Source organism: Sphingobacterium sp. DR205 (genome assembly GCF_011064245.1).
Lineage (GTDB): Bacteria > Bacteroidota > Bacteroidia > Sphingobacteriales > Sphingobacteriaceae > Sphingobacterium > Sphingobacterium athyrii.
Genome location: NZ_CP049333.1, coordinates 2,710,557 through 2,768,227, shown reverse-complemented (window position 1 = coordinate 2,768,227; position 57,671 = coordinate 2,710,557). Strand labels below are relative to the sequence as shown.

Below are 57,671 nucleotides of genomic sequence, written 5' to 3'. Positions count from 1 at the left end.
GTAATCAGTTGGCATCACATTGAATTCCTCATTATAAGCTATGGTAATACTCTCAATAATTTTTTCAAAGTCTTCCATTGTAAAAATACCTAACGACCTTATGTAATCTATCGTTTCTAAACAGAACTTTACTTTTTGAAATTCTGATAAATTGAGCTTAGATATCGAATGAATAAATAGGCTGTCTTTATAAAAATGAGATTCGATAATTGGCATCAGCTCCTTAGTGTATCGGTGAACTTCTTTTTTATAAGTTCTAATAGAGTAATCCGTAATTCTTCCTTCTTCCATTTTTTCCGTTGCCAAAAGATTAACGATGCCGATGAATTCAAAAGCATTTTGTGGTGACTTAAATTGAATTCTTAATCGAATGTGCTCTCCGCCTTCATTGTACCGAATAAAGAACCACTTTATTACACCTTTCTTACCTCTTTTTAAAAGAGGGATCAACATATCGTTACAAAAAGAATCCACAGAACTTGATATACCAAATAACTCCAGATATAACCATTCATTAACTGGAAGTTCCCATTGCCTTGACTCCATCCTATTGTTTTGCATACTTGAAAAATTCATTCCATTAAAAACCTGCTCGGTGTGCGTCAGTGTTACATGAAGTTGGGGAAACATTTTTCTTCCATTATGGTCAACCGCGCTTGCATTGACAGGAAGATACGCTTCTTCAAGGTAAAGTAGCTTTACCTTCTTTAATTGCAATATCAACAGCTCTAAGTCCTGGTCGTTATCTGTATTCATTAATAGGGTTTGGTCGCCACTACCAATTTTAAAATACTTTGTTACACCTTTTGAATTTAGGTATTGCCTCAATTTTCCTAAGCTCTTTATTTCCCTATCCTCGTTGAAAAGGTCATCTTCTCTCAATCTCCACAACGCGGGAGAAACCACAATGTTTCTGAATTCAACTCTCGGATAAACTGAGAGTCCCGGAAGTATTTGTTTTGGTGAAAAAGAGTAATCTGTAGTTATATCCTGATACTGGATATCCATCAAAAATCTGAACAGAGGCAATTTTGATCTGGTAAAGTTGTATGCAGAGGCATATCTTGGAATTAGTCTTTTTCCCAAGGTTCTGGACTGTAAAATTACTTTTGAGTTTTTTACTGTAACCGTTATATCATTTATAGGAAGTGAGGTAGGGTAGTCAGAAAAATTCAGGATATTAACTAAGCCCGGATAGATTAAAGGTCTCCTGTTTATGTCATCTACCTCCTGTTCGCAACTATAACCAATGTCGAAAAACAATACATCAGAATTTGCATCCACCTCTATTTGAGCGATATGAATGGCGTGGTCTTTTATTTCTTGAACGGCAAATGCAAACCTGGCAGATAAGGAATTTGAGGTCGCCCCTCCTATCGAATCGATAAATATTGTACCATCGATTTCTTTACATAATACTGGAATGCTATTTGGAAGCAATTCATTATTAGTTTGGGCTGTGCTAACCTCTTCTAGGTTAACACAGCCTCCGCATTTAATAGCTTGAATTATGAGATCGATTACATTTCCGTCAGCTAAATTTTTTTTATTTTCACCGACCGGGTTAGTTTTAATCCCAAACCGGTCTTTTAGAGTGAAATTCTTTAGTTTGGCAAAATCACCATAATCAACACCGATTTCTGGATCTATCGCTACCATTATTGGGACTTCCTGCCCCTCAAATTTCTTGTTAAAGCGGTTTACAAATGCCTCCAAACTATCATTGGTCTGACTTTCCTTAATTGTTTTTATTTTAAGGATCAGATCAGGTAAGTGTCTGAAGTGACCAGAAAAGTAGGAACCCGAAACACACTTTCTTTCAGTTATAATGTATTTTGTCGGTGAGTTGTCAGGAATATACCCTGTCCTTTCAAAATAATCAGCTCCAATGATGTTCTCATGCTGGCTTGTAAGAATCAACTGAATATCCACAAGAATTGCAACTAGTTCTGTCCAGTTTGTTTGCGATTCTGAGAAATGACTATTAAACTCAGAATATGTTTTAAGATCTTTACAGAATTCGAGAATTGTAATAATCTCAGGGTCATAATCTATTGCTGCAATTTCAAATTCCTCCCCCTCCTTTTTCAAAAATCGTATTTCCCTACCGACTTTGTAAAACGTGGAATTCGCTATAAAACTTTCGGTCTTGATATTTATCGAAAATTTAGCCTGGGGTTTGTCTTTCCAACTGATGAAGGAATGATTCAACAATTGATTGCTGAGCCGTAGCTGATCCTTATTTCTTCCTAATTGTGTTATTCCTATTGAAGCAAAAGATCCATAGGGAGTTGCCCGGAATTTTGCCCTGTTAAAATATTTTTGAACTGTTTTTTTTATTTTTTTATCAGCCGTCTCAAATTCATCGTAGGACATCAATCTTATCAGTTCCCAAAAGTCCAGTGAAGCTTCTTTTATCATTTCTTTTAATTCTGGCCAGAATTCTTTCAGCATTGCATCTATTGGTAGCCTTGGCGTCCTGACAATGACATTTTGGTGTAATTGCAGTTTAATCATGTTATATTACTAAGTATAATGATAACATAATAATTTGCCTTCCCAACCAGAAAAAAAGTTCTCAAACTTTATAAATCGGGGTATAAACTACAGTATTTGTGGGTACATAAACGAGGTATGTCAATTGAAATGTAATTTTATAAAATTAAATATATTTGCCGAATCATTAAAAACTCAAAATCCTATAACTATGAATCTTCGTTGTTATGTTGTAGACGATGAAATGCACGGTATTATCAATATTACTAACTTGATCCAACAAACTGAAGGAGTTGAATTTGTAGGATCGGCCACAAAACCTTTGATAGCGCTTAATGAAATATTGCATTTAAAACCAGATGTGGTTTTCACTGATTATAACATGAGCGAGATGGACGGTGTCACTTTAGCAGGCCATATAGATGATTTTGCGCAGGTAGTAATAATAAGTGGTCAGCCCCAAGATTGGATTAAAGGTGCAGATTGGAGCAAATACATTTATAGGATGAGAGGAGTTGACTTTCGGGAGTTTCAATCTATCATAATGGAAGTAGAAAAACGCATGGAGAGCAGAAAAGTTAAAATGTAAACGACAAATACCAGACCGGCTGTGCAGAAAAGCCCTGCTGTGGCCAGGCCAGGTCTAAACGGATGGGGTAACCCGCCAGCATGGTGCGGGCGCTGCAACCGAAGGATTGCAGATGGGTAGGCGCCGCGGGCAAGTGGTCCTGTTTCCTTGCGGTAGCCGCAAAGTCGGTGAAGAGCCCGAGCTGCAGGTTGTTTAACGCAGAGAACCCGGTATGCAAAGGTATCAGCCGGCTGAATAAAGGGATATACAGGTCGGCATTGAACAGTACATAACTGCCGCCATAGAGGCTGTTCTGCCGGTATCCGCGAAAAGGTGTTACCAGGGCCTGGAATGCGTAAGGGGCCTCCTGTTTAAAACGCACCGTAGTATCCGTTCTCGGCACAATGTTATTGTCTACCCCGCCAAAGTTATAGAGCACCTGGCTTTGTCCGCCGCTATGACCCACATTGCCCCGCAGTACAAAATTAATATCGCGGTACAAGGGCTGGTGATAGCTGAAACGCAGTGCTGTAGCATACAACAGGGTGGCCTGTTTACCCGTCGATACCATCACATCGGTCAGCAGCCGAGCATCCCAGCCTTTATACAGGAAGGGACTCAAGGCATGCAGCTTGTTCGCAGATACGGTAAAGGTATTCATGCTCCACCATTGCTGCAGGGCCTCGAAGTTAAGACTATAACGGTCGGAGGCCAGGAATACCGTACGGTCGCGGCGCGCAGCCGCGGTAAAACCTACCGACCAGTCGTAATGCAGGGGATATTGTACACCCAGTTCATAATAGTGGGTCTTTACTTTGGCCATCTGCGGATAAGGCCGCCCCTGTTCATCTTTCCAGTCGCGTTGTGCATCGGGTTGCAGGCTTTCTACTTTCCTAAAAAACAGGACATGCCAGTCTAGGCGTTTGGCCGTATTTTCATAACGGAAGAAAAAGTCGCTGCCCTCCGTACCCGCAGGCATACGATAACCGATATTGAAATGGTGATTCTCGAACAGGTCGCTGATACCGCCGCCCGCCATAGCGCCTACCTCTGGGAATTTAAAAGAGCCCAGGTAGCCCTGGTAAGGCTGCATCCGGTTGATGTAATAATCGTTGTTGATGCGTGCCGAAAAATAAGCGCTGTACAGCTGCAGGATATAAGGCCTTACTTTGGCCGGTGTATAGGCCAGAGCCCGCAACAGGCTGTCCCGTTGGTGGTTGGCAAGACCTTTGCTGTCCTTGCCTTTCAGCACCCCACCCAGGAAAGAGGCTTCCTCGTCTTTATTCCAATGCCGCTCCAGGGCCGCCAGGCTATCCTGCCGCCGCTTATCTTCGAGGTAGTCGCGCAGCCAGGGATGGATGCGGCTACCAGGCACTGCGGCCGGAGCCTCGCCCGGGCTTAAAGTATCGTATTGCAAACTACCGGTCGTACTTTGTTGTAAACGGATCGTGTTACCGGCCAACCCTTGGGGATCGTGAAACGAAACATAAGTTGTATCCCGCCACAGGAGCCGCTCTGATTGTTTTGCACTACCCTTTATACCCGCTATGGTTTTGCTGTAAATGCCATAGGGCTTCGTTATACTATCTGCATGATACAAGCTATCGGAAGGATACCCCGAACGGTAAAGCAATCGCGTATGACCTGCATCCCATGCGGGTTCGGTATTATCTTCCGCGTCGTCGGTAAGCGGGCTGAACCGCAGGCTAGCGGCGTTATAGACGACAATATCACTTTTAGCTTTGCGATACGCAGCCATCAGCCACTGATCGCGGCTCCAGCCCATTATCGCACTTACGCCATCTACTCCATACAGCTTGTGCCGGTCGATCAAAGCGCCACCGGCGCCGTACCGTTTTACCTGTACCCATCCCTGTTCCGGCTGTACCGCATACCATTGTTTATCCGCTTCGGACCAATGCAGCAACGGATAAGGATCAGCCTCGTGATCCTCCATCCAGGGCGGCAACAGATAGCGCTGTACAGATTTGCTTTGCTGTAGCTGTTGTAATTGTGTGATGTTCGTAATATAGAGCCGGCGTTTGTGCTCCTTTTCGGTTACATAAGCCACCTGCTTGCCATCGGCGCTGTATAGGAGTCTTTGCAGCTTACTGCCTTTATGCGCCTGCAACAGCTGGTCGCGGAGCGTATCTGTTGCAGATAGCGTTGTATCCATACGCTCCCGGTAAAAACGGAGACATTGCCCAGTAAGGGTATCGAGCGGGCGCTTGGCTACCAGGCGCACGGCCCGGCTCAGCGATTTACCTTTACGCAACTGGAATACCAGTTGCCGGGCTGCATCGGGCCGGTACCTGCGCGACAGGAAATAACAAAAGGCTTGCCCTGACTGTTCCGGATGCGCCGCGCTTAGTTGTTCCCAGTCCTGCCGGCTGCCCTGCAGCGATAACCAGTTATCTTCATCAACGAGGCGCCAGCCCCGGGCGAAATAGGCGATAGCCCCTTCGCGGAACCAGGCCGGCATCAGCTGCCGCCTCGACAGCGCCTGCTCTTCCAGGTCATTCTGAAATTGTTCTTCCCAGCATAACCGCGCCCAGGCGCCGGCCAACTGGGTACGGAAGTGCTCATACGAGCCGTCGAAGGCCAGCGAAACACGACTGCCTTTCAGGAATATAGTCGGGAAGGGTAAATGTCCTTCACCCGTCAAACCGATATTGGAAGTATATAACTGGTCGATGGCCGGGTACAGGATAATATTGGGTGTAGCTTTTACGGGAACCCCCATTTCCTTTTTTACCTTCTCGGCAATCAGGGGCAGCTGTACCGAAGTAAAGCTGGCCAGGCTATCATAACCCTGCGGGTAGTAAACCCGGAAAGCACCTACCGGCAATACCTTCCATTTATAGCGTTTATACTGGAAACGTTTGTAGGGTACACCCGGAGCCTGGGCATAAGCTTTGCAAAGACAAAACATAGCCGCCAACAGCAGTATAAAAAGTATTTTCAAACTATTTTTCAAAAGAGGATAGTTTAGTGCCACCTTTTTCCAAACGAAAGGCCAACAAAGAAACAGGCTTGATAAGCATAAGCTTTTCGTTCCGCCATCATTTCAATTTTACTGGTGTAGATCGCAGCATTGCCGCCGATGGTAATGGTCTTAACGAAAGATTCTGGCCTGCCGGGTTCCAAGGCTATGGCTAGTTCGGCAAACAAGCCGGGAATAAGCCGGGTTTCGCCCAGGCCTTTGCTCCATTTATCGCTGCCCAGAATGTATGCGGGATTAAGAAATTTATCACCGTTCTCCTTGGTAAAGCGTTCACTTTGAGAATAGGCATGCTCTTCGGGATTATAAGAAACATACAACAAATTCAGGTAACAAGGTTTAAGCAGCGCCAGTGCCGGACCGGCGGCATAACGCAAGCTTAGTGACAGGTTGCCATCGATCAAGGCGGGGAACAACATCTGCTCCCGGCCATAAGCCAGTTGCAGGTTATAGGCATTGTTGATCTTACCCAAGCTGTAGGATGTATTCTTGGCCAGGTAATTATAGGTCGTTGCCCTGCGCTGTTGCTTTACTTCCTTTTCGTGTTGCAGTCCTGAAAAGTAAAGTTGCCAGATCACTTTTTTACCGGGGCTTTCGTTGATGAGATAGCTCAGGCCGCCGCTCCAGCCATTGGTGTTCAGTCTTACACCCAAAGAGAGGGAGTATTGGTAATTGCTGTCAATGCCCCATTCGGAGATATGCTTTTTCCAGCTTTTTAGTTTAGTGATGTTTCTTGATCCTTTTTCCTTTGCCTTTTTCAATTTTGATTTATCATTTTCCCAAATGGAAGGTTGGGAAAATGACTGATACGATAATTGGAGACAAAGCAATAGCAACAAGGCGTTTTTACACCGTAGCATATTAGTTATGGCAGCTTTAATGAAAATTAATCCGATGAAGAAGCGTAAAAATTAAAGGTGCAGAACCTGCACCTTTAATTTAATGAAGGGCCTTGCTATAAAATTGTTGATTTCAATTACTTTTTAACTACTACAATACTGTCAATGTTACTTTGTCCCAATGAAGAGCATGCATTTACAAATATTGCCCGAATATAGTATTTCCCAGGTTCCTTTAATTGATACATATAACTTGAATTTTTGAAAGTAAGCGATTCTCCTATCTTTAAGAAAACAGGTTTGAAAAGGTAATCAACTTCCATAAAGTGTCGTTCTTCAACATTAAAGTCGATTTTTTTGCCATTCTCATCTTTATAAATTTCAAGATAATAATCGTTAGACAAATTTCCTTTATATGCAGGAAGTAAATTTCCATCATGGAGTTTAACCAACTTATTTGTTGAATTTTTTATTATAAGGTCGTAATAGAATAATTGTTCAGCATATGGAATTGAAGAATCATAGTATACAGTGTCACCCTGAATATTCAATATTACAGTCGGATGCTCGTCTTTTATCTTAAAAGAAAATATAAAAAGTACAACGAAAGGAACGATTTTAAAAAGTAAGGTATTTATTAGTTTTGAATTCATATTTAATCGTTGTTTGTGTTAAGTGTTTGGTACTCTGTATTAACTTTATTAAACATAGATTTGAATTCTTGTCGATCAACTTCGGACATTCGTTTGAAATGATCTATGGCCCCTATTAACCATTTTAATCTATTTCCAGGAGATACTCGCTCAGGAAATACAATGTTATTTGGAAAAGTTGGACTTACTAATTTTTCTCTATGTTTTTTATAATCATTTGGATATAAATTAAAATAGTATGAAAAGAACTCTCTTTTATTGTGTTTTTGGACTCCATTTAATCCAAGATGCCTGTTCTGAGCAACATGGGTATACTCATGAGATTGGACCAAAATTGCGGCATTCATTCCTTCAATTCCTTCTGAATTTACAGAATTATAATAATATGAAGCAGATCCATTTTCAATTTCAGTACCATATTTACGTCCAGTCAAAAACTTACCATTCTCATCTAATTGCGTGATATTAGATTCAATTTTATATAATTGGAAATTTTGTTTTATTATATCTACTGCTAATGCTTGTCCTCTAGCATCATTTTGAATATTTTTTAAAATATTTTTAGTAGCTGTAGACATGTCTACGTTTTGATTTGAGCCGTTTCTATAATTTAACTGATCCATTAAAGTTGGAGAATATATGTCGGGAGACCAAGGGCCATAAAGTGTGTTTCCATCGCTTAAAGGAACCGCTTCTAAACCTTCCAGTTCAAAATGTGAAGTTACTTTATTTTCAGAAAATGCATAAGGACTATTATGCATATATTTCTCGGCCAGCGGATCGACCTGCCAGAACCTTCCGATCTGCGGATCGTGCATCCGGTATTTAAAGCTATACATATTTAGCCCAAGATCATTATCATGCCGCTGTCCCTGGAATTTGATATCGTTCTTTACCAAGCCCGACCCTGTACCACCAAAAAGGTTTAAAGTGAGACCAAATGGGTAATAATGCTCTTCCTCTAAAACAGTGCTCTTATAATGTTCGATATGCAAATCATCGAACCAAACATCTTTACCTAGACTTTGATTGTCTATATAGAATAACGCAAATCCAGGAGTTCCCTGACCGCCGAAAGTGCAATTACAAACTTCAGTAGGGCCAGTCGTTTGCCACCCTTTGTTATTGGTTGGGGTTATTTGGATAGCACCGCTCTGACCAGGAACAATACGCATCATATCGTCAAAGAAAATGTAGTTGATGTGTGCTTTGGGTACGCCTGGAAGATCGGTTGTATTTTGAAGACCGGAAATGACACTAGCCAGACCTGGACTGTTTAAAACCGACTTGACTGTTCTGATGTTATCCGGAAGCTCTGACATGGGAATACCGGCATAAGTATTACCTCCCAGCAATGCACTGGTCAAAGATTCTATAATTTGAGCGTTGGAGATATTTTCTCCTCCCTGATATTCGCCTTCGTAAAAGGATTTTGCGTCAATATTAAATTTATCTCCAGGAAATACACGTAATAGCAAAGCAGTCCCAACCCGTTTTTGTGGATCTGATGCAACCAGGTGTGCCGCCATACCATCATAAGGATCAATACTTCCCGGCTTGGCTTCCCGGACATTGGGGATATTGTCGAATACCATTTGTTCCAGATTCGCAGATGCGATTTCGTGTTTTGCAAGATAACTTGCGTTTATTGGCGTAGCCGTAACGGTACTTCTTACGTTACCCAAATGGTCTTTGATATAATAATCATAAACGAAACGGGTGGAATAATTTGTTCCTGCATCAGCAATAGGTCTTGCTCTCCCTTCTTCATTGTTGATGTATTGTAGAATATTATCTTTATATACAAAGTCTCCGATATAATCGAATGTAGTTGTGTTTGTGCCTACAGAAACTCTTTTTTGGAGGATGTTTCCGGTTGCATCGTATACGTAGGTAATAGATCCGTCGGAAGTTTCTACCACAGCAGGATAATCAAAGATATTGTAACTCACAACGATTTTTTTATTATCGTCACGAATCATGTTTCCATTTTTGTCGTAACGATATTCTATAGACGATGCCGTGTTGTCTTTAAAATCTGGCAGCTGTGGTATTTTCGGGCCGTTATCACTTACACTTATTAGATTGTTAGTATTTTCTTCGTAGTCGTAGGTCAGATCATCCATGTGAAAAGGAACATTGTTAATCGGATCGACACCTTCCTGCTTCATCGTTTTAATATTACCGTTTAGATCATAGCTTATTCCAGATACCGTAAAGTCCTTGACATTCTTTTCCCAGCTGTTCGTTGCGGCATTCAAAAGTCTATATTCAGCATGTTTTAGTCTCCCGATACCATCGTAGCTGTAACCATAGGCATTTTTCCTTCCGTCGGACCCGCTCCATACAATGCCGGAAATATTACTGTTGTATAACTTACCGACAAAGCCGGAGTCATAACTAATTAATTCTTCAAAAATAGGTGTGTACGGTAATTGGCCGTGATTTTCTGCATTTATATGGGTGAGCAGACCACGGGTATTATATTCGTTTAAGACCAGGCCGGCCCGCAAGTCTTTAACAACTGTTCTACCCATGTGATCATAACTATACTTGGCCAGGGTAAAAATGGGACCATTATTGATCGTCTGCTCTACTTTTCCAACAAGGTCATTCCCGCCGCCAAGGGAAAGATTTCTCTCAATTTTTTGAACGACACGTATAGTTTGTAAAGCGCCGTCCTGTGCATTGGGTTGGGGTTCTGCTACCGGATTTTTATGACCTGTAATCTTTTTCCAAAGCATTCCCCTGAAATAATAGATGCTGGAAATTATATCGATCCCACCTTTTATATTCTTAGACTGCGTTTGTATATTTCTTCCTTCCGCATCATAGTAGTTTACCGTTTCTATCCAATTATTGTTATTGGGAGCAGAAGGGTCTAAGATCAATACCTTAGTGCCAGTTAAGAGACCTCTTGTAGCAGAAGAGAGTTGTGGTCTGGTTAAATAAGGCTGTGCTGTTGTGGGCATTTCCTGGGTGTATTGACTGGCATCAAAGTCGAATGTATTTGCTTGTAAATGATCGTAATTGTCATAGTATTTGTAAGATAATATTTTTGTGTTTGCGATACTAGTTGGATACGAATGATAGCAGTTATAATTCAGGATATGATATAACCAATGAGGTGCAGACCAGGAGCCTTCCGCATCAATATAATCCTGAATTTGCTGCTGTGTTTGCCCCGTTTCTGTGATTCCGGTAACAATGGGCCTATTTAAGATGTCATAGATCGTCAACAACCAGGTTCCGTTAACCCGCTGCTGGCCATCCTGGGTCATTACGACGCGGTCTCGTTTGTCGTATACAGCATATTCTTTTTCCTTTCCAGGGATACCGGTTTCTATCACTCTTCCCTTTGCATCGTACACGTAAGTAAAACACAGCTTTTGGACATCATCAACGGTCCAAGTACCGTCCATAGCGTCTACTGCCTTTGGTGGGAGAATGTATCTTAGCCGATCCAGTTCATCGTAGACATAATAGGAGCAAGCGTATCCCGCATGCCCAGTGCCCGGTGAAGTTGCCGGATCGAGAAGCGTTTTTGTCAGGATAACTTTACCAATCTTATCTTTATAAATCAATGTAAGATTACCATCTTCATCCTTTTGTTCAATACCCAGGAGCTCGCCGGAAGGTATGTAACCATTTTGTTGTGGTATTTCATCCCGGCCAGGACCTATTACCCATTTAATCACCTCTTGATTTTGATTAAACTTCTCCTTCGACTCGATCCCACGGCTGGAACCGACCCAGCTTCTTCCTGGTGCATAGATCTTTAATGTTTTTGCAAGCGGCGATTTATCGAAATCGACCTTTTGATAAGGTGGTTCGTTTGCAGGTCCTACGTCGTAAAATTGAGAATAGCCATCGTATAGGTTTTTCTTGAAATTACCACCCGAATTGAGCGACTGCGCTGCATAAGGCAGGTAGTTGAGCACCTGTTTCCCCTGATCGTCGTATACATAGGGTTGAACAATATCATAATGTCCAGTGTGCGCTTCTTTGGCAACAGTCTGTAAAATCCTGCCTAACCCGTCATAGTAGTTCGCTACTTGCCTGAAGTAAAAATTTGTATTGGGCCAGCTTTGAATTGGAACATCCGGACTTTTAGTCCTGACATAGTTGAATTTTGCCAGGTTCGGCATATTGATAATATCAGGATAGGTAAAATAGGTGCTACCGGGTGCTGAGGCTGAGGGGATATTAGCCCCGGGAGTTGTGGCTTGTTGGGCAATTGCAATTTTTGAATATGCCAGTATTGAAAAGGCGGAAAGGATGTATTTAATAAAGTGTTTCATGGGTATAGTATTATTGGGGACCTTGAACCTGGTAGTCCACTTGTTTAAGAATATTATTGTTTCGGTCTTTGACAGTAATCAATCTTCCTCTTGCATCGTAGAAATACTTTTTAATGTTACCGGATTCATCACATTCGCTGGTAAGACCTACATCTGGACTATAGGTAAAAGTTTTCATTCTCGATTCTATCGGACATAACCTGAGTTCATCTATGAAAATATCATTAGGCGTAGTGGGGAATGTTATTTCAGTCTGAGTCGTTCCGCTAATGGTCGCTTCAAATAATTGATATGGACCAGCGGTGCCGATAACCCTTGAACTGGTCGCGCCCAGAACGCTTGGCGTCGGCCCCTTAAAATAAAACGTCAGCAGGTAAGTCCGGGCAGGGTCAAGTCCGGGACGGGAATCAGTAGTAAACGTGGGTAATTTATAGACATATTTACCTGTGGGTGCTTCAGGATCAGCGATGCGTAAAAATGAAGCATTGTTCCACTGCCAGTTACCGATGGTATTATCACCATCTTCAAAACTAGTGTACGAATAGGTTTCTTTGGGATAATATCCATCATCATAGTCGTCTGCATTCTCAATTACCGCAGAAAGGTAACGGCCTTTAAATGACCACATGTAGTTTGTTCTTTCGCCTTTTTCATTTATCGTCACCGATGGTTTGTACTGAAGTGTAAAGCGGGTATGTTCATTGAATGAAATATACCTGCTGTCCTTTGACATTGATTGTTTGGTATAAGAAAATAAGTCAGATCCAGAGGTACGGTTCGACAACTTAAACCCAGATAACGGTAACGAAGCTGACAGTTTAAGCTTATATTGTTTTGTCAAAAGAGACGGGACATTTGGGGCATATTGGGTAAGCACGCCTCCCGTAATTTTAAATTCACCATTTTTTTTGACCAAAGAAACCTGCTCAAGAGGATAGGCATTAACGTGAGCCTGCTGCATCTTCAAAATGTAATCACTGGCACCAATATAATCCCAAGGATAGATATTGACCAGGTATTGTTCTGCTCCATCTCCTTTGTTGGTTTGGATTAACGTGGGACTACAATGTTGAATATTATCATAGCGATAGGCAACAGTGTTTTTTGTATTATTTCCATCCATAGTATAGTCGGTAGAAACAATAGAATCTAAAACAGTCCAAGTAGATTCATAGGTAAACTGCTTAACGTCACCTTTGATCTCTAATGTCTGGTCTATATGTCCCGGATTTCCTGCATCTACAACTCTTACACCATACCCAAGTCTTTTTTTCAGGGATTGTTTGACTGAAAACCATTTGCGTTCTTTTTTTACAGGTGAATAGCCACTTCCATTATTGCGATAATAGTTGGTGCCGATACCCCGCGCTATTACACCACCATAAAGGGAATAAGGTGTTTCAAATACATCATTATAGCTTAAAGGAATATTGAGGTTATTGTAGTAGCTGTAATTTGAAGGACTTGGCAATCTTAAATCGAACAAATGTTCGGTAAGACCATTTTCCCCATTGGGTCCATCATATTCCAATACGCTGGAGTAAAGGTAGCTGGATGGCATATAGGAATACAGGTCATATTGACTGTAATCACTCCTCATATTATACAGACATGTTTTTTTTGAGGTAGAGAAGATATTGTAATCACAGACATTCCTGAAATAATAACTCGAAGTGGTCCATGGAGAGTTAATGGATTTTCCACTGGATACGCCCGGCTGGTCCTTAAATTCATAGACATATTTTTTTACGTTAGTTTTTTGGGAAACGGGGTCGAATATGGTTAACTTTTCGACTTTAGAAGCCCCGTAAAATGAAGTAACAGGAATCCATACTTTCTTTTTATAATCCAGCTGGGCTTGACCTTCCACTTTATCTCCAAATGAGGTCAATTTTAGGATCAATGTATCTCCAGGTAAAAAATTGTAAACATGGGCCGAATCGAAATTATTGGCTTGAACCCTCATTTGTGGAAATGGAAGTGTTTCATTCGTACGTTTGTTATACACACTTACAAATATTTGGTGCATATTGATGTCCGGCGGAAAAGCCGGATCACTATGCCAGATTGCATTGCCAAAAAGAAGAATATCAATTGTACCTGGCGGCACAATAAATTGCTGACTATAATCAACGGGGCTGTGGTCACTAGTTCCGTACCCACTTATGTAAGCACCATTAATCTGCTGGGTAACCAAAGTCGAATCCGTTGACTGGGCGCAGCCGTAAGTTATGGTTTCTGATCCGCCTGTCGGGTAAGTTACTTTATTAAGCATGCCTATTTGGGTTGCCAAACAGTTTACACCTCGATTATCAGTAAAGTTGCCTCCATTGTTAAAATAGCCGTAGTAGTCTTCTTTATTAATTTCGGTACGCGCAGGAAATTGATCCCGCCGTTCGTAGTCGAAAGTATAAAGGTCACATTGATTATTGGCACCACTACAATTTGAAAGATTTAATAAAAATGGGCGCTTTGAATTGGTAGGGAATTCATAAGAAAAATTAATCTGTTTGAAAATATAAGAAGTTGCGAGGTCCTTCACCTTTATATTTGAAACCAGATAGGTTCCCATCAAATCGACATTGTTTATGTGATCGAAATCGAGTTGGACAACATTGTTAAAGGTGATTTTTTTTAGAATAAAGCTATTTACTAACCTGGTCTGTCGCGATTCTATTATCGGTTCGACACAGTTACAAGGAGTAGATCCGAGTTGGACAGAAGATACGACAGAACGGTCAAGTTGCGTAGATCGTGAAATGCTCGATGCTGTAAAATTACTTGGCGCATATTCAAAAGTTACAATTTCACCTGTTGGTGTTTCTACCTTTGTGAGGTACCACGCAGTTCTGTTCGTTGTACTGGGATTCCATTGGTCGTGTTCGCCTACCAAATTGGTCGCTACATTGTGTATTTCTGTTATTTCAGTAGCTGCCGGACTTCCAAAATAAAAAATATTCCCAAACTGATCCGTTACCTTAAAATTCCATGCGGCGGTGGCCTGGAAGTTCATTTCTATTTTGATATCTTCATAATCTATGATATAGGCGGCTCCTGAATCTATATAGAACTGTCCGATATGTCCAAAAAAATTATAGGAGAATAGATCTGGTTGCATATCATAAAACTCGGCATTTCCATACCACAGCATTCGCTTCAATGGATTATCGTCAAACCAGGTTATATTTCTTTCCGCAGCAGTAGACCGCGTCAGTGGATTTGCGAGATCCGTAGAGAGTTCATCCGGATCATCATTTACGGTTCGGGATATAACACCACCTGCAAATAAAGACCATCCAACACCGGCAACACCGGATAATTCTTGCACCTTAATGCCATTCGTATTGTAATGCAAGCTGACATCAAGTTTTAAATTATTGGCGACATTGGTTGAATACAGTGGAATGCCGTAATCAGGTGCACCAGTTGAAAGGTTTACAGGAATACCACCATATTTTGTCATTTCTGTAGCCTGGGGGGATGCAGGTATAGAATTAAATGAAAATGGCGTAACGGGCTTCTGCTGGGCAAATGCGCGGTCGCAAAAGCAAAAGAAAGTCCATAACCCAAGTAATAAAACATGTTTGCTCATAGGTAAAATTTGGATAAAAATATAGGTTGAGTACGCCAAATTGTGGCGTTAAAAAAAACGGGTTTATAAGTTTATTTCCCCCAGCCCAGCCTCAGCATAAACGGGGTTCTTAAATTGCTTTGCTGCCACAGGAAATTATACCCTGCCATAAAGGTGCCGTTCCATTTGCTGCCGATCCGGTACCGTTTCATGATACCGAGATAAGCCGCCTCCTGCCCGCCGCCAAATGCCGCTTTCAGGCCATTGCCGGTGGAGGTTGAGGGCTGCTGCGGCGTAGTATTGTTATCCTGCAGGTAAGCCCGGTTCTGCGGACGGAAGGCCCGTTCGTAACCGGCCTGCAGGCTAAAGCCATACAATAGTTTCCAATCGGCATACAACCGCCCACTAATACCTTCATAACTCAGGCGGATATGTTGCCAGTCCTGGCCCAGGCCTATGCTGGCCCCTATACCGATACCATAACTCAGGCCGGGCGTATGTTTGAAGGCGACACCAGCACCCAGTTCTACCATTGCAGGACGCAGTCCGTCGGGCGTAGCCCTTGTGGTCTGGAAGTTGTATTGTGTTTCGAGCCGCTGCCAGAAAGGTTTTCCGCGTTCCGGGTTCTTGCGGAAGTGGGGCTTATCGATATGCTTAAGTTTATCCTTGGTGGCCTTCGCTTCCTGCAGGCCCTGCCGGGCATCGTGCGCCAGGTTGCCGGCTTCTTTTACTTTATCTGTTACCTTGCCCAACTGATTGCTGAAATCTTTTAGCTGTCCTTGCATTGCCTGTTGCACGACTTGCAGGTTACCAAACTTTTCACTGAGCATTTGCTGCACCTGTCCCTTTGTTTGGTAACCCATAGCTTGCAAGTCGGCAGCTGATACACCACTCCCCAAACCATTCTTATTATTGCTTATATAACTTTCAAAGCCCTCAATACCCTGCAGGTATTCCATCGCTTTTTCTTCGGCAGCATCCGGATCATCGGCCAAGCCACGCCAGGCTTTCATTTTTTCCTGGGCATAATATACGTCTTTCTTTATGCCCTGTAAGCCGGGTATACCGGCGCCTGCAGCCATTTGTTCGAGACTTTGCGTACGTTGCCGAATCAGGTCTTTAACCTGTTGTTCGGCATTCAGCTTGCCTTGCAGTTCGGCGATCTTGCCACTGTAATCGCCACCGGGCAAGGCTTGTCCGCTTGTACCCTCCAAGGCAGCAAGTTTATTGCCCTGGTTATGCATAAACTGTTGTATGCCTTTCAGGCTATCGATGGTGGCATTACGCCGCTTAGCCACACGGGCCAGGGCGGTAGAGTCTTTGGATAAAACGGCGATCGAATCGAAGCCGGGCGAGCGGTGCAGGTATTGCTTGTAGGCTACGGAATCTTTAGCAGCGAGCCTGGCCAACATACGCGCTTCCTTTTTCTGCAGACGGTGCAACAAGCGTTGCTGGATGCGATCTGCGCGTTTGATATATTTATTCAACTCTGTTGTTCTTTTTTCAAGATATAAGGATGCTTCTTCAATTCCATTTTCAGATTGAGCCGATGCTTCAACAACGAAAAAGGGAATAAAGAAAAGCAAGACAATTATGAAAATTGAGCGTGGCAAGTATAGGTTTTCGATTATTGATTTGGTAAATGTATCAGGGAGTATCTGTAAGGATACAGGTAAAAACCCCTGTTTGTATTAATTAACGTTTGCTGCCTTTCTTTCTTTGGATGATCGATTCGTGAGGCGTATACAAAACCGAAAGCCGTACAAAAAAGTAGTAAAAAGTGGAAAATGCACAGACCCAAAATAAATCTGCTGGTTATGTTCGAATCTCGATTTGAATCGATAATTTGACCATTCATGACAGTTTCAATAATTTTTTTAAAATAACATTTAAGGAATTATTCTATGTAATATCATGATTTCTTAAATTTTCAAATCATGTTATTTTTCATTAATACGCTACCTTTACAAAATCTTAGAATATTTTGAGCATCGGGGATTTATACGTAAGTCTTAAATACCCACTTTTTTATTATTGGTAGACTATATATGTTTTTATCAAGATTAACGCAAAAGGAAAAATGCAAAAGCGAATCGTAGATAAAAAATTCAATGTGAAGATATATGTGGCTTAAGGGTGTTTCCAAATAAAATAAGGGAAATGAAGAAAAGAGGCAATATTTTTCGACAAGACGAAAAAAACCAGGTTTTTATCTTAAATTTTAATTGAATACTTATGAAAAAGAACAACCAATCCAATCCGAAACTCACTCTCAAAATTCAAAAAATTGTTTATTTAACACCTAAACAAATGCACAATTTACATGCAGGTGAAGAGGCGTCAGTTTTTACCAAGCCCCAAAGTTTTAATTGCCCAGTTCCTTACAACGCGCCTCCTTACCTTACAATGAAGTACTGCAACGAATAAAAATAAAATAACAAAAAATAAAATATAGCACTACCTTCGGCCCCTCTATGTAGCGAAAAAATTTAAATACGCTACTTATGTTAATCAAAAAAAACATAAGAAATGGAAAGGACCAAGGTGGTGCTAATGCATATTGCTGTATGGGTTATTTATGTGTCAATTTTAATTTTTAATCTCGGGTATAGCGAGAAAAATTGGAATGATTTCATTTATGAAACATCAGTTTCTCATCTCATCTCTGTCGGCGTCTTTTATTCCACGACACTCTGGATTCTTCCTCAATTTTACGCTAAAAATAAGTACATTAAAACTCTTGCCGGTTTTCTTTGTATCCTAATTGCTAGTGAAGTTTCTAGATTTATCTATACCTATTCTGTCTCCCCAGTACTATTAGGGAGAAGAATTTCTTCATCAACTTTACCTTTGGATACACAAATAGTAAACTTTTTTTTTCAATGGTTCAAATTCTCTTTATTAGGTGTGTTGTATTGGTCCAGGACATCGAAAATTGAGCTTCAGAAGAAACTTGCAGATCAAATTGTAGAGAGTTCGAAACGAGAAAAGTTAGAACTTGAAAATGCAGCGCTCCGAGCACAAATAAATCCACATTTTATATTTAATACACTTGAGGTTTTAAGAAGGGAAGCTTCAGAAATTAGTTCAAACGTTTCCTACGGAATAGCCTGTTTTATGGATATTTTACGCTCTGGAATTAATAAGCTTGGGCCAGACGGAAAAATTCCACTGCTAACTGAAATTCGTGCTATTGAAGGAATCGTCTATTTGTATTCAAAAAGATTTCCTGAATTAATGGTATCACTCGTTTCTGATGTAGAGAATCATGAAACCCATCGCATTCATTCTCATGTACTCTTGCCATTAGTTGAAAATGCCTTTAAACATGGTGATAAGAAAATTACAGTTGAATTATCTGTCGATAAAACTGCGGTTAAGTTAAATGTCAATAATATAATTGGGCGCCGAATAAAGGATGAATCAACAGGAATTGGCCTATCATATGTAAAAAGGATTCTTGAATCAAATTATCCAAATACATATAAACTTAAAACTAACCAGACAAAGGAAGAATACTCTGCAGAACTCATTATTCATTTTAATTAGGTACTTATGGAATTTATCAAATGTATTATTGTAGATGATGAAATTAACTCTATACAAAACCTTGAAAGGCTGATCAAAACAATTCCCCAACTGGAAATTGTAGGAACTTTCCTTAACGCGACTGAAGCTATATCTTTTGTTGAAAAAAATGAAGTTTACCTCGTTTTCTTGGACATAAATATGATTGATTTGTCGGGATTTGAAGCAGCTAAAAGGCTACCTGACAAAAAAATTATTTTTACTACTGGATTTGCATCATACGCACTCGATTCTTACAGTTTAGAGAATGTTGTTGATTATTTATTAAAACCGATATTGTTTGAAGATCTCACTCGTGCGGTAAAAAAAGCAAACAAGCTATTTGTTGTTGAGAATCATTTCTATCTTTTGAATAACGATCTGTATCTAGCGTATAGAGAAAATGGAATAGACAGGAAAATTAGTTTTACCAGTATATCTCATATTGAAACAAAAAACAACTACTCCTTAGTATACTTGGAAAATAGGATTATTACTGTTCCCATCCCGCTTTGGGAGCTTGAGAGAACTCTACCTGAAAGTAAATTTATTAGGATTAACAAATCTACTGTTGTTAACCTGATGAAAGTTATAGATGATGACAAGACCAAACATCTAGTAATGATAGGGGGAAAAAAGCTCATATTTACAGGGCCATATAGAAGAAAGAATGCTGAAAAAATGATTGATTCCCCCTAAACAAATAATAGGGGGAATGGCTAATTCTACTGGGAAATAATTCTCCTGAAGTTATTGTCTAAGAATCAAACGCCCAGAGCATCATGGCGCTGTCCAGGGCAGCATCCTCAAGGACATAGCGGAAACTCACGTAGGTAATTAAACTTACGACGGCACCATAAGCATCAGATCCGGCGCCTAGGATTGCGCGGATAAATTTCCTTAAAAATTCAGCTTCAGATTTACCTGGACTTTTGGAAATTGCTTCCATCCAAAAAAACATGGAGTGCCGGTATATTGATGTAAAATGTAAAAGCTGGTCGGCCTCTGTCCTACTTATTTTTATTTTCCCCGATAGAACATTGTCTTCTACAATCATAATCTTCTTTTTGAAGACACTATAATCGGCAGGAGATTTCATTTCTTTTGCCGCTAAGAAAATGTCATCGATATTTTTGGCTAACGTCCTTGAGCATCCGAGCTTTTCTGTCAGTTCTTTTATCTCCAGGTTCTTTATTTGCTGATTTTGCTTATGGCGTTGTAGAAGCGATTTAAGAGGATCTCCACCATACCTATTTTTAAAGAATTCCCCAACTAACTTTTGCTTCATATCTGGGGAGAAGTTTTCATTTTGGGAAAGCCTTTGATAAACAAAAGTCAGTGCCTGATTATGGGTGATCCCGATCGAATCAGCTGGATTTTTGGGATTAAATGGCTTTTCAATTTGGGTTTTAACCGTAGCCATTTTTAAGGATGGAGCCGATTGATCCGAGTGGGGTGGGGTGCCCTCTTTACTACAGCCCAACATAAAGCAGAGAATCGCTAAACTTAAGATTTGAATTTTCATTTTTTGATGGTTTTAATTTTTTCAGTCAAAATTGAAAATTGAAATAAAGTTCTTGTGATACTGGTTTAGTAGCTATCCTATTTTTCGGACTATTTAACGCGATTACGAAAATCACTGGTCTCCTGTCTGAAATTTATCATGATAGCCTCCGGCTGCTGTTTTCCCGCTGGAAAATGAAGGAATATATCGAGGTAGGTTGTCTGGCCATCCGGGCTCAAGATCTTAATTCCTCCCTGATTATTTTTACCTTTTAAATGGGCAAGTTTTCCATGGGCCACTACCTCTATCTCAACCTCACTCCCATTGGCTATTTCAAACTTTCCAGTATTAAAAAAGCCAGCCCAGTTGGCATGCCTTTTCCAGGCTTCCTCGGCGCCTATATAATTCATCAGAAAGGACTGCTGCTCTGCAAGTGCAATTCTATCCATAAACTCATTGCCTTTATGTTGCTTGGCCAGCGTTATCATTTCCGAAAACCAATTTTTAGCGGCTTTTATTTTTTCAGGATTTAAAGAAATATCCGAGCTTTTAGACCATCCTGCGAGATTATAAGGAACCGTGGCTGTGAAACTTTTTTCCTTATTTTTACTGCTATCCCATATAATGGAGTCCGGGCTATATTTACCATTTTTCCATCGTGATTCTTTTACGGAAGCCTTTCCGATCTTTCCTCCAGGGCCTACTTCCCATGAAATCTCTTGCTCACCGCTGCCTAATATGGTATGATTGGCCAAAAATGTAATGCTTCCCTCCTGCTTCTCCACCGTCAAGAATGGAATATCATTAATCTTAACCCGGTATGGTCCTTTCCCATCGACGGTAACATAATAGTTTGCGCCTTCTTTGGGTGACGTGAGGTTATTGAAAATTTTTTGTCCAAAACTGTTAGCGCTAAAGAGCATCAAAATCAACAGTGCTTTATACCTACATTTCGACCCGTTTAATAGCGTTTCCTTTATTTTGTTCATAATTAGTTTAAAAATGAATTCACACCAAAACTATGCCACACTAAGTATCGCAACATTTATTTATCCAGCACTCAATCAGGTTGTTGCCCTCGGCAGTAAAGCTGCGAATTACATGTCTAGTTCTTTGATAGTTTACAGATAGCTAGTCTTTTTTTGTTGATCTATAAATGGTATTTTTATTTAATTAACAGATAGTGATAAGAAAATGGAAAAAATCAAATTGTTTAAAGATGCTATTGCTTTTATAAAGAGAGTATTTTTCATGGAAAGAGCTTTTCAGCGTGCTCTCGATATTCAAGTCGATCAAAACCTTGCCAATCGTAATTCCGGATACTTTGAAGAAAGCCACGAAGTGGACTTTTTTATTAGGCGTAGTAGAAGTGAATTCGGATATGCTCTTCGCCCCGGTCAGTATAAGGCTATCGTGAATTTTAAGAAAAAGTACCAGCTTACTCGATGGGAAATCTCTGCTGGTCTGAGAACAAGGTTTGTGAAGTTTGATGGAAAACGATCAACCATAGCGCTGCAATCACATGGCCCTGGTATCGGAATGTTGATCGCTGGAATATTAGCTACAATTGCTGCTGTACTCTGGTATAGTTACTGTAAATACACCTTGTTTTCCTCCATTGAGGAAACGTTTTATCCTTACACAGTTTATAGCCTCATGCAGATGGTTTTTGTACCACTTTTGTTTTATTTATTCTGGACTGTATTACGTTATTATGTTGAAGGTTTTGTTATTAGAGCTGAGTTTCGGAAAAGAAAAATATTAAAATAAAAAGGTTATAGCAAAATGTTATGAGTGTATTCCTTGATACATAATCACAGCCATCAAATCAAAATGCCCTGGGCAAACGTGTAAAAAATCCGGAATACCAACGCTCCGCTGCCTTATAAAAAGGCTCTGAATGAATGATGGCATCGCACCAGATAACATACCTGCTGTAGTGTTCCTGGAATCTTATCGAACCGGTATTAGCAATAATAAAATCATGGATCATTCTTTTAATCTCCTGGATAATGGTAATGGTAAACACCTTTGGACCAATGGCAACCTTTCTTCGCAATAAAACCATAATGGCACGCTCCAAAACATACTGTGTGCCAACGTGGTCTTCTTTTTCGTAAAAGCGGATCGCTTTAAAAGAGGCAGAGATCAGGTCTTCATAACTGCCGCTTTGCATAAGATCAAAAACACGGAACATGTAAAGGTCTGAAAGGATATCCTTTCTTACTATTTTAGGAGATAGCTGCATCAGGCTATTCCAGAGCCGATCCGCCTGCTTGCTACTTCCCAAAGCCATATGGGCGTTCATCAAATTTCCTTTCACGATCTGGAGATGATCGGCAGGTAGAATATTCTCATGTAGTTCAAGCTCTTTTTCTACCCAATAGATAGCTTTTCGAAGTTTCCGTTCCTGCCCTTTAAAAAGGTAGGCTTTGATTTCATAAGTCGATCTGTAAACAAAAAGCAGGGATTTCAGTTTTGCAGATTGCCGCAGGTCGTGATCGTTGAAGTAAATTTCTGCTGCTCTTATACCATAAACAGTCTCGTCAAAAAGGCCAAGGCATATAGCGGATGTAATATGTTGGAGCAATCCCAACAGGTAATCATCGGGCAGAATGCTATGATCTTTACCGAGCATCAGCTTTTTACTATGCTCAAATGCTTTTAAGGGTTCAATGGCCATCCAGTAGAATACGGATAGCACAGAGTTTCGATAGTATAGAGCCTTTGCGCTAAGGCACGAGTTTTCTGCCGGAAGCTGGTCGGAGAATAATATTTGAGCAGTCAATTGTTCTTTAAGGTCTCCTTTTATATAACCGTGTTTTCTTTTTAGCAACATAACCTCACAGTAGAGTCCTTCGAGTCCTTTTAACTGGGTATATTGCCCCAGTACTTTCCGCTCCTCTTCAATGATCTCAGAGGTAGGTCTCGATATTTCGTCCAATGTGATATTGAGTCGTTTTTCCCATTCCAGAATCTGTAGCAAATGACCAAATTTTTCAAAATCGGCGGCTAAGTTATATGCCTTATTCAGGATCAGCGATGCCTGATCCGGCAGGTTATGGCCAGAGAGGAGCTCTATATCAACAAGCATGTTCTGGAGGGTAATATCTACGGAAGAATTGTCGTGCAATGACCGAAGACTTTTGAGGATATTGGCGTAAAGAAGCCTTTTGGCCGATACCAATGCCCTTTCGGAAGAATCTGCAAAACTTTTTGGGATTTGACTTTTGCCCGTTTCCTGCATGCTGTATAACTGTAGAAATAGAGCTTCGCCGTTCAGCCCCTGGTCTCTTTTAAAAAAGTTGTGAAAATGCCTTTTTTCGCCTATTGAGAGGGAATTTATGAGCAACGGGAGGTCATCTTTTTTACGGTACATAGCCTGGTGACTTTAATGGAAGGTAAGCCATTTTCTCTTAACAAAGGCATATTTAGGAGTTGACAATCGAAAAAACTTCTTTTGAACCATGAAAATATTAGTGTTTGTTTTGTGCATGACAATGCCCGGCGCCCTGCCCGGACTTTTTAACCAATTTAATCTTCATTTGTCATGACCAGCAAAATTCCACTCCTTCTATTATTTTTAATACTTACCGCAACTTCCGGTATTTCAAAAACTACAAACAAAACGCCTGCTTTCATCCGTAATATAGGCCAGGTAACCGACCAATATGGAAAGGCCCGAAACGATATCGATTATAAGCTACAGGCAGCGCCAGGCCTAAATGTGTTTCTTGGCACTGGAGCTATCCATTATCAATGGTACAGTTCTAATAAAGCAGACACCTATGAACCTTCAGAATCCAGGTCGCTTACGATGTACCGGATGGATATTATTTTGATTGGTGCAAATATGGATGCGTTTGTTACCAGAAAGGAAATCCTCCAAACCAAAGGTTGGGCACGCTATTACCTGCCCTCGGTAGCGACCAGTGGAAATATGGCCGGCACAGTTACAGAGGTTACGTACCATAATATCTATCCTTTTATTGATTGGACGGTATACATCAATAAAGATGGGAAAATGGAACATGACTTTACCATACATCCTGGTGGTAAAGTCAGTGATATCCGGCTCCGCTATGACGGTGCAAGTTCCCTTGCACTAAGAGCTGACGGCAGTATAGAGGCAGAAACTCCTTATGGAACAATAAAGGAAGCAGCGCCCATAGCCTATAAAAAGGCTACGGGAGAAAATATTGCATGCTGGTATAACTTAAGAGGCGAAGAACTTACCTATGGTACCGGAGACTTTAAGGGAGCTTTGGTAATTGATCCAATAGTGAGCTGGAGCACTTATTTCGGGGGAACAGATTATGATGATATAGCAGCTTTGGCTCATGGCAGCGATGGCAGTTTTTTTATTGCCGGCAGTACCGGTAGTGCTTCCAATATTGCGACAACGGGAGCATTTCAGGTTACCATTGGAGGCGGCAATGGGCTTACGGGAGCCGATGCCTTTCTTTCAAAATTTTCAGAAGATGGCACCTGTCTGTGGAGTACCTATTTTGGTGGTGCTGGAACAGACCTGGGCAGAGGTATTTCAATAGATACTTCGGGTAATGTTTACTTATCGGGTAGAACCAATAGCCCTACGGGTATTGCTACTACCGGCTCCTATCAGGCGGTCAAAGCTGGTACACCGAGCGGTTATGATTGTTTCCTGGTAAAATTTGATAGTGCCGGCCAGCGTGTATGGGGCACCTATTTTGGGGGTAATGGCCAGGATGGCTCCCTACAGGTCTCCATTGCCTGCGACAAAGCTAATGGTGTATATCTTTTAGGCAATACAGCCAGTATGGAGCAAATTGCAACACCAGGGAGTTACCAGCCTACATTCAGCGGAAGCCAGGATGCCTTTTTAGCAAAATTTTCTACCGACGGCAGTCTTGCTTGGTCCACTTACTTTGGTGGTACCGGGCTTGACGTCTTTCAATCCGCAGAGTGTGATGAGGTGGGCAACGTTGTGTTGGCAGGATATAGCTCCAGCTCAGGTTTGGCGAGTCCAGGCGCTTATCAGCCCATACACGGAGGCGCAGAGGATGCCTTACTGGTTAAATTTAATGGACAAGGCCAGCTCCAATGGGCGACTTACCTGGGTGGGGCAGATCAAGATCGAGCTCTTTCGCTAAAAACAAAAGATCATGCCATCTATATTGGTGGAGCAACCAGCAGTACAACTGGCATCGCAAGTGCCGGAGCCTATCAAGCCAGCCTTGGAGACCCAAGTGGAGACGGATTTTTAGCAAAGTTCAATACTGCGGGTGAGCGGATATGGAGTACCTATTACGGCGGTTTACAAAGTGATGTTATCTCCGGTATTAGTGCAGCAGAAGATGGCAAAATATATGTCGGTGGAACGACAGCCAGCAGTACCGGTATTGCAACTCCTAATAGCATGGATACCAGCCTTACCGGTATTTATAATTGCATAGTGAGCTGCTTTGATACAGCAGGCGGAATACATTGGGGTTCCTATTTTGGAACCCTGTCAGATGAAGGAACGGCTTTGTCAGCTTATGGAAACAAGATTGTGCTTGCCGGAAAGACGCTAAGCAGTACGGGTATCGGTACGCCGGGGGGGCATCAAACTATGATCGGCGGTGATCAGGATGGATTTTTGGTCCAAATAAATACCTGCATAACTCCTGCCGCCATTGATACAGTTAGGGGTAGCCGTAATATCTGCGCCGGTGATACACTTATACTTAGGGCACTACCGGCTGGCGGTTCAGGAAACTATCTGTGGATACTTCCAGCAGGATGGACACAAATTAGCAGCGGCGATACCCTTATTGCCATTGTCGGAACCAGCTCTGCAGCGGTTACGGTTTTGCCAGTTAATGAATGCAGCGCTGGAGATACAGTAACCATTCCAATTACTGTTACCCCAGCTCCGTTCCCAGTCATCAGCCGTAACGGAAACATTCTGGCCACTACTCAAGCCTTCCCCTCCTACCAATGGAACCTGAACGGGATGGCGATACCCGGAGCTGCAAATCCTACGCATATAGCTGCTGTAAATGGCAGCTATACCGTAACGGTAACAAATGCCAGTGGTTGTGCTGGAATTTCACCAGCGGTAATAGTATCCGACCTTACAGCCTTGCATGATCCTAAAGAAGGCATTACGTTGCCAATTTACCCCAATCCTGCAGATAAAATAGTCTACCTGAAACTGCCTTACAAAGCAGAATTGCAGATCTATGATAAACTTGGACGGCTTATCCATAAACAACACGTGGCCGCCGGAGCACAATCCCTGAATTTGGAAACACTTGCAGCTGGCATGTATCTGATCAATGCACTTGATGAAAAAGGTAATTTGATTGGAAGCTGCAAGCTGGTTAAAGAATAAATAACTCTCGTGGCCTCGCTTTGCGGGGCCACATTTTAAAATGATAGACTATGAAACGTTTTCTTACCTTCTTGATATCGTGCCTAACAACGCTGGCGTATGGCCAGGGCGAAAATAACATCTGGACCTTTGGCCAGAATTATTCACTTGATTTTAATACCAGCCCACCAACTGTGCTGGACTCGAGTTTCTATCGAGGTCATCCTGTAAACGGCAATGGTATTACATACAGTCCTTCTTTTAATGAGTGGCTGTATCATAAATCCATAGCGGTTTGCAGTCCCACAGGTGCCTTGCTTTTTATGGTAAAATTCATAACCGGCGCCACCCCTCTCCCGGTCAACAATATATGGGACAGTTATGAACATCCTATTGCAGGTACCGACCTGTTAAATAACATGCCCCTTTTTGGAAGCCCTATAGTCATACCTCATCCGGGTAACACCAGCCAGTATTATATTTTTTATATCCGCAGCAATGGGCTGGTCTACTCTTTATTTGATATGAGCCTAAACGGTGGCTTGGGAAATATTGTTGCAGGCAAAAAAAATATTCCGCTTACAGGATGGAATACCATAGCCGATGACCGAATGACTGCAGTGAAAGGATGTAATGGCGTTTGGCTTGTTGTCCGCTCTTATATTGCCAATGAATATCTGAGTTTTCATGTCGGCTACGATGGATTGACGACCGAACCTGTGGTATCACAATGTGGCAACTTACCCTTATTGAACTATGGATTAAGCAATGGTAATTTTGTCTCTTCTCCGGCTGGGACAATGCTTGCAGGTGGATTTTGGGAAGGCGGGGCGTTCAACTTTCCCGGTGGCGTTGAGCTTTATGATTTTGAAAAATGCAGCGGTAAAGTAAAAAACGCCCGTTTGTTGGAAACCAATCAGTGGATATCAGGGGCATGTTTTTCGCCAGATAATTCTAAACTATATACTACAGAAAATGATGGTCCTTATTTTGGTGGTGCTGGTCCATATTATTATGGTAAGGTTTACCAATATAATCTTGATTTACCAACAACAGCAGATATAATGTCTTCCAAGACATTGATCCTTTCTAATCCGCACCATTGGAATGATTACTTATGCGTGCCTGATGTATCATGGTTTGGAGATCTGCGTCTGGGACCTGACGGCAAGATCTATATCCTCGATCAACATCCTTATGAGTGTCCGGATCCTGCTATTCCAAAAATGACTTTCCATGTTATCCATCAGCCCAATAACTTGGGCCTGGCTTGTGTGCCGCAAACGGAAGCATTATACAGTCCCAGCAATAACATGATCAATATGTCGCCGACCAACGGGCTTACGGATTTGCCCAAAATCATTATTACTGCCGGACCGCTACCAGATACGCTATACGGAAATACTTATACAATTGATGCCTGTTTTAAAGACAGTATAACCCTTTATGCTGCTTCCGCAAAGGCATGCTACCTTTGGGATAATGGCTTACGTGATAGTTTCCGAATTGTTTACGATGATGGCGCCTATGTTGTTGCATACTTCCAGGATTGCACCGTTATCCTCGATACCTTTAAAGTTCACTTTAGCAGGCTTCCCGACATGGACCGGCTTATATACGGTTGTCCCGGTGATATCGAATTGCAGATTAAGAAAATTGCTGGCGATACTGCATTGCTCAGCTATGAGCTAAGAAATGAAAGTGGTGAGCTGGTCCGATCCGCACAAAGCTCTTCTGGCTTTCAATTTAAAAGCCTGGATGCGGGTAGTTATACTTTACAGATCAAACGGGAACCGTGGTGTGACACCACAATACATATACAATTAGATGCTTATCCAGCGCCGGAACTTATCGTCGCTCCCTCTGATACAACGATCCGATATGGCGATTCCATCCGGCTCAGGGCCAGCGGAGCCATGTTATATAGCTGGTGGCCGGCCTCAACACTGGATACACCCGTAGGGTCTGGTCTTATAGCCAAACCACAGGAGCCAACCACGTATACTGTGGTTGGGATAAACGCTTATGGATGCAGGGATACCGGTCAAATTTGGGTAAATATTGATTTTAAAATGCCGGATATTGTACCCAATGCGTTTAGCCCGAATGGTGATGGGATGAACGATATATTTACAGTGTCCGGGCTTACTTATCAGAAAATACGTCTTTTTGAGATTTACAACCGTTTTGGGCAACGAGTATTTAGTAGCACCAGCTCCGCCGGCTGGAACGGTACGCAAAACGGTCTGCCGTGCGAAATGGGGACCTACCATTACTTAATCGTGCTGGACTACCCGGATGGTAAGTCAAAGACCTTTAAGGGTGATGTCTTGCTTTTAAGATAACAATTGGGCTTGTACCTATACGTTCCAAAGGCCATTATCTTTTATGGATAATGGCCTTATTTTATCATTTTTAAACGCAATAGTTTGTATTTAGCGGACACATATCTACCCATCCATTTACCCATGAAGCTGCGCCATATGCGCCCCGATAGGCTGGATGCTCAAATTGTCCTGCGCTGTCCCAGGTAAAATCTGAATTCTCCAAGTCTGTCAGCCCCAGGGTAAAATTAGGTGTAAATCCACTGCCACAGAAGTCCCCACAAAAACTGGAGTTGTAACCCAACGTGGAGATATCAGCAGAAAACTGATTACCAATTTGCTGACATCCGAGGCCAGAGCCTGCTATCCAGGATACCATACTTGCTCCGCATCCCGAATTACTTGTCCATGCGAGATTAGTTATAGCTCTAAAATCTGTTGCAGTTGCAAAACTCTGCATTGAATTGAACGAAAAACGTAATTGGAACGTACCGGTAGCAGTATTGGCAATAACATCATTAGCAAGATTAAGCCCATGCTGGTTAAAGGATGTTATGACGCTATTGTAAATTTTAGCAGAACCATTAGCTGTTACAAATATTCCGTCCTCGATATTACTGTTTCCTTGGCCGCAATAATTCCCGCCCATAAGTGTAGTGTTGGAAATGGTTGGATAAGTGCGCGGACTAGCTGTAACGGATTCATTAAGCAATACGTTTTTAATTTCCATTCCTTTAGCTGATGCCACCGGAGTAAGTGCATTCTGTTTTAACCCACTTAAATACTGACTTCTGCCACTATAACCGTATGACATTACAAAATCACTTCTTTTTGTTTTCATACTCACAATGTTTTTCAGATTTACGGTCCCGCCAAAGATACCCATGCCATCAAAGCCAGAATTACTGATTTGGATATGATCCAGAGTACTGGCGCTACCAAGGGATGCCAGTACGAGGCTGCTTTCTGACCTGCGGTCACTGCCGGAGCCCCCTCCTTTTCCAGCGAAATGGATCTGCACGTATTTAAAGTTTCCAACACTGCTTGCCGCAGCGTTGCCCCCTGCTGTGAAGCTGGCACCGTTGATCTGGATGGCCAGCGCATTACCCTGGTTGTTGGGCGCATTGCCCAAAAGATATACACCTGCCCAATCGCCGGCGGCACGGGAGCCTGGGTTCTGGTTACTGGTAAAGATAATAGGGTTAGTGCTCGTCCCTGTCGCATTTATGCTGGCGTTAGGTAGTACGATGAGTGCCCCATTGGTCGCCTTTTCGCCCTGGATTACAACGCCGGGCTGTATAGTCAGTGTCGTGTTGTTTACGACCACATTGCCCCGCAGCAGGTAGGCATTACCGGCAAGCAAAGTGGTTGGCGTACTGATCGTCCCTGAAAGTACAATTGGCGGACAACTTACAGCGACAGCTTTTGCCTTTTTGCCGGCTGTTCCATTCATGTCCCCAAAATCATTTTGTTTCTGCTTGTTGCAGGAAAGCACTGCGACTACTGCAATAAAGACCATTACAGCAGCAGCCATTAAATTTTTTCTTTTCATTTTCGTATTGTTTAGCCTTATGGCGATTATAAATAATAACGGAGGTTTCTTACCTGTTGCTTTTTACACAGGTTAGGGTGGTTGGTATAACGATTGTGTTTTCATAATGCCCTGGTTGTGGTTATGCTTTGCGCTTGGCGTGAACATCCCATACACACAAGCTGTTTCCTTTAAGGTAAATTTCGGAGCTAAAGGCAGTAAGATGCAAGTGTTGCAGATAAGTGTTCAATGGAATGCAAACAGGGTTAAAAACGGCCTTCTAATAGCCATTACAGCCGTTTTTGTGAGAATGGATAAATCAGCCTTCATAATAAAAATATGCTCAACTGCGGGGTTTGGAAAACGAACTGCTGTGAATCGGAAATGAATTGCACGAATTTGTTATTGAGCTGAAGAACCCACGTTTTCTGGGAAATCACAACCATAATAAAAATCCCCGGAAACTTGGGTATTCCGGGGCGTCCGATTGTTACCCACAGGTCCTTAGATGCCTGTTTCAATGGTAAGGCTACCGCTAAATGTATCGGTTACTGACTGGGTACCGGCAGTATTCTCTTCCTTGGACTTGATCCATTTTTCACCGGCCTCTGCTGATGAAATTTCCTCGGTACCCACGCCCGGAATATAGGCCACCGGCCAACGGTTAGCCACAGCGCGTGATGCCTGGTCCTTAAATATAGCCAGGAATCCTGGGTCCAGACCGATCAGGTAATTATACTGAGCGGCAGTAAGTTCAAAATTATCCACTATCCAGGTAACAATATCAACGGATATTAATGCAGCCTGGGCAAGTAGTGAATTGTCATCAAAAGCGTAAAGCTCTGTTGTTTTCTGATTTACACCATAGGGCGTTAAAGCTGGTTTGAACATATTTATTATATTAGTTTTTAATTTGTTTAATTGTTGTTATTGGAACGATCATGAAACAATCCCAGGACATTGAAACCAAACACCAGATGCCTAAGCTCCGTTATAGCGATACGCTGTTCCGGGTAATTATTTGTTTGCCGGTTGCTTTTTTTATTGTCCTGTTCAATATTCACGTCGATGAATTCCGGCTTGCAGCCATCGATATTAATTTTTGGATTGCTGTTGCCTGTAGCTACCTCATCGCCCTGCTCCTGCTATGGTCCGTAAACCGGATATCTTTCTACCTCGACCGGAAAGGGTATCATTGGCAGCAAAATACCGGGCGCCGTTTGATCATGCAGCTGGCCCTCGGATTTTTTCCGATGGCCTTTGCAGCATTTGCGCTTGCGACGTTTTACTTCTGGTCGGTTTATTCTGTTCATATCTTCGACACCCGATATCTGACCATCGATTATCCTATCGTCCTGTTATTTTTGCTGTTTGCCAATGCCTATTATGCCTTCTACTTCTTGTGGCATTATGCTGCTGATCTGGCAGAAAAGCAAAATCCGGCAACCAGAACATATCAAGCCGATGAAATACCTGGCGAAAAGGATTTTTTCCTGGCTCAGACCCTAAACGGGATCGAAAAAATACCGATCTCAGAAATTGCCTGTTTCAGAAGGCTGGACGTTGGTTATCAGCTTTGCACCTTTGACCGAAAGTATTTGCTAATAGAGCAGTCTTTAAGCGAAATAGAACCTGAGCTTAATTCAGTCCAGTTTTTCCGGGCAAACCGTCAATATATCGTCAGCCACAAATTGTGCAAGACATACCGTCCTCATGGCAAAAGCGGCCAGTTGGAACTGTACCTCGATCAGCCCTTAAATACAAAGATCATTGTCGGAAGGCCAACTGCAGCGAAATTCGAGCGATGGCTGAAACGATAAGGGAGGGCTTTTATTGAGGGCTATGGACGTTACTACGTTATTCATATTGGATCTGCAAAAAGTTCCGGAGCCATTTCCGAAACTTTAGCAAAATTGCCAAGTGCCCGTCGCCATTAGTGATACCTTGGCGGTAGCTACTGATTTTTATAAGAAATGGAATTTTAAAAAGTAAAAGGAAAAGTACTTTGCAGTACTTTCCTTTTTACGTTTGTTACCTAGAACTATATTCGCCTGTGCCCTTTACTCTGGGTTTTTATTTTCTTAGTTACACGTTGTTTCATTTCTTCGATAGCTTTCTGATCCATTTTCTGGAACTGATCTTTTTTTATGATGTCATAAATATGGCGTGTCTCAAACTCGATCCAGTCCTTATATTTTAGGAATTTTGTCAGTAGGACATTTTCTACGGTAGCGGTAATTTTATCCCCCTCAATAGCGGTAATTTCTGCCCAAAAGCGTTCCTTAAAGGCGCAGACCTTTACGGTATCACCTACCTTTAATTCCCTTAGGTCATTTTGGTCGGGAACTTCAAATGTATCCGGATGCATTTGCTTCATCTGCTGCGCATCGATAAATTCAATCTTTTTCATAATAGCATTGATTAAAGTCTCTTAGTATGTAATAGCCTTCTTTAATCTTCGGATGTTTCCAGTCCTTAGCAACTTTTCTAATTTCTCTTCCCATAATTTTTTGGAATTTTAGTTCAACATTAAATTCATATTATCACTCTCTTACAATCAGTAAGTGCGCCAGCTCCGGTGTTTCATAGATGCGCTCCATTTCTGATTCTATAAGCATTACTATGTCTTCTTTTATTTGCAGATAGTTCTGCTCTATCTCTGCAGGCGTGACTGTCCTCGGCTTGGGGATAGGAACATAGCTATCCATCTCTGCTTTGATTGCAGTATGGTCATTAATAATCTCGCAGTGGAAATTCTTAAGCTGGATTTTTTGCTCCGGGTTATCAGCTACCGCTCCCACAAATTCACCGGAGGAAAGTGACGAAATTGTTGATGCCGGTATAGCGGATTCTAACTGGGTGGATTTACTGATCGAGGTATCGCTCGCATTAATGGAAAGGCTTTCCCGCTCCTGCATGATCTTACCAAACCTTTCCGACAACGTCTTTGCAGTATCTCCCAGGACCTGACCCGAAATCAGGTTGCCAACGATATTAAAAATCACATCGGCGCTTTCTTTACCATAGTCCTTGCGTAACTGCGAGATATCTTGTACCGCCAAGGTGGTGGCTACTTTATTGCCACGGGCAGTCGCTATCGTACCTTCGATACCTGAAACGCCACCGATATATATGGTAGGAAATTCGTCAAATAACAGGGAGCTTTTCAGCTTATCCTTCTGGTTGACCAGTTTGAGCATCCTGGCCACATAAAGGGAAAGAACGGCACCGTAAACTTGTGTCTTTTGTGGATTGTTGCCGACGCAAACGATCTTTGGATCTTCCGGATTATTGATGTCCAGGGTAAAGTCATTGCCCGTTAGTACGTAATAAAGTTGTGGTGACGCAAGCCTCGCCATCGTAATCTTAGCAGAGGCAATCTGGCCTTCCAACTGCTCCATAGCACCATTGATGTAGGCAGTAACGAAAGGATTGATCAGCACCTCGATCTCCGGTTCGGTCCTGAGTACCGGGAACAGCTGGTCATAGGGCATCTGCATCAGCTCTATGCAATGGGGCAGCGTACAGTATTTTCCGTTTTTGTATTTGCGCAGGTACCAGATAATTCCCGTAAGGAAATTAATCGGCGACTCGACGAAGAAATCTCCAGGTTAGAGGGGTTACCGGGCCATTTAATTAAAAATGGCCCGGTAACCCCCGGTTTTTTTTATCCATTCGCGATTTAAACCAAGCATTATCGTCCTGCTGCTTTCCGTAGCATCCGTGATATCGGTCATACTTTCCGGGTAAAGGGGGTTGCATCGATGGTATATGTTATCGAAATCGATGACATAAAACTTTGGCTCGACCTTATACCTATGCTTATTTTTGAGATAGGCATTGTATGCAATAATCGACAGGTCGTCGAACTTGAAATCATATATAAAAAGCGTGAAGCCTTTAGCGATATGTTGGGTGATAACATGACGTATAATGAAATAACTCTTACCTGCCCCAGGGGTCCCAGTTACCAATAAGGATCGAAAAGGGTTAATAATATTGATCCACGACCTACGGATCTTTCCCTTAAGATTGTATTGCGCCGGCAGGTTTATGGAAAATTCATTTTCCAGCAGCCGCTCTTCCTGTGGGAAAGTTTCCTGGAGCTTATTGAATACATCGGTATTCAAACGGTTACGGATGATACGGGAAAGCAGGCTGCCACCATGCAGGATCAGCAGGTACCCGATGCCGGTGACGGTCATATAGATCCCGGCGAGCACTTCCACCGATGCCTGCATCCGGAGCAGCAGATAACTGATACAATAGGTAACCAGACCGATAGTAAAATAGCGGAGTGCCGTTGGCAGCTTGAGCTTCTCATCCTTCTTACCTTTGGAACCGACCAAGGAAACAATAAGCAAAAGCAAAGCCCCAAGCTTAGAAACATGGAAATCAGAAAATAGGCCGGTATTGCCTATCCGAAGAAGTACTCCCTGAATGGTCTTGTGGGTCAGCCCCCAGAGCTCAAATGCCCTGTAACAATAAACATAAAAATGAAGGAACAGTATCAGTATACTAACCTTCCTTATAAAATCAATGATCTTTCTTAATGCTTCCGCATTCTCCCCCGTATTCATACTTCACAATTTTAATTTCAGCTTCACGATTGCGACTGCTGCCGCGTTTTCTTTCTCTTCTTTCTTTTTTGCGGATCGAATGCGACCTGCTCATGCTCATCATAAAAAGCGATATCCAGTAACTGCTGAATAACCGGAAGTTCTCTTCCAGGGTGGGGTGGTGCTGCCTCCCTCCCGCTGGTTGAAGATGCCGGCTTCACTGCTGTATTTTGGCTCAGTGATGGCTTGTTCAGCGGCCCTTTTTGGCCCACTCGCCCTACCATTACATTTTTAGTTTCCCCGAGCCCTGATAGCTTTTCCATAAAAGCTTTCGCTCCATAGTCTTTGCCAACAGCGCTACCGTTGACGACGATCCGGGTTGCATTGTCGATAAAAGTGATACCATAAACCCCGGCAGCTTCGCTTTGCCTGAGCAGGATACGGATGCCATGGCGGTGGAGCCTTTGCTCAAATTCCTCCCGACTTGTAGCTGTACGCAGCTCCCGGTCCAGCAAATGTTTTAGCCGCAACACATAGGGTTTCTTCTGCTCCTTGCCAAGTAGGTATATCTTCTCGAGATTTTTAATTGTTGGCGATGAGTAGATGGAGCTGGCTTTTATAGGGATACCCACGCGCTCGCCATGCTCGTCCACCAAACTGTAGACAAGGCCGCCCTTGCTGTGCATAAAGGAGCCCTCCTGTCCCGGATCGGCAAGCACACCGAACTGTCCAAGTATAGCGTTGAGCTCGGGAAGGGAATTGAATTTATAGGTGCCAACCACCTCCCGGACAATAGCGGAAATAGCTGCCTTTGTCTCCCGCTTTCCATATACTGCCCGCTGCAGATCTGCAGGCTTTAGAACAAACGCCTGTTCCTTTTGCTGGTCTTCAGCTTTGACCAGGTTATAGGAAATCTCAAGGCTTTTGCGGGCGGGCTCAGAAAGTAGCTTACCGATATTGTGCGTTTCAATCCTATTTCCCCCCGCATCGATATTGACTGTAGCCAAATGAATATGGGGGTGAGCGGCATCGAAATGCCGGTAGACAAGAAACGGCTGTCCGCCAAAGCCGATAGCCTGCATATAGTCAGAAGCCAAACGGCAGAGCAGCTCATCGTCGAGCTTATCCTGCCTGGAAAAATTAAGCGTTATATGCAGCGCATTGGTTTTCGTCCTTTCATTGAGCGCCGTCAGTTTTTCAAATCTCTCCAGCTTATTTTTGAAAGAAAGTTCACCGGCATCACAAGGAAAACCTGAGGCCAGCAGCACTTTGGCCTCCGCCTGACGGACTTTCTGCTCATTATAGCTCAGGATGCCACGGATATTTTTTCCGCTTACTATCCTGGCAACCATAGCTTGGAAAGATTGGAAATGATACCGAGCAGTTCGGTCACTTTAAGGTCTGTCTGCTGATAGAGACGGGTAATTTCCATCGCAGAAAAGAGCTTGGCCTCGGCTCCGCTGGCATTATGGAACCGCCTGGTGACCTGGTTGATATTGACCCCGATTGCCTGGATCTGCTGCCGAATTTTGGACAGCTCTTCCATGACCATGTCCAGGGAAGCGTCCCTGGAAAGGACAACGATCTTTTTGTTATCCAGGATATTTCTGAGCAGCTCGCTCAGTGATTTTATTCCCTGGGACCTGAGCTGAAGGCTCTGGAGTTCCTCGAATTTTTTAGCGGTGATACGGGTATGTATCCTATGTGTAAATCTCTGCCCCTGTTCCATTTTTCCCAATTTTTTCTTTTACACTGCTCTGAACCTGTTCCATAAGAAAACCCGACTCCGGAGGGTTTTCGGTCTCCTTTATGCCGGCAGGCTAAAGGGGCAAGATGGGTTTGTCGACAAACCTACATCTTGCTAAAACCCGATTCAAAAAGGTTTTTTCGCCAATTCTGGCATTTATCAAATTCTGAAAAATTATAAGCCCCTTCCTTTACTCTTTTTGTTGCTGCTTTTAACAGATATCTTTCTGGGATCTGTCGCTGAAAGATGCCGGATCTCCCTCTGATCTACCGCATGACTTTGGTCCGGTGTCCAGTCAGGTTCAAGCTGAAAATTAAAAGGGATTTCCCGGCGGTTGCTGTCAAAAATGCTGATGCCATCAACATTTTCAGTAAGCTCAAGGCGGATAATTTGATCGTTATTTGCAGGCATCACCACCGCCTCTCCGTTCAATAATTGGCGCAGAATTGTTTCCTTTCTGTATTCGGGAACAGGAATCATATCATATATAGAGCCCAGTTGCTTTTTTGAAATTGCCTCAAAGGTTTCCAATTCTGCCTCCCTTCCGTCAGCTGGCGAGATCAAACGCTGCCAGATTCCATGCTCCTGATCTATTGCCAGTTGCTTCCATACCGGGCGTCCGGAAAGTAAGCCTATGGCTTTGTCTACTTGAATATTTGAGGAAAACTGTGCTTCCTTTATTGGTAAGCTTAGAAGTCTTTCTTTTGCTCGTTCACTTATAAAATCCTCAAAAATTGGAGCGCAAAGCCAGTGCTTGAGCATCAATAAATCGGCCGCTTCTTGTCCTTCCTGATAGAAGGTCATCCGGAACAGCTCCTCCTGCAATAGCTCTATATCCCTGGGGAACCAAACCTCAGCATTCTTTTCGGTAAAGGCGATGTCTTTATCCTCCCTCCAGTTTATTGTGCTCATTTTTTTATCCAACCGTTCTGAATCTACTCCGTTAAATGTGCCATGATTTATGTCTGGGAATTGTACGAGACCCAATATGTAACTATCGAGATTGTACCATCCATTATCCAGAAATACGGGAACCTGCAGCGTGCAATATTGATGTTGATTCGAAAAGGAGAACGTTAACTCTGCTTTTTCAGGTTTAAATTTGAGCCTTCTATAGACTTCGCTTTCGACAGATGGTTCTGCGATTTGGGAAGCGCCAAGATCGCTAAATTGCATTTTAAGTGAATCGGTTCTTTCGGAAATGATCAGGAATGCCAGCTGCGCGGTCATATTGGGATATTCCTTCAGGTCGAAGCTATAATCATGCTCATACAAACGTCCCATTCTTTCAGGCTCCTCAGAAAATTTACTGAAAACCTCCAAGGGCCAGTGCTTGTACATTAACGATTCGCCTGTAAATTTTGCCTGTAAGGATTCCGATAAGAGAAGTTGGGCAAGTCCGTCTATACAATGGGGAACAATTGCCAACGCTTCATAGGCAGCTCCCTCATTTGATTTACTCTCCCAGTATTTTGACCAATTTACTTCCGTCATGTCCCGGTCAAGGTCGTTGGAATTTATTCCGTTCACTATTATTTTATCAATATCCACAGGCATGCGATGATTCGCATGAATGGAAGTGAGTTCGTATCCAAGGCTGCTTTCAAACCATTGAAAATTTAACTTATAATACATCCGCTCCGCTCCAAATTCTTTTTCTATGGAAATTGAGAATCGAGGCAGGCCATAGGACATATTTCTATCAATATCCAATCTGAGCTGGTGATCATCAAACCCTCTGCTGGCAAGATTTTCCAAAATTTCCTGCATCTCCTGTTCGTTCATAGTCTCTGTTTTAAGATTGGTTAAATCCCACGTCCTTTGCGTTTTTTATTCTTTTTTATGTGAGCCAGCTTAGGTTCTGTTCGGGAAAACGTTTTCTGCGCTGCGGGTGGAGATTGTTGCTCAAGCCTGAAATTGTAAGGAATGGTATCGCCATTTGTGGCAGTAAGTTTGAGGCTCCTGGTGTCCATATCGATGCTAATTTCAACCTCTGTTTTTTGGAGTCCATGCAATGTAGTCAGGCATTTGTCGCCCGACAATAATTTGGACAGTAAATGATCCTTATGCATATCGTCCAGGGGAAGCATGGCAAGAAATGTCCGTAATTCATTTTTCGAAGGACCATCTTTGGGCTGGAGTTCCGTTTTATTTTCATGTGTCACAAACTGGTGCCAGGTAGTATATTCCCTGCTCTGTTTGGGCCCATCTAGCATGGCTGGCCTGCCGCATAGGAGATTATATATTCTCCTGGCTTCAGTATCCAGCGGAAATGTATGAGCAACTTTGGGGAGTTTATGGAAAAGTTCCCAGGCGTCAGCATGAATATGGGCGTCAAAGAATGGAGTATTTATCCAATGGTGAAGCTGGAGATTAAGTGCTAGGTCTCTACCGTTTTCGTCCCATAGCAATAGTTCCATAGCATCTAGGATATCCATCGCTTCGGGAGTGGGGTGGGCCATACCTTGCTCATCGAACGTGTATAAATTATCCCGTTCCCAATCGATGGCATCCATTTTGGCTGCCAATTCCGCAGTATTAATTCCATTGTAAATCCCATGTTTAAAGTCAGGATATCGGGTAAAAGTAGCGTCTATTTGTGTGGCCTTAAATTCCTTACCATCTGAAGTGACCCTGATCTCATAATCAATAATTCCCTCACTCCCGTTTTTGGATGCCCGACATACAAAATGATCCGGATTACGGCTTAAGATACTTTCTAAAAATCCATACACATCGGTATTGGTAAACTCAGTGATACCACTACTGAGTATCAAAACCTGTAGCTGCTCCATCCTACCTGAAAGGATATGAAAGGCAAGATTGGCATCGGCAATCCCCCAATCGGAAGCGATAAATTCCCGACTGCTTTCATTGTCCTGCCCAGGATTATAAGTCGCTCTATATCCCTTCCACCTGTAATTGTCAAACTGATGATCCCAGCCGAAATCCAAACGATAATCCATCCTTTCTCCACCAAAATCTTTTCTGAACCCTACACTGAACTGAGTGACCGCATTACGGTATTCCTTTAAAAAATCTTTTGGCTCAAACCCTTTTAATTTCAGGTATGCTAGTATTTGCTCTGCTTTCTCTTCCATCTCTACAGCATTTCTGGTTTACAAATGATCTTTTTAAATGCCATTGCCTTTTCTCTTTTGAGGGGCCTGCTTCATCACATACTCCGCACTCTGCTTTATAAATTGATCTTCCTTTAATCCTGAGGCTTTTAAAATACTTACCGGTATGTTACTGTTAACCACTTTTTCGTTGTCAGAAAGAGTTGGAAGAACATCCCTGATAATTGTTGCCTTCAGCATATCTGTGCCGTTCTCGGTTTTTGTAAGGATATCAATGGGTGCTTTTGTCCTGACTGTTCGGATATACTTTGGAGGCTCTCCGATTACAATGTTCTGTTTCATGACCACGTCTACCTTCTTAAAATACTTGGAATGTTCAAGTCTTTCCAGATGTGCCGAGAAAAGGTCACCTATAAGGGTTTGAAGACTTTGTGTACTTTGCTGTGGCTTGCCATCGACCACAATAGATTTGGCAGGGAGTTTTGCGCAGTATTTTTCGGCCTTTTCTATGAGGGCCTGCCCTTTTTCATTTAAAGGATAATATTGCGTGCCCAAATGATTGCTGACAACATTTCCGGCCTTAATGCCATCAATCACCAGGTTTGCCGCAAACGAATGGGTGTCGATCCTGGGGTTAAAACTTACCTTCTTAATTTCAATTTCCATGTTCTAAAAATTATGTTCTGGTCTTAATGGAATACTTCCCAATCCTTCCTTGGGTTATAGCGATCTTCCTTTATTTTGCTTCGGATTTTTTGCAGTCTGCATCTTAATCGCTTTAAGATCGAGGTATTGACCTTTCGCCAATCCCGCTGCTTTCAAGATATGTTCCGGGATATTTTTATTGAGCACGATGTTGCCATCGTTAAGGAGCGGCAGTATTTCCTTTTTTATTGCTTCTATTATTGTTTCATCACCCTTCGGTTTACAAAGGATTTGCAGGATGGAGATCTTGTACCTATAAGCTGCAATAACGTTCTTGTCTGGTTTTCCTACAACGATGCCATCCATGCAAAGTTTGTCAACCCGGTTTCTGAATTTCTGTAGTTCCTTCTCATTGACGAAATCATCTATAATACGGCCAATGTAGCTTTCAAGGGTCATCTCATAAGTGTGGGTATTACCACCAATGGTATATTCCTCCCTTGGTAAACTCATGCAATATTGTTCAGCTTCTCTAATGGCTTTTCGTCCCTCCTCTGTAAGGGATCCGTAAGAAATAGGATCACCATGCCCGTAATTAGAAGCTTCTCCAACCTTTTTCCCGTCTATATACAGGTCAGCATTAAATGCATTCGTTTCCTCGCTTTGACGGGAATAATATTGGATCCGTTTTAATTCAATTTTCATAAGCTCCTGTTTTGTAATTGATTTTTTGAAATGGTGCTAGTATCCATCTGATAGGAAAACCCATCATCTCAGCAACAAATAGCGGATTGAGTTTGCAGCACTTGCCGGATATACCATTGATGGCATCATTGAGTGAATTGGTTGCTGATCTGCCTGCCAATGCAAGTGTGTCCGGATGTCTGCCACCTTTATAGTCCCTTGTCGTAGGCGTCGGTAGAAGCCTAAACATATAAGGTACCTGGCTCCAGCTTTTAAATTCCTTAGGTAGCATACCCATGCTAAGCTCTACAGCTTGTGCCAAGCCAACAGAAACTCCGTGGTTGCTGTGAGATGTTCCGATTTTTTGAATTGCATTTCTACTATTCCTATTGGATCCGGTTGTCGGCGTCGGCAAAAGGTTTGATTTGGCCAGATCGCAAAGATTAGCGCTGTACCTGGAAGAGTTTTCTCGAAATTTCATCCGCCCCTGAACTTGCTCGCCATTCCTTGAGCTATCGATCGCTACTATAGTCGGTAGCATTCGGGTGGCATTGCTGGAGGCAAGCAGTTTCGGGTAAATCCTGCCGCTACTGGTCTTTTTCACCGTCCATCTCAGAGCGCAGCGGCTGGACTGCCAACAGGACTGTAAAAGCAGCAATTTCGAAAATACCGGTTGCCAGGTTGACGAAATACCCACCAATACATTCAGACACTGTTCAGCGTCCCTTGCTCTACTGTTTACAGTTTGATTATGTTCCGACTTCTTCATCTCAACAGAATTTTAAATCGTACATCATTTGGATCGTTTGAAAGATCTGTAGTGCCACCTTTGGCACAATAGCATTTCCCATTGCCTTGATACTCTCCTGCCTCCATTTTGAAAATGTTATGGGCTTTTGTGGATACGGGATCCCCTCAAAAAGGGTCTCACTATCCACTGGGTAGGAAAGCCCATCATTTGGGTAACAAACAGGGGGTTCAGTGGGGAACATGGCCCAGGGGTCTCCAGGACACTCTTGCCTGTTACAAACCTGGTTATCGATGTTGCTGTCATTGCATCTTGGCTTATCAGTCTGACCAGTCGTGCCAGGCCCACACTTCCCGACTTGCCATTGCGGTTCATTTTTCTGGGCATCCCGGATTTTGTTATCCAATATCGGTCCTCCTTGCCCAATATCGCCCCCATTAATGCGTCCGAAGCTAAAGGAGTCGGCAATAAACCCAGCAATATCCTTTGCGCCACAGATGTTATCGGGTAGCGATCCAGGGCCTTTGTATCTCCGGCAGGCAACGATCCATACACGCTCCCTTCTATGTGGGGCGCCGACACCTGCAGCCGGAAGTACATACGGTTGTACCTGGTAACCCTGGTTTTCCAAATCAGTCCACACCTCTTCGAGTACCATGCCCCCGTTCCAAGAAGTAATGCCGAGAACATTTTCTGCCACAACCCACTCCGGTTGGGTCTGGCGGATGGCGCGGAGCATCTCCGGCCACAGGTACCGGTCATCCTCTTTGCCACGCCGTTTTCCTGCGAGACTGAATGGCTGGCAGGGAAATCCGCCTGTAAGCACATTGATTTTTCCTTTAAAGGCGCTGAAATCTGTTTGTTTGATATCGGCATAACTTTTTGTTCTTGGAAAGTGGTATGCCAGCGTTCTACGACAGAACGGATCGACCTCGCAGTTAAAAACATTTATCCACCCGGACCATTTGGCTGCTAAATCAAAGCCACCGATTCCGCTGAATAAACTCCCATGTTTTATTTTCTTTTTCATCTTCCCTCCTTTTCTTGCTGGCATGCCGGGTGGTACAATTATGAAGGCAAAAGTGGAAATCTGGCAAGTGGGAAAATGATACTTTGGTAGTAGCTACCTTTTAATTTTAACAACTGATTATAGATATTCTATTTATAAAGTGTTATTTTTATAATGTAAATAGCTGATAAATAAGCAATGGAAATTATTATATTGATTATAGGGATCATTTTTGTTGCTGGGTGGCATAGCACTTAATATTTCTATAAACCGCCGACGGTTTTATAGAAGAGGGCCGGGAGGCTTACAGCATTTTGAAAGCTATGGAAAAGCAGTTGGCAAAACTTTCCTGGAAAGGATTGGAAAAATTATTGCTTTTCTGCTCATAGTTATTGGACTCTTTTCACTGCCTGCTATTTTTTGCTACCTGAGCTAAAACATGAAATAGACCGCCAGCAGACAGTAAAGCCCGACGGCAATTAAATGCTTTCAAGGTTTTGAAATAACAAAGCTCAAAAATCTTGTCCCTTACCGCTTTTAATAACCTCTTAATCTATCGATACTTGGTGCTTTATACTATGTGTATAAAAATTACAATTAGTGTGTTAAAAAGGCCATGGAAGAGTAAAAATTATACAAACTAGCCATGAAAATAGACCGTTTAGGAGGTATTCGGCAGCACGTTTCCTACCTTTGGTTACATTCAATTAAGAAAATAACCCACTGATAATGAACTCTTTTTATTTTGATGATCCCGAGAGAAAACTTGACGCCTGGAGCAAGGATATGATGGACAGACATGGCTGGTATGTTCATTTTATCCCCAATGACAATGTTTTTCCAAACAAAATCAATTTTCATACCCATGGCCTGCCTGAATCGTTTGGCCACCCGGATCTGCAGATCTGTTTTCCGATTTCCACGGAAGGTGCCCATCAAATACTGAGTTATATTATAGATCGGATTAAAAGCGGTGAACAATTCGAGCCTAATCGACAATATGAAAAAATAATTGGTAACAACTTGACGGTCGAATTTATCGAAGCTATGGAATGTAACCGTAAGCTTTTGCGGATTGTGTTTCCCAATAAGGATGGTAATTATGAGGGGGAAGTATTTAGTGCCCAGTTCGAATATACAGGTATATAAGGAGACTATTGATTATGGCAAGAGAACGGGTGTTTGTAATGGGCGATATACACGGAGCATATAAGGCGCTGATGCAATGTTTGGAGCGCTCGGGATTCGATTACGAAATGGATACATTAATCCAGCTCGGCGATGTTGTGGATGGATACGGGCAGAGTTATGAGTGCGTCGAAGAATTATTGAAAATTAAAAACCTCATAGCTATCCGTGGTAATCATGATGCCTGGTTTTATGATTTTTTACAAACGGATTTCCACCCCGGCTATTGGAATTATGGAGGTAAAGCAACGATAGAATCCTACTTAGAGCACGCCGGTAAAAAGGTGATATGCATTCCATCCGGCAGCGGTTATAAAACATCATTGAACAGCTCTGACATCCCTGCCGCTCACCGGCAGTTTTTCCAGAATCAAAGGCTATATTTTATTGATAAGCGGCAGCGCTGTTTTGTCCATGGAGGATTTAACCGCGAGATTGCTTTCGATCAGCAGGCTTTTAGTAAATACTACTGGGACCGGGATCTATGGACAGATGCATTAATCCATGAAAATGCCGGTGGAACAGTAAAAGATTTTCAAGTGCCAACTCCGTTTAAAGAGATTTTTATTGGTCATACATCGACCACAAATTGGGAAACAGATAAGCCAATGACAGCACTAAATATTACAAATTTGGACACCGGCGCTGGTCACATAGGCAAACTTACCATCATGGACGTAAACAGTAAGCAGTATTGGCAATCTGAACCAGTCGTTCGATTATATAATTAGCATCTCTGGAGCTTGCTGGCTCCAATATTACACGGGCAATTACCTTGCCCATTATCTCAGTTATATTTATAAAAAATAGTAGCTATATATAAAGCATCACTTTAATTCACTACCGGTTTTCATCTTTGTAATACCAGGCACTACAGCCCGGTATAAACAAGGAAAATATGAAAACATGGTATTTTGTGGCGGCTCTACTCCTATGTACAGCTGCTTGTCAGAAAGGAAAACAGACCGACCCCCTTCCATCTGTAAATAAATCAGAAGTAAAACCGCGAAAGGATTTTGCACAGGCAGCGAATCCTGAAAATCCTTTCGATGAAGTGGGCAAAATCCACAATCTTGGACTTGAAGCATTAATAACCTATGTGGAGACAACCAGAGATACTACGAGATACGGTAGAAGTGTCTTCCTGGCTAAATTTTTCAAGGAACACTATAACATACATGCCAAGCCGGAACAATCATTGAAATTGGAAATGGCAATTAAGAAAGACTTTAAGGATGTATTGTTTTCCCAGAGAATTTCTAACCGTTCCAAAGAATTTCTTAAAGAAATGTCAGCAATTTTAGAGCGCATTAAAACATTAGAAGATTACAGTCCTTACAAAGAAGCGTTCGTAACGCTTGAAAAAAAGATATATCTTGAAAAATTGCCAGAAAAGGAGAAAGAAATTCTTTTGTCAACCGCATCTATATTTCGCTATTCAGGGTTATTCTGGATGGAATTTTATAACAATACCCCACAGGCGGAAACCTGGGGATTGCTTAGGAAACTAGCGGGTGTTATCGTCGGTATTGCGGCAGACGCTACTTCTTTCTTTTACTACGCATTTGTTGATAGTTCTTATTATGAACGGCTTGAATCCACTATCGATATGAGTTACGTTTGCGGATATGGAACGGGATGGTATTAATAACCTAAACGCTATCACAAAAAGAACATTATAGCATCAAAACGTTGTAAGAATTCAGCGGTCCTGACTTAATTTCAGGGCCACTGATTAACGAATCCCTCAATTATAGGGTACGAAATTGACATGAGTAAAGAGCAATGATTAGGTGGTTCAAGGGTCCTTAAAGCCGAAAGCACCAATATAACGTCCAGTATCTTTCACTGAGTATCCTTCTCTCCAGTAAACTTTCTCTTAGAACAGGATAACATTGACCTGCCTTGCTTATAGCGCATGGCGAGGATTTCTCCTACTGCAAAATAATTGGTAACTTAATAACAATTAACTGTCTTAAAAGATATGCGCCACATCGCTCCAGAACATCTCTCACCGTTTTCGAAAGAAATTTCTTCGAACGAATTTCCGATTGAAATCAGTAGACAATGGCTGCAAGCATTGAAAATAAAATTAAAAATTATTGATCCTGCATGTGGTAATGATCAATTTAAAATACGGTTTAGCGGGATGAGATATGAGGATGGTGTCCTTGGGCCTGTAGGAAATATACCTTTGGTGATATATGCGGAAGAAAAAGGTGGCAAAGACATTGTAATCTTTGATGAGCGTAAACACGGATACGAAAGCCTAATGGTAGAGCAGAAGGAATACTCGGAGCCAATCTTTTCGGAATATATCGATAACCACGGTGCTGACTATTTCCGCATATACTTTTGCTGCAATTCCAGCGTCGATTTCGAAGATGAATTTGTTTTTAATGAAAATGGCAGGATTGAAACCATTCACGGTGAATTTCGCGATTTAAGGTGGCTCCAAGCGAATGCCTTTGATTATGTAGTTGTTTTCCTCGAAAACGATCAGGGTTTAGTTACTAAACTTTTAGAGTTAGAGTTGGCGTAAAAGATATTTAATTGCCGCAGTTTATTTTGGCACCTCTCTTACCACCTGTTTTGGCTTTTTATCCTGACGAAAGCCAAGGAACGTCGCAGGCTTACGTATTCTGCCGGTTTTCGTCCAGGTCGCAAACTCGAAGTTGGCAACCAACTGTGGTTTTACCCAATGAATTTTGGCTCCTTTAGTATCAAGTACTTTGTTAGCAAAAGGAGAATCTTCTGTTTCGATGGCCTGAAGTTTTTTTAATATGCCCGGCATTTCACTTTGCTTATAACCTCCGCCGCTGCGACCGATCCATACGAGTTTTCCGTTTTCATAGGCGCCGAACAGTAAGCTTTTAAAGGACCTGGCTTTATCGGATTCTGCCCAGCCTCCAATAACAAACTCCTGGCGTTTTTTCGTCGGCGTTTTCAACCAATTGTATCCTCTTTCACCATCATTGTATTCGCTGTCTTTTTTCTTGGCGACAATGCCTTCAAGATTTAATTCAAGCATTTTCTCGTACAGGGCTGGACCATTATCAAAGCTTTCACTGAAGCGGAATATTTTGTCTTTAGAAACGAGTTTCTTAAGCAGTTCTTTTCTGTCAACTAAAGGAAACTCGCGAAGGTCATTTCCGTCCAGCCACAGCAGATCAAAAACGGCGTATGATATCGGCATCTCACTGCCATTATAGAGTTGAAGGGAATCAAAGTCCGGCTTACCTTCATCATTAAAAACAACAACTTCTCCATCAATAATAGCATCATGTCCGAGACCTTTTAGTGCCTCTTCAATCAATGGATACTTTGTGGTGTAGTTTAGGCCGCTGCGAGAATCCATATGTACTTTTCCGTTTTTTACGAAAGAGACAATCCTGTATCCATCCCATTTAATTTCGTACAAATATTCATCGCTATCCATCGGCTCTTTTGTAAGCGTGCACAGCATTGGTTTAATATGTTCCGGCATCTTATTCATAACTCAGTTTTCCTGATAAACATCTGCCGGTAGAGTTTGGTTCTCTCTGAAGCGCCCACCATATCCCCCAATTCAGCAATCTACCTCTCCCGAACAAAAAAATATATGGTGAGTCAAAATGTTAATGAATATAAAAAACGCTCAACTATTCTTTACCAAGGTTGTTCCCTTTAAAAACACATGAACATGACAGACAATAAAAACAAAAAAGATGCAAGGGATAGAAATAAGGTGGCCGGTGGAGAACCGTATGAAATCGACTATCTCGTAAGAGAACTTGGAGTAAGCCGCCAGGATGTAGAAGCAGCTATTGCTGCAGTCGGAAACGATCGGGAAAAGATAAAAAAATATCTGAAAAAGAAGGATTAAAAAACTCTTGGCTATGGCAACGATTGCTAGGTACGACGATGTTCCTGTAACTTTAGATACAGGGGACCAATGGATATTTAATTTCGAGATTGGAGATAATAACGAGGTCGGTCAGTTTGCCCGTATAACTTCGGGGGATTTTGAATTCTTTATCGACGAAGATCTCGAATTTATATTAGGTGATATGCCTGAGCAATGGCGCCAGCCGGCAATTGCAAAACTATTGCTTATTCTCGATACGGAACAGCATCGCGATGGCCGTCTAAAATAATATCGAATTTTAACCGCTCAGCATGAAGATTGCAACCTACAACATCAATGGAATTAACGGACGATTGCCGGTACTTATCCGCTGGCTGAAGGAAGCGAAGCCAGATATTGTATGTCTTCAGGAATTAAAAGCCCCGCAGGCAAAATTTCCATTCAAAGCAATAAGTGATGCAGGATACCACGGAGTCTGGGTTGGGCAAAAGAGCTGGAACGGGGTGGCTGTCCTTTCCAAGCACGAAATTACAGAAATCACCAATCGGTTGCCAGGCGATGATAAAGATACACACAGCAGGTACCTCGAAGTAATTGTAAAGCAAACAGTAATTTGCTGCTTATACCTTCCTAACGGTAATCCATACCCTGGCCCTAAATTCGATTACAAATTGGCATGGTTAAAAAGACTGCATAGAAGAGCCAGGAAACTTATAAAAATGGAGGTTCCTGTTATTCTAATCGGGGATTTTAACATCATGCCCACAGAGCTGGACACCTATAAACCGCAGAAATATATCGACAACGCACTTTTCCGTATTGAGGTAACAAAAGCCTTCAAACTCCTTTTAAAGCAAGGTTGGATAGACTCAATACGCACGTTATTCCCTTCGGAGCCCGTGTATACTTTTTGGGATTATCTGCGTCATGCTTATGATCGGAATGCAGGCCTTCGCCTGGATCATATTCTACTTAGCCCGGTCATAGCAAAGCGCTTGGCAACAGGTGGAGTAGATAAACATGTTAGAGGATGGGAAAAATCCAGTGATCATGCTCCAACCTGGATCACCCTGAAAGATTAATTTATTACCAAGGATGGCATCAAAATTATCATTAAAAGAGTTGGTCGAGCAAGGGCTTTCTTTAGAAAAGGAAGGCAAGGCCAAAGAGGCCGTAAAATCATATAGCGCGGCCATAAAACGAGCGCCCACTTATTCGGCGGCCTATAATCGGCTAATGATATTATTTAGGAGACAGAAAGAATATAAAAAAGAAATTGATCTCATCGGGCAAGCACTCCAATCTTATGAACAGGAAATCGCTGACGAACGGCAGCGATGGGAAAAAGATCATAGTGGCTCTGCCGACATTAGTTTGAAGCTTGCAAAAAGTATGGGACTTATTAATGAAAAGGGTCTACCGGTACATGAAGAACCGCAGGTTTTAGCTTGGCGGAAAAGATTGGAAACCGCGCGCAAAAAGCTCGCTACGCAAAGTAATAAACCTCAGAAAAGTTCTGTAAAATAGAAGTAAGCAGGATTTATCGTCTTTAAATTATAGAAATATGTTTGACCGTAATCCCAGCTAATTCCTTTTCGACGTCGAGGTTTTTACAACCTTCAAGATTTAGCTGCTCCAATTCATGTAATTCAGAAATCGTTGTTTTAATACCTCTCAGCTGCGTACACTTTTGCAGGAATAGGGTCTTTAGCTTTTGACACCTTTCAATACCTGATATGGTAACTATAGAACTACCGATTATACGCAGGTATTCCAGGTTATGGGCCTGTTCTAACAAGGATAGATCTTCTGTTTTTAAAGCCGCAATTTGTAGCCGCTTTAACTTAACTTGTCCCCATCCATTTATTTTCGGACCATAACTTATATTTAGTTGTTCCAACATTGGGAAAATGGAAAGGTCAAGTTTAAAATCGCCCGCAGCACTCCAGCGGAGGTTTTTAAGCCCATATAGGTATTTCAGTCCGTCGATGTTTGACTTTTTGGACATAGGAACAAGCCAGTGAAAAGTTTCAATAAAATCACGGCCTCTCAGGAAGTCAAAACTGATGACCTGTTTGCTCCAATCGCCATCCGTCCATACACATACCTCTTTAATTCCATTTTCCTGGGCATAATCCAGGCCTTCTTCCAGATGTTCGAATGAAACTCGAATTCCTTTAAAATGCGCCATCTCACTGTAGTCTATAATATACTTTTCTTTATTATCCATTCTTTAGAGCGGAGTTATATTTTTATATTTCTATTCATCGCAGTAATTCTTAATTCATCCCAGATATCCCTAGTTAATTTAGACAGTGGTCGTAAGTGAAGTTTTTCATCTGAAATGTAGTTCCCAAATATTATTTCTTTAATTTCATCAGGGTCTTTAAAGAGCTTCTCATTACCGATTTTATATGAATTTAATAATTCACCCATTTTAAGGTCCGAGTACATGTATGCTTTTTTTATTAACTCACCAACGATAGCTTTGTGGAATTGGGCATTTTCTAATATATGAAATATGTCGTGATTATTTTTTATACGTCTGTCGTCAGGATGTCTATTATCAGTCGACTCTATTGTAATTTGAAAATCTTTTTTACCTTCAAGAAATTCGATCGAATCTACACCAATACGAAAAACCCTTAATTTATCTGACCCTTCTATAAATGGGTGTATGTTATCCTCTATGGTGAACTCTTTAATATGTTTATATCTACTGTTACAAGTAAGGCAACTTGGAACAAGATTATAAAATGAAACCGCCAGATAAGGATAATCAGATTGACTAAAAAAATGGTCAAAATCCGGGCGGGCGACGCCACCATCATCGCCGCTCACCGCTAGTGTATAATTCATGTTACAGTAAAGACAAACTGTTACTCCTAAGTCTTCGCAGTGTTTATATGCTAAATCCTTATTGCTAGAAAATCCACTATAGTTAAAAATCTTTTTAATCTCATCGGAAAACCTCTTCTTTATACTTTTTATTTCCAAAGAGTTTTTATCATTTTCTTGCGCCTTCCATCGACTATATACAATAACTTCAAAACTCTTGTTAACCATTTTAATTATATCCCTAAGTTTACTAGGTTGCCCGGTTAAAAGTTCTGGCATTTGAGACTGAAGGTCTGTATAAAATTGTCGTTCGTGCGTTCCTGCTGGCAGGGAATCAATTTTTTGTTGAAGATTATTCGTAATAGAAAATTCCTTTTCCAGCATTTGTGAAAAATTCAGTGCGAGAGCATCAAGTTCAGGTATCGTTTTCCCTATTTTAATCATTTTTGAATATTATTTTTCCATTTGGTCCTCAATGTCTTTAATTCGCTGCTGGAGAATTTGAATTTCATCGTAGCCATTAAATGCTTTTATCCACATGTCTTCTAGTTTAAATTTTAAAACCTTTTCGCCAATTAGATTTAGAGTCTTTTTATAGTTTTTATGCTTTGATATAGCAACCTCTCCCGTTTTGATATAGTTAATTATATCGTTTATTTTTTTGCTGGCAAATTCTCCGATTACTGCACCATTCATATAAAAAGCGTCAGCATACAGTGTATGAATATTGCCGGCAAATGTCTCTTCCTTATTATTCAAAGGTGATAAGACCCTAATCCCGGAAGTGCTTGTTTTTTCAATAAATATTAAATTGTCTTTCGGTAGGTCAGAAGATAGAAAAGGTGTGTTTGTCGTGAAAATCAATTGTATTTTTTTATCTGCGTAAAGTCTGGACAGATAATTTAAAACCAGATTAAAATATTGCTTTTGCCATTGAGGATGAAAGTATACATCACCCTCATCTATTAGAATAACAAGATTTTTTGAATCAGCAACTTTTGACTTAGCAAAATGGAACCTGGACAGCAAGTTTAGAAATGACTGCTCTCCTGAACTAAGGTTCCGCCAACTTGGTTCTATAAAATCAGTAAATCCCTTAACCTGTGTATACTGTGAAAGAAAGTTCTCTATGATATTTACTCGGTTTCCAATCTCTTTATTATCCCATAAAATTGGCATGATACCAACATAGCGATGGCTATCAAAAGACTCCCTTATAATTTCTAATGAACGTATTTCTATAAGGTCTTCAACCATATTAAGGAAGGATAAAATGTCCTCAGAATACTTCTTTAAGAAATTGATATCAACATCACCATAAACATCTGAGTGGAATTTCGCGGAGCCAATAGATTTGAAAAAGTCTTTAACAAAGCGCATTAATGGTATGTCGAAATCTGGAGCTCCTACATTATCAATTAATGGTCCTGGACTTGTAAATGCTCTATCCTTGACTATAAAGTTTAAAAATGCAGCCAAATACATTTCGTTCAAAAAATACTGCTCTGGATTTCCCCGTTCTGCTTCCAATTTTTGAATAAAATAGTCCTTAAATAATTTATTTAAAATCTCATCAGTTTCCAATTTTAAATACCGTATATCCGACAATAAAATAGTTATGAACAACTTGGATGGAAGCGGAAAATTTATCAAATTGCTATCCTCTGATATCACAAAATCTAAATTCCTACGAATTTCATTGCTTTTAAACAAGTCATAGCTATCTGCTTTCATTTTAAAGTTTTCGCTAGAAATATCTCCGGTTCCTGTTTTAGGCAAGGTTTTTAAATAGGTCAATGTTTCATTATCTTTTTCTTCTCGAATCAAGTTATTTGTAGACAAATCAATTAGCCCGCTCATTGGTGGTTCCTCGGTTTTTATATCAAAAATATTTGAATAATACAGATAGGAGTTTTCATAAAAATTGAAACCATGGGGTAGAGATTCAGCAATATCCAATGAATCGCGATCATATTCAATGATGTCAAAATTTTCAGTTTTGCCTGTTAACTCAACTTTTAAATTGTTCGGATGGCAAACTATATTTCTGGTGGAATTTTGTCCACTAAACTTTAATATAACAATTGCTGGAGCAGTCAGACTATTGTAACCATTAGGAAAAGACTTTTTTATAAAATCTAAGATATTCGATTTTCCAGTACCATTTTGGCCTATTACTGCAGTCACATTTTGAATCTGTGGCAACTCGAAAAAGTCTTCTACATAATTTTCATTTTCAGTCACTGTGATACTAATTTTTTGATCATATTTGTTTTCACTAATATCGACTGTGTTGAAGAAATATCGTGATGAAAAATTAAAACCCTGTTCAATTATATTTTTATATTTTTCTATCCAAGTATAAAGGATTTCCATTTGTTGAAACTTTATTTAAGCAATAATTACATTTTATTAATTCTCAAAACAGAGATATTTATGAAAGGGTTTAGCTAACTCAGAGTCAGGTACCCAAGGGAGGTTTTGATCAAAGCTTTTACCTTGATAGCTGCGAATATGATCTGCAATATCCTTCCCAAATAAAAAATAAGCTTCCTGAGCAAAGGGTTCAATTTCATCCCACTCAAGACTCATTCTTGTCGCTCCCTTACTTTCAGAGCCTGTACTCTTCCATAGTTTTTCAAAATCTTTCAAAAATTTATATCGCCTATCGAAGAGCTCATCTTTTCTTTTCCGCCTGGATAAATCAAAATTCTTTTTCGTATATAATATCCCGAAAATCGCAACTATAGGCGCTAGCGAAGCGGATAAAATAGAAATCAAATCCTTTAATGATTCCATAATTCTTTGATAATTTGATTTTTTAAATCCTAGGTTAAGAATTAGATACTTTAAACTATTACCAAAAATATAAAATTTTGTCACATACAAAAAAAGTTTAAGCACAATTCAGTTTTTGAAACAAATAAAAATATTTGTTTTTTATACACTTCTTGGGTCCAGCTTCATAGGCATTCGCCCACATTTATAAACCTCAATTGCAGGACAACCAAAATCAAGTACCACCTTGCCTTCAATTAAATACAGACCAGAACTGTAAAGCGGATATTTTTTCAATGAAGGAGCGAAATGGACGGTATCGAAAAAATCACCCCTAACATCGAGCAAAGTGCCAAATTTCATGAGCGTGCCGTTTTTGGTCGGGACGGTTTTGTAGGTTACAAGTTCACCAACAATACGGACGATTTGCCCTTCCATATTTTTCAGTGATTTGGCGTCAGTACTCCCTCTATAATCCGATTTTGCAATATCGAACAGACTTCCTGATACGCAAAATCCTAAGAGTTGAATTTCATCATAAAGATCTTCTAGGATATGGTGGTCTAGTGTCGGCAATACGGGCTTTGTCATCATACTTTCGAACAACATGGCACTGCCAGTATCTTTTCGTTTTTCCGAGAGCATGAGATGTGCTTCCCAAAGCAATTCTTTTTTTCGCACACCGGTAAACCGGAGGGCACCGCAACGGATCAGGATAATCAGTTGTTCGAGTTGTACACCAGTACGGAGTACGAAATTTTCAAGACTACCATACGTGCCATTTACGATCCTTTCTTCCACAATCCTTTCACTTATTTTTCCTTCCAGGTTCAGAATGCAGTCAAAGCCCAAATACACGTCTTTACCTTGTATCGAGGTAAGGAATACGCTCTGATTTACGCAAGGTAAATTAATTGTCCCCCCAGCACGCTTCGCTTCATTCACATAAACAGCCCTGTTATAAAATCCCCCGTAGTTATTGAGTACTGCTACCATAAACTCTATCGGGTAATAAGTTTTCAGAAATAGGCTTTGATAGCTTTCAACTGCAAAAGATGCGGAATGTGCTTTATTGAAAGAATAACCGGCAAAGGATTCCATCTGGCGCCAAACCTCCCGGGATATTTCTTCAGGATAGCCTTTACTCTTACAATGGGAGAAAAATTTATCCTCTATTTCTGCCATGTGATTTTTGTTCCGGTATTTGCCACTCATCATCCTACGCAAAACATCGGCATCCGCCAAATCCAGCCCACCAAACCTGTGCCCAATCTTCATTACATCTTCCTGGTAAACCATGACGCCATAGGTATCCTCCAGCTCCTGCTTGAATGCAGGATGGAGATACTGTACCTTATCCGGGTTCTTATGACGCTCGATATAGGTTTTCATCATACCGCTGCTGGCGACCCCTGGCCGTATAATCGAACTTGCCGCTACCAGTGTAAGATAATTATCACAATCCAGTTTACTTATCAATTGCCGCATTGCAGGCGACTCGATATAAAAACATCCTATTGTATTAGCTGACCGCAGCTGATCGGCAATTTTCGGGTCGTTAAAGAACCGTCTCGGATTAGAAGTATCCACTACTTCGCCCCGGTTGATCTTAATGATCTCCCTGCAGTCTTTAATATGACCAATGCCACGCTGGCTCAGGATATCAAATTTTTCAAATCCGATATCTTCCGCCACATACATATCAAACTGCATGGTCGGAAGGCCCTTTGGAGGGTAATCGAGCGCAGAATAACAGGTAAGTGGCTGTTCAGAGATTAAGACCCCCGAGGCATGGATGGTCCGCTGATTCGGAAAATCTACCAGTTGGTTGTATACGGAAAGAATCATGTTGGTGACCTCATTCTTGTTGAGCATATTTTCCGGCTCATTGACCATACGATCGATTTCCCCTTTTGGCAAACCATATACCTTTCCAAGTTCCCTGATGATCGAGCGATCACGAAACGTACTCATTGCCCCCATCAATGCAGTATGGCCGCGCTGGTAACGGCGAAAAATATAGTCATACATTTCATCGCGTTCATTCCATGAAAAGTCAACGTCGAAATCCGGCGGGCTTTGGCGTTTAGGGTTAAGAAACCTTTCGAAGTAAAGGTTGAGTTCGATAGGACAAACATCTGTAATACCCAAACAATAAGCCACAATACTATTAGCACCGCTTCCGCGGCCAACATAATGGAAATCCCTGCTCCTTGCATATCTGCAAATATCATCTGTGATCAGGAAATAGCTGGAAAAATTCAAATTGTCGATAATATCCAGTTCTTTTAAAACCCGCTCCCGTGCTACTTTATCTTCAGGGGCGTACCTTCTTCTCAGACCGTCCATCGCATATTTTTGAAGCAACTGTTTATCGTCATACCGGTTCCCTGTAAAAGTCTCTTTGTTCTTTATCTTTTTAAAATCAAAATCAAAAGAACATTGGCCTAAAAGCTTATTCGTGTTACTGATCAACCGGGGAAATTGCTTGTAAGCATTGAGCAGTTGCACTTTGGTCAAAAAGACCTCATCCTGTCTGCCAACCTGGTGAGGTTCTAATTGTGAGATAAGAAGATTATGCGAGATAGCGCGCAGTTGGGTATGCAGTTTGTAATCGTTTTTTCGGAACGATACCGTTTGCAAAATAACGTACTTTTCCTGATGGGACGCGGGCTCCAAAGCTATCTTGTTGAGCTCAGCGGGCCGTATGCCAATGTACTCATTATCCCGTAAACCTTTGACATCAATTGCGCCATAAGGGTATATTACAAACACATTATTGAATTCAGGTGCTGCCAGCGGAAGTTTTGTATCATCCCGATTAGCTTTTGTCATTAATTCATTGAGTTCCTGAAAACCTCTGGCATTCTTTGCAATACCGATATACAGCAGCTGATCTCCATTACGAAATTCCATTCCTGCTAGACCATTGAGCCCTGCAGCCTTGCACTTTTTCACAAAATCTAACGTGGCGGACGAGTTGTTTATATCGGTGAGCACTGCGGTATCATAACCACATAAAAGCATCCCTTCGATGATCTGATCCAGGCTTAAGGTACCATACCTTAAACTAAAATTACTATGTAGATTCAATACCATTTCCTTCCCTCCTTTCTATCCCTTCTCTGGTAATGCAAAACCTCTGATTATTGAATTTGAACCAAAACGTATTCTTATGTGATCCATTGCGCGCGACAAGTTAAGGTCCTCCAACGTATCGTCAAAAAGATCTGCTTGATAGCTTCCTTGGATTAAATTGCTAAACTTAACACCGATAAGGCGGATCAACATCCGCCGGCTGTACAGTTTGTGGAAGATACTTATTACCTTTTCAGAGATCACCCGCTCGGATGCCGTAAACGGTATTTTCATTTGCTGTGTATGCGTATCGAAGTTGCTGTAACGGATCTTTACTGTTATGCAGGAAGTCAGCTTATTTTCTTTTCGTAGGTCGAAGGCCAGTTCATCGACCATAGAAAGCATTGTTTTACGCAGCACAGTCATATCAATGGTATCCGCCTGAAAAGTTGTTTCCTTACTCATACTTTTCTGCTCATGGAAGGGTACAACCGGGCTATCATCCTGCCCATTTGCTTTTTTCCAAATAGATACGCCATTGTCACCCATGACGCGTTTCATTGCAAATACATCCATTTGCTGCAGGGTGATAATTTTTGAAATACCCATATTTCTTAAAGTCGGATACGTCTTTTCACCGATACCTGGTATTTTCCTGATCGACAATGGGGCGAGAAAAGGCTTTTCAGTGCCCCGGTCAACTTTTTTTGCTCCGCAGGGCTTTGCTTCGCCAGTTGCTATTTTACTTACGGTTTTATTCGCCGATAAACCAAATGAA

At 41.6% G+C, this 57,671-nt stretch carries 46 protein-coding genes (2 of these 46 cut by a window edge); 16 read left to right on the top strand and 30 right to left on the bottom strand.

From position 1 onward, the window contains the following. Window positions 1-2,517, bottom strand: partial view of a lantibiotic dehydratase gene (locus G6053_RS11615; protein WP_165306547.1) — the 5' portion only. It extends 294 nt beyond the left edge of the window; 2,517 of the gene's 2,811 nt are visible here — the first part of the coding sequence; the start codon lies at window positions 2,515-2,517; its stop codon lies beyond the left edge, outside the window. 124 nt (window positions 2,518-2,641) lie between these two features. Here G6053_RS11615 and G6053_RS11610 point away from each other — a divergent pair, with 124 nt between their 5' ends. Then, a complete protein-coding gene (locus G6053_RS11610; protein WP_165306546.1) occupies window positions 2,642-3,085 on the top strand; it encodes a response regulator in 444 nt (147 codons plus the stop codon). Here G6053_RS11610 and G6053_RS11605 read toward each other — a convergent pair. The 6 genes from G6053_RS11605 to G6053_RS11580 all read right to left on the bottom strand — a co-directional run bounded on the left by G6053_RS11605 (window position 3,075) and on the right by G6053_RS11580 (window position 17,042). After that, window positions 3,075-6,041, bottom strand: a complete 2,967-nt coding sequence (locus tag G6053_RS11605; RefSeq protein ID WP_165306545.1) for a hypothetical protein — start codon at window positions 6,039-6,041, stop codon at window positions 3,075-3,077. The two genes, G6053_RS11610 and G6053_RS11605, sit on opposite strands and share 11 nt — an antisense overlap. Window positions 6,042-6,052: 11 nt before the next feature. Beyond that, a complete protein-coding gene (locus G6053_RS11600; RefSeq protein WP_165306544.1) occupies window positions 6,053-6,925 on the bottom strand; it encodes a hypothetical protein in 873 nt (290 codons plus the stop codon). Between the two features lie 116 nt (window positions 6,926-7,041). Continuing rightward, complete coding sequence (locus G6053_RS11595) at window positions 7,042-7,557, bottom strand: hypothetical protein (RefSeq protein WP_165306543.1); 516 nt, start codon at window positions 7,555-7,557, stop codon at window positions 7,042-7,044. Window positions 7,558-7,559: 2 nt separating this feature from the next. After that, on the bottom strand, window positions 7,560-11,858 hold the full coding sequence (locus tag G6053_RS11590) for a DUF6443 domain-containing protein (protein WP_165306542.1): 4,299 nt from the start codon (window positions 11,856-11,858) through the stop codon (window positions 7,560-7,562). Between the two features lie 10 nt (window positions 11,859-11,868). Beyond that, a complete protein-coding gene (locus G6053_RS11585) occupies window positions 11,869-15,450 on the bottom strand; it encodes a hypothetical protein (RefSeq protein ID WP_165306541.1) in 3,582 nt (1,193 codons plus the stop codon). Window positions 15,451-15,521: 71 nt separating this feature from the next. Next, window positions 15,522-17,042: a hypothetical protein gene (locus tag G6053_RS11580; RefSeq protein WP_165306540.1), complete on the bottom strand. Its 1,521-nt coding sequence runs from the start codon at window positions 17,040-17,042 to the stop codon at window positions 15,522-15,524. A gap of 622 nt (window positions 17,043-17,664) precedes the next feature. Here G6053_RS11580 and G6053_RS11575 point away from each other — a divergent pair. The 3 genes from G6053_RS11575 to G6053_RS11565 all read left to right on the top strand — a co-directional run bounded on the left by G6053_RS11575 (window position 17,665) and on the right by G6053_RS11565 (window position 19,695). Further along, window positions 17,665-17,856, top strand: coding sequence for a class I lanthipeptide (locus G6053_RS11575; RefSeq protein WP_165306539.1), 192 nt, complete (start codon window positions 17,665-17,667; stop codon window positions 17,854-17,856). Between the two features lie 102 nt (window positions 17,857-17,958). After that, the gene (locus tag G6053_RS11570) at window positions 17,959-18,978 is read left to right on the top strand and encodes a histidine kinase (protein WP_165306538.1); all 1,020 of its coding nucleotides are present in this window, start codon (window positions 17,959-17,961) and stop codon (window positions 18,976-18,978) included. Window positions 18,979-18,984: 6 nt separating this feature from the next. Beyond that, complete coding sequence (locus G6053_RS11565) at window positions 18,985-19,695, top strand: response regulator transcription factor (protein ID WP_165306537.1); 711 nt, start codon at window positions 18,985-18,987, stop codon at window positions 19,693-19,695. A 58-nt stretch (window positions 19,696-19,753) separates the two neighbouring features. Here the strand turns inward: G6053_RS11565 and G6053_RS11560 are convergent, their stop codons facing one another. After that, a complete protein-coding gene (locus G6053_RS11560) occupies window positions 19,754-20,521 on the bottom strand; it encodes a hypothetical protein (RefSeq protein ID WP_165306536.1) in 768 nt (255 codons plus the stop codon). Between the two features lie 89 nt (window positions 20,522-20,610). Beyond that, the gene (locus tag G6053_RS11555) at window positions 20,611-21,489 is read right to left on the bottom strand and encodes a hypothetical protein (RefSeq protein ID WP_165306535.1); all 879 of its coding nucleotides are present in this window, start codon (window positions 21,487-21,489) and stop codon (window positions 20,611-20,613) included. A 205-nt stretch (window positions 21,490-21,694) separates the two neighbouring features. Here G6053_RS11555 and G6053_RS11550 point away from each other — a divergent pair, with 205 nt between their 5' ends. Then, window positions 21,695-22,270: a hypothetical protein gene (locus tag G6053_RS11550; protein ID WP_165306534.1), complete on the top strand. Its 576-nt coding sequence runs from the start codon at window positions 21,695-21,697 to the stop codon at window positions 22,268-22,270. Between the two features lie 58 nt (window positions 22,271-22,328). On the opposite strand, the gene G6053_RS11545 is transcribed toward G6053_RS11550, so the two are convergent. Then, entirely contained in the window at window positions 22,329-23,879 is a 1,551-nt protein-coding gene (locus G6053_RS11545; RefSeq protein ID WP_165306533.1) for a hypothetical protein, read from the bottom strand. 171 nt (window positions 23,880-24,050) lie between these two features. On the opposite strand from G6053_RS11545, the gene G6053_RS11540 reads away from it, so the two are divergent. Both G6053_RS11540 and G6053_RS11535 read left to right on the top strand, forming a co-directional pair. Further along, a complete protein-coding gene (locus tag G6053_RS11540) occupies window positions 24,051-26,858 on the top strand; it encodes a T9SS type A sorting domain-containing protein (RefSeq protein WP_165306532.1) in 2,808 nt (935 codons plus the stop codon). A 50-nt stretch (window positions 26,859-26,908) separates the two neighbouring features. Beyond that, on the top strand, window positions 26,909-29,182 hold the full coding sequence (locus G6053_RS11535; protein WP_165306531.1) for a gliding motility-associated C-terminal domain-containing protein: 2,274 nt from the start codon (window positions 26,909-26,911) through the stop codon (window positions 29,180-29,182). Window positions 29,183-29,252: 70 nt separating this feature from the next. Here the strand turns inward: G6053_RS11535 and G6053_RS11530 are convergent, their stop codons facing one another. Next, complete coding sequence (locus tag G6053_RS11530) at window positions 29,253-30,713, bottom strand: hypothetical protein (protein ID WP_165306530.1); 1,461 nt, start codon at window positions 30,711-30,713, stop codon at window positions 29,253-29,255. Window positions 30,714-31,196: 483 nt separating this feature from the next. Continuing rightward, the gene (locus G6053_RS11525) at window positions 31,197-31,583 is read right to left on the bottom strand and encodes a hypothetical protein (RefSeq protein ID WP_165306529.1); all 387 of its coding nucleotides are present in this window, start codon (window positions 31,581-31,583) and stop codon (window positions 31,197-31,199) included. Window positions 31,584-31,633: 50 nt separating this feature from the next. Here G6053_RS11525 and G6053_RS11520 point away from each other — a divergent pair, with 50 nt between their 5' ends. Continuing rightward, on the top strand, window positions 31,634-32,512 hold the full coding sequence (locus G6053_RS11520; RefSeq protein ID WP_165306528.1) for a LytTR family DNA-binding domain-containing protein: 879 nt from the start codon (window positions 31,634-31,636) through the stop codon (window positions 32,510-32,512). A 221-nt stretch (window positions 32,513-32,733) separates the two neighbouring features. Here the strand turns inward: G6053_RS11520 and G6053_RS11515 are convergent, their stop codons facing one another. The 11 genes from G6053_RS11515 to G6053_RS11470 form a co-directional block, all read right to left on the bottom strand. Then, window positions 32,734-33,102 (bottom strand): hypothetical protein, encoded by a 369-nt coding sequence (locus tag G6053_RS11515; RefSeq protein WP_165306527.1) that lies wholly within the window; start codon window positions 33,100-33,102, stop codon window positions 32,734-32,736. A 133-nt stretch (window positions 33,103-33,235) separates the two neighbouring features. After that, window positions 33,236-34,192: a type IV secretory system conjugative DNA transfer family protein gene (locus G6053_RS31015; RefSeq protein WP_346774522.1), complete on the bottom strand. Its 957-nt coding sequence runs from the start codon at window positions 34,190-34,192 to the stop codon at window positions 33,236-33,238. A 132-nt stretch (window positions 34,193-34,324) separates the two neighbouring features. Continuing rightward, window positions 34,325-35,272 (bottom strand): YWFCY domain-containing protein, encoded by a 948-nt coding sequence (locus G6053_RS31010; RefSeq protein WP_346774521.1) that lies wholly within the window; start codon window positions 35,270-35,272, stop codon window positions 34,325-34,327. Window positions 35,273-35,295: 23 nt separating this feature from the next. After that, window positions 35,296-36,603 (bottom strand): relaxase/mobilization nuclease domain-containing protein, encoded by a 1,308-nt coding sequence (locus tag G6053_RS11505; protein ID WP_165306526.1) that lies wholly within the window; start codon window positions 36,601-36,603, stop codon window positions 35,296-35,298. Then, the gene (gene mobC / locus G6053_RS11500; protein ID WP_346774520.1) at window positions 36,588-36,989 is read right to left on the bottom strand and encodes a plasmid mobilization relaxosome protein MobC; all 402 of its coding nucleotides are present in this window, start codon (window positions 36,987-36,989) and stop codon (window positions 36,588-36,590) included. Before mobC ends, G6053_RS11505 begins: the two co-directional genes overlap by 16 nt. Window positions 36,990-37,172: 183 nt before the next feature. Continuing rightward, window positions 37,173-38,783, bottom strand: a complete 1,611-nt coding sequence (locus G6053_RS11495) for a hypothetical protein (protein WP_165306524.1) — start codon at window positions 38,781-38,783, stop codon at window positions 37,173-37,175. 20 nt (window positions 38,784-38,803) lie between these two features. Continuing rightward, a complete protein-coding gene (locus tag G6053_RS11490; protein WP_165306523.1) occupies window positions 38,804-40,099 on the bottom strand; it encodes a hypothetical protein in 1,296 nt (431 codons plus the stop codon). A gap of 33 nt (window positions 40,100-40,132) precedes the next feature. Continuing rightward, window positions 40,133-40,744: a hypothetical protein gene (locus G6053_RS11485; RefSeq protein ID WP_165306522.1), complete on the bottom strand. Its 612-nt coding sequence runs from the start codon at window positions 40,742-40,744 to the stop codon at window positions 40,133-40,135. A 54-nt stretch (window positions 40,745-40,798) separates the two neighbouring features. Further along, window positions 40,799-41,428 carry a hypothetical protein gene (locus tag G6053_RS11480; RefSeq protein ID WP_165306521.1) on the bottom strand — a complete coding sequence of 210 codons (630 nt, stop codon included), beginning with the start codon at window positions 41,426-41,428 and terminating at the stop codon, window positions 40,799-40,801. Next, window positions 41,418-42,176: a hypothetical protein gene (locus G6053_RS11475; protein ID WP_165306520.1), complete on the bottom strand. Its 759-nt coding sequence runs from the start codon at window positions 42,174-42,176 to the stop codon at window positions 41,418-41,420. The genes G6053_RS11480 and G6053_RS11475 overlap by 11 nt, the downstream gene beginning before the upstream one ends. A gap of 1 nt (window position 42,177) precedes the next feature. Beyond that, window positions 42,178-43,185, bottom strand: a complete 1,008-nt coding sequence (locus G6053_RS11470) for a DNA cytosine methyltransferase (RefSeq protein ID WP_165306519.1) — start codon at window positions 43,183-43,185, stop codon at window positions 42,178-42,180. 708 nt (window positions 43,186-43,893) lie between these two features. Between G6053_RS11470 and G6053_RS11465 the strand changes: the two genes are divergently transcribed. From G6053_RS11465 to G6053_RS11450, 4 genes are all read left to right on the top strand, one after another. After that, complete coding sequence (locus G6053_RS11465) at window positions 43,894-44,313, top strand: DUF4262 domain-containing protein (protein ID WP_165306518.1); 420 nt, start codon at window positions 43,894-43,896, stop codon at window positions 44,311-44,313. Window positions 44,314-44,327: 14 nt separating this feature from the next. Next, the gene (locus G6053_RS11460; protein WP_165306517.1) at window positions 44,328-45,083 is read left to right on the top strand and encodes a metallophosphoesterase; all 756 of its coding nucleotides are present in this window, start codon (window positions 44,328-44,330) and stop codon (window positions 45,081-45,083) included. A 167-nt stretch (window positions 45,084-45,250) separates the two neighbouring features. Further along, window positions 45,251-46,000, top strand: a complete 750-nt coding sequence (locus G6053_RS11455) for a hypothetical protein (RefSeq protein WP_165306516.1) — start codon at window positions 45,251-45,253, stop codon at window positions 45,998-46,000. A gap of 336 nt (window positions 46,001-46,336) precedes the next feature. After that, the gene (locus tag G6053_RS11450; RefSeq protein WP_165306515.1) at window positions 46,337-46,894 is read left to right on the top strand and encodes a hypothetical protein; all 558 of its coding nucleotides are present in this window, start codon (window positions 46,337-46,339) and stop codon (window positions 46,892-46,894) included. 21 nt (window positions 46,895-46,915) lie between these two features. Here the strand turns inward: G6053_RS11450 and ligD are convergent, their stop codons facing one another. Next, entirely contained in the window at window positions 46,916-47,848 is a 933-nt protein-coding gene (ligD, locus tag G6053_RS11445; RefSeq protein WP_165306514.1) for a non-homologous end-joining DNA ligase, read from the bottom strand. Window positions 47,849-48,034: 186 nt separating this feature from the next. Here ligD and G6053_RS11440 point away from each other — a divergent pair, with 186 nt between their 5' ends. Genes G6053_RS11440 through G6053_RS11425 form a run of 4 tightly spaced genes read left to right on the top strand, consistent with a single transcriptional unit; the run spans window position 48,035 to window position 49,726 of the window. Next, window positions 48,035-48,217, top strand: a complete 183-nt coding sequence (locus G6053_RS11440) for a DUF3606 domain-containing protein (protein WP_165306513.1) — start codon at window positions 48,035-48,037, stop codon at window positions 48,215-48,217. A gap of 13 nt (window positions 48,218-48,230) precedes the next feature. Then, on the top strand, window positions 48,231-48,488 hold the full coding sequence (locus G6053_RS11435; protein ID WP_165306512.1) for a hypothetical protein: 258 nt from the start codon (window positions 48,231-48,233) through the stop codon (window positions 48,486-48,488). Between the two features lie 22 nt (window positions 48,489-48,510). Next, a complete protein-coding gene (gene xth, locus G6053_RS11430; protein WP_165306511.1) occupies window positions 48,511-49,281 on the top strand; it encodes an exodeoxyribonuclease III in 771 nt (256 codons plus the stop codon). Between the two features lie 13 nt (window positions 49,282-49,294). Then, window positions 49,295-49,726, top strand: coding sequence for a tetratricopeptide repeat protein (locus tag G6053_RS11425; protein ID WP_165306510.1), 432 nt, complete (start codon window positions 49,295-49,297; stop codon window positions 49,724-49,726). Between the two features lie 22 nt (window positions 49,727-49,748). Here the strand turns inward: G6053_RS11425 and G6053_RS11420 are convergent, their stop codons facing one another. The 6 genes in view from G6053_RS11420 to dinB are tightly spaced (at most 57 nt apart) and all read right to left on the bottom strand, a layout consistent with a single transcriptional unit that may run on beyond the window. Beyond that, window positions 49,749-50,429: a hypothetical protein gene (locus G6053_RS11420; protein WP_165306509.1), complete on the bottom strand. Its 681-nt coding sequence runs from the start codon at window positions 50,427-50,429 to the stop codon at window positions 49,749-49,751. Window positions 50,430-50,443: 14 nt separating this feature from the next. Then, entirely contained in the window at window positions 50,444-51,481 is a 1,038-nt protein-coding gene (locus tag G6053_RS11415; RefSeq protein WP_165306508.1) for a hypothetical protein, read from the bottom strand. 9 nt (window positions 51,482-51,490) lie between these two features. Continuing rightward, entirely contained in the window at window positions 51,491-53,413 is a 1,923-nt protein-coding gene (locus tag G6053_RS11410) for an AAA family ATPase (RefSeq protein WP_165306507.1), read from the bottom strand. Window positions 53,414-53,449: 36 nt separating this feature from the next. Further along, a complete protein-coding gene (locus tag G6053_RS11405; protein ID WP_165306506.1) occupies window positions 53,450-53,920 on the bottom strand; it encodes a hypothetical protein in 471 nt (156 codons plus the stop codon). A 57-nt stretch (window positions 53,921-53,977) separates the two neighbouring features. Beyond that, entirely contained in the window at window positions 53,978-56,914 is a 2,937-nt protein-coding gene (gene dnaE / locus G6053_RS11400; RefSeq protein WP_165306505.1) for a DNA polymerase III subunit alpha, read from the bottom strand. 15 nt (window positions 56,915-56,929) lie between these two features. Next, window positions 56,930-57,671 carry the 3' portion of a DNA polymerase IV gene (gene dinB, locus G6053_RS11395; protein ID WP_206531929.1) on the bottom strand. The gene runs 410 nt beyond the window's last position, so 742 of the gene's 1,152 nt are visible here — the last part of the coding sequence; the start codon falls outside the window, past its right edge — the gene reads right to left on this strand; its stop codon occupies window positions 56,930-56,932.

Coding starts and splice junctions, on each gene's coding strand:
- G6053_RS11540 (WP_165306532.1), top strand. CDS start 24,051: ATGACCAGCAAAATTCCACTCCTTCTATTATTTTTAATACTTACCGCA.
- G6053_RS11550 (WP_165306534.1), top strand. CDS start 21,695: ATGGAAAAAATCAAATTGTTTAAAGATGCTATTGCTTTTATAAAGAGA.
- G6053_RS11415 (WP_165306508.1), bottom strand. CDS start 51,481: ATGATTAAAATAGGGAAAACGATACCTGAACTTGATGCTCTCGCACTG.
- G6053_RS11435 (WP_165306512.1), top strand. CDS start 48,231: ATGGCAACGATTGCTAGGTACGACGATGTTCCTGTAACTTTAGATACA.
- G6053_RS11495 (WP_165306524.1), bottom strand. CDS start 38,783: ATGAACGAACAGGAGATGCAGGAAATTTTGGAAAATCTTGCCAGCAGA.
- G6053_RS31010 (WP_346774521.1), bottom strand. CDS start 35,272: ATGAATACGGGGGAGAATGCGGAAGCATTAAGAAAGATCATTGATTTT.
- G6053_RS11475 (WP_165306520.1), bottom strand. CDS start 42,176: ATGAAGAAGTCGGAACATAATCAAACTGTAAACAGTAGAGCAAGGGAC.
- dnaE (WP_165306505.1), bottom strand. CDS start 56,914: ATGGTATTGAATCTACATAGTAATTTTAGTTTAAGGTATGGTACCTTA.
- xth (WP_165306511.1), top strand. CDS start 48,511: ATGAAGATTGCAACCTACAACATCAATGGAATTAACGGACGATTGCCG.
- G6053_RS11545 (WP_165306533.1), bottom strand. CDS start 23,879: ATGTACCGTAAAAAAGATGACCTCCCGTTGCTCATAAATTCCCTCTCA.
- G6053_RS11410 (WP_165306507.1), bottom strand. CDS start 53,413: ATGGAAATCCTTTATACTTGGATAGAAAAATATAAAAATATAATTGAA.
- G6053_RS11560 (WP_165306536.1), bottom strand. CDS start 20,521: ATGAAAATTCAAATCTTAAGTTTAGCGATTCTCTGCTTTATGTTGGGC.
- G6053_RS11595 (WP_165306543.1), bottom strand. CDS start 7,557: ATGAATTCAAAACTAATAAATACCTTACTTTTTAAAATCGTTCCTTTC.
- G6053_RS11470 (WP_165306519.1), bottom strand. CDS start 43,185: ATGAAAAAGAAAATAAAACATGGGAGTTTATTCAGCGGAATCGGTGGC.
- G6053_RS11525 (WP_165306529.1), bottom strand. CDS start 31,583: ATGTTCAAACCAGCTTTAACGCCCTATGGTGTAAATCAGAAAACAACA.
- G6053_RS11450 (WP_165306515.1), top strand. CDS start 46,337: ATGCGCCACATCGCTCCAGAACATCTCTCACCGTTTTCGAAAGAAATT.
- G6053_RS11485 (WP_165306522.1), bottom strand. CDS start 40,744: ATGGAAATTGAAATTAAGAAGGTAAGTTTTAACCCCAGGATCGACACC.
- G6053_RS11460 (WP_165306517.1), top strand. CDS start 44,328: ATGGCAAGAGAACGGGTGTTTGTAATGGGCGATATACACGGAGCATAT.
- G6053_RS11590 (WP_165306542.1), bottom strand. CDS start 11,858: ATGAAACACTTTATTAAATACATCCTTTCCGCCTTTTCAATACTGGCA.
- G6053_RS11585 (WP_165306541.1), bottom strand. CDS start 15,450: ATGAGCAAACATGTTTTATTACTTGGGTTATGGACTTTCTTTTGCTTT.
- G6053_RS11535 (WP_165306531.1), top strand. CDS start 26,909: ATGAAACGTTTTCTTACCTTCTTGATATCGTGCCTAACAACGCTGGCG.
- G6053_RS11440 (WP_165306513.1), top strand. CDS start 48,035: ATGACAGACAATAAAAACAAAAAAGATGCAAGGGATAGAAATAAGGTG.
- G6053_RS11515 (WP_165306527.1), bottom strand. CDS start 33,102: ATGAAAAAGATTGAATTTATCGATGCGCAGCAGATGAAGCAAATGCAT.
- G6053_RS11565 (WP_165306537.1), top strand. CDS start 18,985: ATGGAATTTATCAAATGTATTATTGTAGATGATGAAATTAACTCTATA.
- G6053_RS11575 (WP_165306539.1), top strand. CDS start 17,665: ATGAAAAAGAACAACCAATCCAATCCGAAACTCACTCTCAAAATTCAA.
- G6053_RS31015 (WP_346774522.1), bottom strand. CDS start 34,192: ATGCAGATGCCCTATGACCAGCTGTTCCCGGTACTCAGGACCGAACCG.
- G6053_RS11570 (WP_165306538.1), top strand. CDS start 17,959: ATGGAAAGGACCAAGGTGGTGCTAATGCATATTGCTGTATGGGTTATT.
- G6053_RS11530 (WP_165306530.1), bottom strand. CDS start 30,713: ATGAAAAGAAAAAATTTAATGGCTGCTGCTGTAATGGTCTTTATTGCA.
- G6053_RS11600 (WP_165306544.1), bottom strand. CDS start 6,925: ATGCTACGGTGTAAAAACGCCTTGTTGCTATTGCTTTGTCTCCAATTA.
- G6053_RS11425 (WP_165306510.1), top strand. CDS start 49,295: ATGGCATCAAAATTATCATTAAAAGAGTTGGTCGAGCAAGGGCTTTCT.
- G6053_RS11455 (WP_165306516.1), top strand. CDS start 45,251: ATGAAAACATGGTATTTTGTGGCGGCTCTACTCCTATGTACAGCTGCT.
- G6053_RS11520 (WP_165306528.1), top strand. CDS start 31,634: ATGAAACAATCCCAGGACATTGAAACCAAACACCAGATGCCTAAGCTC.
- G6053_RS11505 (WP_165306526.1), bottom strand. CDS start 36,603: ATGGTTGCCAGGATAGTAAGCGGAAAAAATATCCGTGGCATCCTGAGC.
- G6053_RS11480 (WP_165306521.1), bottom strand. CDS start 41,428: ATGAAAATTGAATTAAAACGGATCCAATATTATTCCCGTCAAAGCGAG.
- G6053_RS11420 (WP_165306509.1), bottom strand. CDS start 50,429: ATGGATAATAAAGAAAAGTATATTATAGACTACAGTGAGATGGCGCAT.
- G6053_RS11490 (WP_165306523.1), bottom strand. CDS start 40,099: ATGGAAGAGAAAGCAGAGCAAATACTAGCATACCTGAAATTAAAAGGG.
- G6053_RS11465 (WP_165306518.1), top strand. CDS start 43,894: ATGAACTCTTTTTATTTTGATGATCCCGAGAGAAAACTTGACGCCTGG.
- ligD (WP_165306514.1), bottom strand. CDS start 47,848: ATGAATAAGATGCCGGAACATATTAAACCAATGCTGTGCACGCTTACA.
- G6053_RS11555 (WP_165306535.1), bottom strand. CDS start 21,489: ATGAACAAAATAAAGGAAACGCTATTAAACGGGTCGAAATGTAGGTAT.